The organism is Streptomyces zaehneri, from assembly GCF_032248645.1.
Lineage (GTDB): Bacteria > Actinomycetota > Actinomycetes > Streptomycetales > Streptomycetaceae > Streptomyces > Streptomyces coriariae.
Map to the genome: position 1 here is coordinate 115,344 of NZ_JASTTJ010000014.1, position 57,066 is coordinate 172,409.

General features: G+C 70.3%; 54 protein-coding genes and 1 pseudogene (2 of these 55 running past the window's edge). 32 read left to right on the forward strand and 23 right to left on the reverse strand.

Annotated features, from left to right (window positions below; all coding sequences use genetic code 11):
* Together QQM72_RS23240 and QQM72_RS23245 are read left to right on the forward strand one after the other, a co-directional pair.
* Window positions 1–228, forward strand: partial view of an acyl carrier protein gene (locus QQM72_RS23240; RefSeq protein WP_314222795.1) — the 3' portion only. Its footprint begins 24 nt before the window's first position; the window shows 228 of its 252 coding nt (coding positions 25–252); its start codon lies off the left edge, out of view; the stop codon is at window positions 226–228.
* 114 nt (window positions 229–342) lie between these two features.
* Window positions 343–750 carry a YunG family protein gene (locus tag QQM72_RS23245; RefSeq protein WP_314222796.1) on the forward strand — a complete coding sequence of 136 codons (408 nt, stop codon included), beginning with the start codon at window positions 343–345 and terminating at the stop codon, window positions 748–750.
* 90 nt (window positions 751–840) lie between these two features.
* Here the strand turns inward: QQM72_RS23245 and QQM72_RS23250 are convergent.
* Window positions 841–1,146 (reverse strand): annotated as a pseudogene (locus QQM72_RS23250) (substrate-binding domain-containing protein); the annotation flags it as partial.
* Between QQM72_RS23250 and QQM72_RS23255 the strand changes: the two are divergent.
* From QQM72_RS23255 to QQM72_RS23285, 7 genes are all read left to right on the forward strand, one after another.
* Complete coding sequence (locus QQM72_RS23255; RefSeq protein ID WP_314222797.1) at window positions 1,112–1,372, forward strand: hypothetical protein; 261 nt, start codon at window positions 1,112–1,114, stop codon at window positions 1,370–1,372. The pseudogene QQM72_RS23250 and the gene QQM72_RS23255 overlap by 35 nt on opposite strands.
* Complete coding sequence (locus QQM72_RS23260; RefSeq protein ID WP_314222798.1) at window positions 1,357–1,545, forward strand: hypothetical protein; 189 nt, start codon at window positions 1,357–1,359, stop codon at window positions 1,543–1,545. Before QQM72_RS23255 ends, QQM72_RS23260 begins: the two co-directional genes overlap by 16 nt.
* Window positions 1,546–2,018: 473 nt before the next feature.
* A complete protein-coding gene (locus QQM72_RS23265; RefSeq protein ID WP_314222799.1) occupies window positions 2,019–2,264 on the forward strand; it encodes a hypothetical protein in 246 nt (81 codons plus the stop codon).
* 335 nt (window positions 2,265–2,599) lie between these two features.
* Window positions 2,600–3,139 (forward strand): hypothetical protein, encoded by a 540-nt coding sequence (locus QQM72_RS23270; protein WP_314222800.1) that lies wholly within the window; start codon window positions 2,600–2,602, stop codon window positions 3,137–3,139.
* A 487-nt stretch (window positions 3,140–3,626) separates the two neighbouring features.
* The gene (locus tag QQM72_RS23275) at window positions 3,627–4,676 is read left to right on the forward strand and encodes a GDSL-type esterase/lipase family protein (RefSeq protein ID WP_314222801.1); all 1,050 of its coding nucleotides are present in this window, start codon (window positions 3,627–3,629) and stop codon (window positions 4,674–4,676) included.
* Window positions 4,677–4,999: 323 nt separating this feature from the next.
* Window positions 5,000–5,170: a DUF5670 family protein gene (locus QQM72_RS23280; RefSeq protein ID WP_314222802.1), complete on the forward strand. Its 171-nt coding sequence runs from the start codon at window positions 5,000–5,002 to the stop codon at window positions 5,168–5,170.
* Between the two features lie 267 nt (window positions 5,171–5,437).
* Entirely contained in the window at window positions 5,438–5,776 is a 339-nt protein-coding gene (locus QQM72_RS23285) for a nuclear transport factor 2 family protein (protein ID WP_314222803.1), read from the forward strand.
* A gap of 188 nt (window positions 5,777–5,964) precedes the next feature.
* Here the strand turns inward: QQM72_RS23285 and QQM72_RS23290 are convergent, their stop codons facing one another.
* Entirely contained in the window at window positions 5,965–6,900 is a 936-nt protein-coding gene (locus QQM72_RS23290) for an SDR family oxidoreductase (protein ID WP_314222804.1), read from the reverse strand.
* Between the two features lie 510 nt (window positions 6,901–7,410).
* Here QQM72_RS23290 and QQM72_RS23295 point away from each other — a divergent pair.
* Window positions 7,411–8,157, forward strand: a complete 747-nt coding sequence (locus tag QQM72_RS23295; RefSeq protein WP_314222805.1) for an SDR family NAD(P)-dependent oxidoreductase — start codon at window positions 7,411–7,413, stop codon at window positions 8,155–8,157.
* Window positions 8,158–8,267: 110 nt separating this feature from the next.
* On the opposite strand, the gene QQM72_RS23300 is transcribed toward QQM72_RS23295, so the two are convergent.
* Window positions 8,268–9,473, reverse strand: a complete 1,206-nt coding sequence (locus QQM72_RS23300) for an FAD-dependent oxidoreductase (protein WP_314222806.1) — start codon at window positions 9,471–9,473, stop codon at window positions 8,268–8,270.
* Between the two features lie 942 nt (window positions 9,474–10,415).
* Between QQM72_RS23300 and QQM72_RS23305 the strand changes: the two genes are divergently transcribed.
* Window positions 10,416–14,156 carry a family 78 glycoside hydrolase catalytic domain gene (locus QQM72_RS23305; RefSeq protein ID WP_314222807.1) on the forward strand — a complete coding sequence of 1,247 codons (3,741 nt, stop codon included), beginning with the start codon at window positions 10,416–10,418 and terminating at the stop codon, window positions 14,154–14,156.
* 493 nt (window positions 14,157–14,649) lie between these two features.
* Here QQM72_RS23305 and QQM72_RS23310 read toward each other — a convergent pair whose 3' ends face one another.
* From QQM72_RS23310 to QQM72_RS23330, 5 genes are all read right to left on the reverse strand, one after another.
* A complete protein-coding gene (locus QQM72_RS23310) occupies window positions 14,650–15,753 on the reverse strand; it encodes a sensor histidine kinase (RefSeq protein WP_314222808.1) in 1,104 nt (367 codons plus the stop codon).
* Window positions 15,746–16,480, reverse strand: a complete 735-nt coding sequence (locus QQM72_RS23315) for a response regulator transcription factor (protein ID WP_314222809.1) — start codon at window positions 16,478–16,480, stop codon at window positions 15,746–15,748. Before QQM72_RS23315 ends, QQM72_RS23310 begins: the two co-directional genes overlap by 8 nt.
* 67 nt (window positions 16,481–16,547) lie before the next feature.
* Window positions 16,548–17,252, reverse strand: a complete 705-nt coding sequence (locus QQM72_RS23320) for a VanZ family protein (protein WP_314222810.1) — start codon at window positions 17,250–17,252, stop codon at window positions 16,548–16,550.
* Between the two features lie 236 nt (window positions 17,253–17,488).
* Complete coding sequence (locus tag QQM72_RS23325) at window positions 17,489–18,298, reverse strand: DUF4097 family beta strand repeat-containing protein (protein WP_314222811.1); 810 nt, start codon at window positions 18,296–18,298, stop codon at window positions 17,489–17,491.
* 136 nt (window positions 18,299–18,434) lie between these two features.
* The gene (locus QQM72_RS23330) at window positions 18,435–20,984 is read right to left on the reverse strand and encodes a discoidin domain-containing protein (protein ID WP_314222812.1); all 2,550 of its coding nucleotides are present in this window, start codon (window positions 20,982–20,984) and stop codon (window positions 18,435–18,437) included.
* A 380-nt stretch (window positions 20,985–21,364) separates the two neighbouring features.
* On the opposite strand from QQM72_RS23330, the gene QQM72_RS23335 reads away from it, so the two are divergent.
* Complete coding sequence (locus QQM72_RS23335) at window positions 21,365–22,105, forward strand: VOC family protein (protein WP_314222813.1); 741 nt, start codon at window positions 21,365–21,367, stop codon at window positions 22,103–22,105.
* Window positions 22,106–22,466: 361 nt separating this feature from the next.
* On the opposite strand, the gene QQM72_RS23340 is transcribed toward QQM72_RS23335, so the two are convergent.
* Window positions 22,467–23,012, reverse strand: coding sequence for a hypothetical protein (locus QQM72_RS23340; protein WP_314222814.1), 546 nt, complete (start codon window positions 23,010–23,012; stop codon window positions 22,467–22,469).
* A gap of 206 nt (window positions 23,013–23,218) precedes the next feature.
* Here QQM72_RS23340 and QQM72_RS23345 point away from each other — a divergent pair, with 206 nt between their 5' ends.
* Window positions 23,219–24,949 carry a PHP domain-containing protein gene (locus tag QQM72_RS23345; protein WP_314222815.1) on the forward strand — a complete coding sequence of 577 codons (1,731 nt, stop codon included), beginning with the start codon at window positions 23,219–23,221 and terminating at the stop codon, window positions 24,947–24,949.
* Between the two features lie 47 nt (window positions 24,950–24,996).
* Complete coding sequence (locus QQM72_RS23350; protein WP_314222886.1) at window positions 24,997–25,503, forward strand: hypothetical protein; 507 nt, start codon at window positions 24,997–24,999, stop codon at window positions 25,501–25,503.
* Window positions 25,504–25,782: 279 nt separating this feature from the next.
* Here QQM72_RS23350 and QQM72_RS23355 read toward each other — a convergent pair whose 3' ends face one another.
* A complete protein-coding gene (locus QQM72_RS23355) occupies window positions 25,783–26,208 on the reverse strand; it encodes a MarR family winged helix-turn-helix transcriptional regulator (RefSeq protein ID WP_314222816.1) in 426 nt (141 codons plus the stop codon).
* A gap of 147 nt (window positions 26,209–26,355) precedes the next feature.
* Between QQM72_RS23355 and QQM72_RS23360 the strand changes: the two genes are divergently transcribed.
* Window positions 26,356–27,000, forward strand: coding sequence for an MBL fold metallo-hydrolase (locus tag QQM72_RS23360; protein ID WP_314222817.1), 645 nt, complete (start codon window positions 26,356–26,358; stop codon window positions 26,998–27,000).
* Window positions 27,001–27,086: 86 nt separating this feature from the next.
* Here QQM72_RS23360 and QQM72_RS23365 read toward each other — a convergent pair whose 3' ends face one another.
* From QQM72_RS23365 to QQM72_RS23375, 3 genes are all read right to left on the reverse strand, one after another.
* Window positions 27,087–28,076: an aldo/keto reductase gene (locus QQM72_RS23365; RefSeq protein ID WP_314222818.1), complete on the reverse strand. Its 990-nt coding sequence runs from the start codon at window positions 28,074–28,076 to the stop codon at window positions 27,087–27,089.
* 302 nt (window positions 28,077–28,378) lie between these two features.
* Window positions 28,379–31,348, reverse strand: a complete 2,970-nt coding sequence (locus QQM72_RS23370; RefSeq protein ID WP_314222819.1) for a glycoside hydrolase family 2 TIM barrel-domain containing protein — start codon at window positions 31,346–31,348, stop codon at window positions 28,379–28,381.
* A 297-nt stretch (window positions 31,349–31,645) separates the two neighbouring features.
* On the reverse strand, window positions 31,646–32,650 hold the full coding sequence (locus tag QQM72_RS23375; protein WP_314222820.1) for a LacI family DNA-binding transcriptional regulator: 1,005 nt from the start codon (window positions 32,648–32,650) through the stop codon (window positions 31,646–31,648).
* Between the two features lie 312 nt (window positions 32,651–32,962).
* Here QQM72_RS23375 and QQM72_RS23380 point away from each other — a divergent pair, with 312 nt between their 5' ends.
* Window positions 32,963–33,532, forward strand: coding sequence for a hypothetical protein (locus QQM72_RS23380; RefSeq protein WP_314222821.1), 570 nt, complete (start codon window positions 32,963–32,965; stop codon window positions 33,530–33,532).
* 359 nt (window positions 33,533–33,891) lie between these two features.
* Here QQM72_RS23380 and QQM72_RS23385 read toward each other — a convergent pair whose 3' ends face one another.
* The 3 genes from QQM72_RS23385 to QQM72_RS23395 all read right to left on the reverse strand — a co-directional run bounded on the left by QQM72_RS23385 (window position 33,892) and on the right by QQM72_RS23395 (window position 36,444).
* The gene (locus QQM72_RS23385) at window positions 33,892–34,224 is read right to left on the reverse strand and encodes a putative quinol monooxygenase (protein ID WP_314222822.1); all 333 of its coding nucleotides are present in this window, start codon (window positions 34,222–34,224) and stop codon (window positions 33,892–33,894) included.
* 270 nt (window positions 34,225–34,494) lie between these two features.
* Window positions 34,495–36,015 (reverse strand): catalase, encoded by a 1,521-nt coding sequence (locus tag QQM72_RS23390; RefSeq protein WP_314222823.1) that lies wholly within the window; start codon window positions 36,013–36,015, stop codon window positions 34,495–34,497.
* Window positions 36,016–36,285: 270 nt separating this feature from the next.
* Entirely contained in the window at window positions 36,286–36,444 is a 159-nt protein-coding gene (locus tag QQM72_RS23395) for a hypothetical protein (RefSeq protein WP_314222824.1), read from the reverse strand.
* Between the two features lie 7 nt (window positions 36,445–36,451).
* Between QQM72_RS23395 and QQM72_RS23400 the strand changes: the two genes are divergently transcribed.
* On the forward strand, window positions 36,452–37,174 hold the full coding sequence (locus QQM72_RS23400; protein WP_314222825.1) for a hypothetical protein: 723 nt from the start codon (window positions 36,452–36,454) through the stop codon (window positions 37,172–37,174).
* A gap of 257 nt (window positions 37,175–37,431) precedes the next feature.
* On the opposite strand, the gene QQM72_RS23405 is transcribed toward QQM72_RS23400, so the two are convergent.
* Complete coding sequence (locus QQM72_RS23405) at window positions 37,432–38,199, reverse strand: hypothetical protein (protein ID WP_314222826.1); 768 nt, start codon at window positions 38,197–38,199, stop codon at window positions 37,432–37,434.
* A gap of 303 nt (window positions 38,200–38,502) precedes the next feature.
* Here QQM72_RS23405 and QQM72_RS23410 point away from each other — a divergent pair, with 303 nt between their 5' ends.
* The 5 genes from QQM72_RS23410 (at window position 38,503) to QQM72_RS23430 (ending at window position 41,343) form a co-directional block, all read left to right on the forward strand.
* Entirely contained in the window at window positions 38,503–38,709 is a 207-nt protein-coding gene (locus QQM72_RS23410) for a hypothetical protein (protein WP_142268318.1), read from the forward strand.
* The gene (locus QQM72_RS23415; RefSeq protein WP_314222827.1) at window positions 38,706–39,089 is read left to right on the forward strand and encodes a hypothetical protein; all 384 of its coding nucleotides are present in this window, start codon (window positions 38,706–38,708) and stop codon (window positions 39,087–39,089) included. The genes QQM72_RS23410 and QQM72_RS23415 overlap by 4 nt, the downstream gene beginning before the upstream one ends.
* Window positions 39,090–39,528: 439 nt before the next feature.
* Entirely contained in the window at window positions 39,529–39,876 is a 348-nt protein-coding gene (locus QQM72_RS23420) for a hypothetical protein (protein WP_314222828.1), read from the forward strand.
* A 179-nt stretch (window positions 39,877–40,055) separates the two neighbouring features.
* Entirely contained in the window at window positions 40,056–40,700 is a 645-nt protein-coding gene (locus tag QQM72_RS23425; RefSeq protein WP_314222829.1) for a dihydrofolate reductase family protein, read from the forward strand.
* 313 nt (window positions 40,701–41,013) lie between these two features.
* Complete coding sequence (locus tag QQM72_RS23430) at window positions 41,014–41,343, forward strand: WhiB family transcriptional regulator (protein ID WP_314222830.1); 330 nt, start codon at window positions 41,014–41,016, stop codon at window positions 41,341–41,343.
* Window positions 41,344–41,978: 635 nt separating this feature from the next.
* Here the strand turns inward: QQM72_RS23430 and QQM72_RS23435 are convergent.
* Genes QQM72_RS23435 through QQM72_RS23445 form a run of 3 tightly spaced genes read right to left on the reverse strand, consistent with a single transcriptional unit; the run spans window position 41,979 to window position 43,546 of the window.
* Window positions 41,979–42,803: a hypothetical protein gene (locus QQM72_RS23435; RefSeq protein WP_314222831.1), complete on the reverse strand. Its 825-nt coding sequence runs from the start codon at window positions 42,801–42,803 to the stop codon at window positions 41,979–41,981.
* Window positions 42,800–43,174, reverse strand: a complete 375-nt coding sequence (locus QQM72_RS23440; protein ID WP_314222832.1) for a TraR/DksA family transcriptional regulator — start codon at window positions 43,172–43,174, stop codon at window positions 42,800–42,802. Before QQM72_RS23440 ends, QQM72_RS23435 begins: the two co-directional genes overlap by 4 nt.
* Before the next feature lie 45 nt (window positions 43,175–43,219).
* Window positions 43,220–43,546, reverse strand: coding sequence for a TraR/DksA family transcriptional regulator (locus QQM72_RS23445; RefSeq protein WP_314222833.1), 327 nt, complete (start codon window positions 43,544–43,546; stop codon window positions 43,220–43,222).
* Between the two features lie 342 nt (window positions 43,547–43,888).
* On the opposite strand from QQM72_RS23445, the gene QQM72_RS23450 reads away from it, so the two are divergent.
* The 6 genes from QQM72_RS23450 (at window position 43,889) to QQM72_RS23475 (ending at window position 51,279) form a co-directional block, all read left to right on the forward strand.
* Window positions 43,889–44,842, forward strand: a complete 954-nt coding sequence (locus QQM72_RS23450; protein WP_314222834.1) for a HAMP domain-containing sensor histidine kinase — start codon at window positions 43,889–43,891, stop codon at window positions 44,840–44,842.
* On the forward strand, window positions 44,839–45,504 hold the full coding sequence (locus QQM72_RS23455; protein WP_314222835.1) for a response regulator transcription factor: 666 nt from the start codon (window positions 44,839–44,841) through the stop codon (window positions 45,502–45,504). Before QQM72_RS23450 ends, QQM72_RS23455 begins: the two co-directional genes overlap by 4 nt.
* A gap of 119 nt (window positions 45,505–45,623) precedes the next feature.
* A complete protein-coding gene (locus QQM72_RS23460; RefSeq protein ID WP_314222836.1) occupies window positions 45,624–46,043 on the forward strand; it encodes a hypothetical protein in 420 nt (139 codons plus the stop codon).
* 66 nt (window positions 46,044–46,109) lie between these two features.
* Window positions 46,110–48,416 carry a protein translocase subunit SecD gene (secD, locus tag QQM72_RS23465; RefSeq protein WP_314222837.1) on the forward strand — a complete coding sequence of 769 codons (2,307 nt, stop codon included), beginning with the start codon at window positions 46,110–46,112 and terminating at the stop codon, window positions 48,414–48,416.
* Between the two features lie 413 nt (window positions 48,417–48,829).
* A complete protein-coding gene (locus QQM72_RS23470; RefSeq protein WP_314222838.1) occupies window positions 48,830–49,513 on the forward strand; it encodes a hypothetical protein in 684 nt (227 codons plus the stop codon).
* A 527-nt stretch (window positions 49,514–50,040) separates the two neighbouring features.
* Window positions 50,041–51,279 (forward strand): IS110 family RNA-guided transposase, encoded by a 1,239-nt coding sequence (locus QQM72_RS23475; protein ID WP_314222839.1) that lies wholly within the window; start codon window positions 50,041–50,043, stop codon window positions 51,277–51,279.
* 11 nt (window positions 51,280–51,290) lie between these two features.
* Here QQM72_RS23475 and QQM72_RS23480 read toward each other — a convergent pair whose 3' ends face one another.
* On the reverse strand, window positions 51,291–51,818 hold the full coding sequence (locus QQM72_RS23480; RefSeq protein ID WP_314222840.1) for a hypothetical protein: 528 nt from the start codon (window positions 51,816–51,818) through the stop codon (window positions 51,291–51,293).
* Between the two features lie 162 nt (window positions 51,819–51,980).
* Between QQM72_RS23480 and QQM72_RS23485 the strand changes: the two genes are divergently transcribed.
* The 3 genes from QQM72_RS23485 (at window position 51,981) to QQM72_RS23495 (ending at window position 53,733) form a co-directional block, all read left to right on the forward strand.
* Complete coding sequence (locus QQM72_RS23485; protein WP_314222841.1) at window positions 51,981–52,250, forward strand: hypothetical protein; 270 nt, start codon at window positions 51,981–51,983, stop codon at window positions 52,248–52,250.
* Between the two features lie 82 nt (window positions 52,251–52,332).
* Window positions 52,333–52,929 (forward strand): HDIG domain-containing metalloprotein, encoded by a 597-nt coding sequence (locus QQM72_RS23490; RefSeq protein WP_314222842.1) that lies wholly within the window; start codon window positions 52,333–52,335, stop codon window positions 52,927–52,929.
* 339 nt (window positions 52,930–53,268) lie between these two features.
* Window positions 53,269–53,733 (forward strand): ATP-binding protein, encoded by a 465-nt coding sequence (locus tag QQM72_RS23495; RefSeq protein WP_314222843.1) that lies wholly within the window; start codon window positions 53,269–53,271, stop codon window positions 53,731–53,733.
* A 56-nt stretch (window positions 53,734–53,789) separates the two neighbouring features.
* On the opposite strand, the gene QQM72_RS23500 is transcribed toward QQM72_RS23495, so the two are convergent.
* Window positions 53,790–54,635, reverse strand: a complete 846-nt coding sequence (locus tag QQM72_RS23500; RefSeq protein WP_314222844.1) for an RNA polymerase sigma factor SigF — start codon at window positions 54,633–54,635, stop codon at window positions 53,790–53,792.
* A 194-nt stretch (window positions 54,636–54,829) separates the two neighbouring features.
* On the opposite strand from QQM72_RS23500, the gene QQM72_RS23505 reads away from it, so the two are divergent.
* Complete coding sequence (locus QQM72_RS23505) at window positions 54,830–56,548, forward strand: SpoIIE family protein phosphatase (protein ID WP_314222845.1); 1,719 nt, start codon at window positions 54,830–54,832, stop codon at window positions 56,546–56,548.
* A 384-nt stretch (window positions 56,549–56,932) separates the two neighbouring features.
* Here QQM72_RS23505 and QQM72_RS23510 read toward each other — a convergent pair whose 3' ends face one another.
* Window positions 56,933–57,066, reverse strand: the end of a protein-coding gene (locus tag QQM72_RS23510; protein ID WP_314222846.1) for a PP2C family protein-serine/threonine phosphatase. 1,084 nt of this gene lie beyond the right edge of the window; the window shows 134 of its 1,218 coding nt (coding positions 1,085–1,218); its start codon lies beyond the right edge, outside the window — the gene reads right to left on this strand; the stop codon is at window positions 56,933–56,935.

The window sequence follows — 57,066 nt, forward strand, 5'->3', positions numbered from 1 at the left end:
TTCGAATCCGCGCTCCGGCAGTCACTCCCCTTCCTCGACGAGGGGACACCCGTCGACGCGCACGCGAGCCTGACGGAACTGGGCCTGGATTCGCTGACGTTGCTCAACCTGGTGGCGGAGCTGGAGGACAGGTTCTCGGTGGAACTGCCGGACGAGATGCTGGTCATGGAGACCTTCGAGACACCGTCGACCCTGTGGGACAGTCTGTCGAGGCTCCCCCGCACCTGAGCGTGCGCACGGCGAACCCGCTGTGCCCCAGGGCCGGTTGTCGCCCCTGGGGCAGCCGGCCGAGGAGCCTTCCAGGCGACCGCCGATGTCAGTGGCGGTTGCGATGCTGAAGACATGATCCCTTGGAACCTGCTGGACATCGACAAAGCCCTGCGCGCCAGTTGGGCCGCCGACACCTGTTCTCCGGACGACCTCGCTCGCGCCGGCTGGCAGCCCGACAACCCGGCGTGGGGTCACTGCGACATCACGGCTCTGATCGTGAACGACATCCTGGGTGGCGACCTCGTCGTCGGCGAGGTCCACTGCGGCGGGGAACAGCATGGATTTCACTGGTGGAATCGACTGCCCAGCGGCGTGGAACTCGACCTGACGCGCGAGCAGTTCCAGGACGGCCAGACTGTCATCGCGGCCCGTGTCGTCAAACGCCCGCCGGGGCCTCTGCCTCGACGCTGGGAGGAGTACCTCATCCTGCGCGAGCGCGTCCTCGAACACCTCGGCCACCTCCCGGAATCGGCTTCCTGACCTGCGAGGGTCGAGCTTCTGCTGCGTGAGGACGAGCTGGGTGCCCACCTCCATGTGATCCGTGAGCAGCCGCTGCCCGTCGACGACGGACAGCAGCGCGCGCGCCGCTTTCTGGCCCATGTCGTGCAGTGGCTGACGCACGGTGGTCAGACCGGGAAAGCTCTGTGCCGCCTGTGGGAGGTCGTCGAAGCCGACGACCGAGCAGTCGGTGGGCACGGTGAGGCCGCATGCGCGGGCGGCGTCGATGGCGCCGAGTGCCATCAGATCGGCGCCCGCGACGATCGCCGTCGGACGGTGCTCGGCGAGGAGGTGGGAGGCCGCCCGGAAACCGCTGGCGTAGGAGGAGTCGCACGACCTCGCGGTGGAGGCCCCGTCGTCCGCCACCAACACAGTCACCAACCCGGGGCTCGAGACGGGTGCCCTGACTCCCTGGACCCAGAGCGCCGGTACGGAGTCCAGCGTGGTCGCGTCCAACCCACGCAGCGGAACGTACTCCCTGCGAAACGGGGCCAGCGCCAGCGGAGCGGTCCAGACGGTCGGTGGTCTCACCTCCGGCGGCACCTACCTGCTGGCCGGCTGGGCCAAGCAGCCACCGCCGGAGAGGAAGTGGCAGTCGGCGTGAAGGGCTTCGGCGGGACGGAAACGTACTCGCGGACCTCGACGACGTCCTACGCCCAGCAGCCGATCTTCTTCACGACGGGCGCCACCACCACCTCGGCCGCCGTCTACTGCTACAAGAACGCCGGCTCCTCGGCCGGATACTGCGACGACTACACCCTGCTCAGGCTCGCCTGACCACGACCGACGCCCCAGAAGAAGGGTTTCACCAAAGGCGGGCGGTCGGCCGAACCGACCCGCCCGCCCTCCCCCTCCCGCGGGAGACGGGTGGGGGGGTAGCCAGGAGACACCTGTTGGCTCACCACTGCGCCCGTTCGCATCGCCGACACGCTCCGCATCCCCGGCCGCGTCCCACGGCCGCCTGGCGGGCTTCGCCCCGCGCACCGCCTGTTCCTTGGCCGGGACGGACTCGACAGGACGATGATCACGCTCTGAGCTGGTCATGGGAGACCCTCCCAGCCTCCGGGTTCTGCTCCGCCCGAGAGTGCGGGACCAGGGCCTGACGCCCGCGTGGAGGAGTGCGAATGCGGACGGGCTCCGGACGGGCGAGGCTGGCGGCATGGGTTCCGTGATGCCCGTGGTCTCGTGCCCGCCCGACGAGGACGACGGATGACGGGCCGAGGAGTCCGGTTACGACAAGGGAGACAACCATGACTGTCCGTACCTACGTCTCGACAACCGTGCGGAGCGACCGAGTCGACGAGGTTCTCCACGCACTGGAGGAAATGGATCCCGACGCGATCGTGTCATCCGTCAACCGCCCGGACGCTCCCGACGTCCCCGCCGGGGTGTCGGTGTCACTGGCCGGCGATGTCCGTGAGGCGGTGAAGAACCAGCTCGATGTCATTCCCGACCTGGCGTGCCAGATCGACGTGCGGGACACCGAGGACGTGTGAGTCGGACCCGCGGACAGGAAGAACCTGCGGCTGCCCGTGTGCGTACGGCACCACGCGTTGCGTGCCCGTCGGCCGACGGGCAACCGGAGCTCGCGGCCCCGGCAGTGCGGGCGTAGGGCTGGACACGTCCCTGCCGGTCACGGCCGACGGCCCGGTCCAAGGCCATGTCCATGCTCGGGGCCGGGTGTCCCGCCGGGCAAGCAGGGCACCGCGAGCCATCCCATCCGGCCTACGGACAGGACCAGGATCACGCAGGACCGGAACACGGCCTGCCGCATCCCTGTCGGCATCCTGTGCTGAGATCAAATAGCCGGCACCCCGACGAAGGACTGCGGATGAGCGACGAGATCGAACGGGGCAGCGGACGTGTCCCGGTGCAGTACCACCAGTTCACCATCAACGACGAGGAGGGACCCACCGCCCCAGATCTGGAGTACGAGCACAACGGGCTCGTTCAGGTGATCGACGGTGTCACCGTCGTCCGCACCGGCATCCACACCGGCGACGTGGACGTCACCGTCACATTCCACGAAACCGCACCCGCACCCGCACCCGCACCAGCACCAGCACCAGCACCAGCACCCGGCAACGAAGACTGGCAGGAGATCGTGGAGCTCTCCGCACACTCCGCGTCGGGGGATCTCATGGTCCGCGGCCTGATGGACGACCTGGACGAAGAACTTCCCGTCCTGTCGTTCAACGGCCCTGGCGACTACCGGCTGCGCATTCACGCCCGCGGCCGAGACACCGCAGTCGACCTCGCCCCTGAAGGGGTGACCGAGTGGTACCTCATCCAAGCGTGGCCGGCACCTACCGCAGCCGTCACCGTCCTCCGTCACAGTGACGGCTACGGCTCCTCGGCGCGCCCGCACTGAGCACTGCACACATCTGCCCGCCCACCGCTATCACTCCGGCGGACAAGCCCGTGATCCTCCCGGTCGCCGACGAGTGCTTCACGCGTCGCGCTCCCCACCGCACAACCATGATCAACAGTGCGCCTGGCCACCCTCCGCCGGATGCGTGAAACACCCACCCTGGAGGCCGTGTTCAGGCCTGACGGATCACCTGCGACTTCCTCCGGCACCCAGATCCGGCGGAGGGCGTCCGTGCGCCGCTCGTCGACAAGGACCCCAGCCCGCGTTCGCCCCGGCGACGCGGAGGCCTCGGAGGCCGCGGAGCCCTCGGAGGCCGAGACAGCGGCGTACGGCGTTCTCGCGCCGTGACCGACTCGGTCCGGGCCTGTCCGAGTTATTGACGCGCCAGCGACAACGGTGGCTTGATGAACGAACACGCCGCGATGGGAGCGCTCCCATGCACGCGTACCGCACTCCCACTCCCGCCCCACTTCGGGAAGGACACCCCGTGCGCAGCAGTCGTCACCCCCTCCTCGCCGCTTTCCTGGCCGCCCTGCTCGTCTTGGCCGCCGGTCTCGGCATGGCCGCCGCCCCGTCCGCCGCGGCCGCGACCCCGGTACGCATCATGCCGCTCGGCGACTCCATCACCGGCTCCCCCGGCTGCTGGCGCTCCCTCCTCTGGAACCAGCTGCAGAACGCCGGCTACACCGACATCGACTTCGTCGGCACACTGAACGCCCAGAGCTGCGCCCTCACGCACGACGCCGACAACGAGGGCCACGGGGGCTTCCAGGCCACCGCCACAGCCGACCAGAACCTGCTGCCTGGATGGCTGGCGGCGACCCTGCCAGACATCGTTGTCATGCACTTCGGCACCAACGACGTCTGGAGCAGCATCGCGCCGGACACCATCCTCGCCGCGTACACCAAGCTGGTCGGCCAGATGCGGGCCAGCAACCCGGCGATGAAGGTGCTGGTCGCCCAGCTCATCCCGATCAATCCGAGCAGCTGCGCCGAGTGTGCCGCTCGTACAGTGGCCTTCAACCAGCGCATTCCGGCCTGGGCCCAGGGAATCACCACCGCGCAGTCGCCGGTAACCGTCGTCGACCAGTGGACGGGCTTCGACACGGCCACGGACACCTACGACGGCGTCCACCCCAACGCCTCCGGCGACGCCAAGATGGCGGCCCGCTGGTACCCGGCGCTGTCGGCCCTGCTCACCCCGGGTGACCCTGGTGACCCCGGGGACCCCGGGAGCGGTGGCTGCTCGGCGGCCTTCCGGGCGGTGTCAGTGTGGCAGGGCGGCTACCAGGGTGAGGTGACGGTCACCAACACCTCGTCCACGGCGGCGATCTCTTCCTGGGCGGTGACCCTCGTACTCCCGACGGACAGCCGGCTCACCCAGGCCTGGAACGGCACGCTGACCGGGACGACGGTGCGCAACGCAGGGTGGAACGGCACGTTGACGGCGGGGGCGAGCACCACCTTCGGCTTCCTCGCGAGTACGTCGGCTGCGGCGGGCACGCCTCCGATGACGGCCACGTGTTCGGCGTCCTGACAACCGCTGACTCAATGAGGTGAGTCGGGCGGCACTCAGCGCACCGTCGTCCCTTGCGCTCGACCGCTACGACACAAGCGGCCAGCTTCATTACATCGGGCCGCCACCCCCTGCCCCAGACCGCCGCCCGCGCCCCGCTCGACCCAGCCATACCGCGGCCGCGACACCAGCGGATGCGCAAGCCCCGTGCGACACTGGTCGGCCCGCCCCGCCGCCGCGGAGGGAACTGCTTCCAATTCCCTTAGAACGCTAAAGAAAACCAGGCGAATCGGCCGTATGTTCTTCGAATCGCCGGGCACCAGGAGCAACGAAGGTTGATAACTATGATTCCCCTGCTTCTCGTTCTGCTTCTGGCTCTGATCCTCTTCGGCGCGGGCTTCGCGCTGAAGGCTCTGTGGTGGATCGCCGTCATCGTGCTGGTCGTCTGGCTGCTGGGCTTCGTGATGCGCAGTGCGGACACCGGCGGCCGCAAGGGCCGCTGGTATCGCTGGTGACCCAGCCGACGACACCCGGCCTGTGGGCCCCGGAAAAACCGGGGCCCACAGCCATGTCCTTTGTCCTGCCTCGGGACACCCCCTTGAGGCAAAGGGTGCATCTCTCGGCTTCCCGGGCACTGGCGGGCGGCCGGAGGTGGCGGCCTGAGGTTGGGGCCGGAGATGAGGCACCGTGGGGCCGGTGCCGCGGCGGCCTCGCCGCCGCAGGGCGCGAATCGCGGTTGTACGGTGGCGAGACAGGGCCTGCCGTCCGACCGAGGAGCCCGTATGACCAGCAGTCCGAAAGCCGTCGTCGAAGCGGCCTTTCAGCACTACAGGTCGCAGGACCGCGACGCCGCCCTCGCTCTCTACGCCGACGGATTCTCGTTCACCAGCCCACAGGACGATCACATCGACAAGGCGACGTTCTTCGAGCGGTGTTTCCCCACGGCCGACCGGATGACGGAGCAGCGCCTGCTCCACGTCATACCCGCGGACGAAGAGGTCGTCTTCGTCCACTACGAGTACGTGCTCACAACGGGCGCCAGGCACCGCAACATGGAGGCGATCACGGTCCGGGACGGGCTCATCCAGGACGTGCAGGTCTTCTTCGGCGGCAAAGCATGACAAGCCCCGCGGCCGACGACCTCGTCCACGGTGCTCTGCGAGTCGCCGAAGGTCACCGCCGGTCCGTCCGACCACGCGATGCAAACACCCCGCCGAGAGACCGGCCCTGAGTCCCCTGAGTCCGCTGAGTCCCCTGAGTCCCCTGAGTCCCCTGAGTCCCCTGAGTCCGCTGTCGACGGGTGGAGTGACTACTCGAACCGAGGGGGGCGGGTGGATGCTCGGTGGGCGTCCCAGTCGGCGCGGCCGCCGACGCCCAGGACTCCGACGTCACCGGCCAGCTCCGTCGGCGACAGCCGGCGCAGCTCACGCCGGGCGAGATGGGTGACGATCGCCGGAAAGGCAGGCCTCAACGGCTGGCACCAGCGTAGCCACGGAGGTGCGTAGATGTGACGGGCGCGGCGGGTGATGCCGGTGGTCAGCCAGTCGGCCACCTGGTCGGGACTGTGTACGCGCTGTGCGAAACGGGGCTGATTGCGGCGCAGGGCCCGCAGGACGGGGTGGTCGCTGATGCCGGTGACCATGTCGGTCCCGGTCCAGTGAAGGTAGGCGATTCCGACCGCGATGCCGTCGGCTTCCACCTCGCCGCGCAGGGCCAGCGCGAACGACTCCGCACCGGCTTTGGAAGCACAGTAGGCGCTCATCATCGGGGCGGAGCCGAATGCCGCGGTGGAGGCGATCTGGAGGAAGTAGCCGCGGGTGTCGGCGAGATGGGGCAGGAACGATCTGGCGGTGTTGGCGGATCCGGTGAGATTGACGTCGACGACCCGCTGCCAGAGGTCGGCCGGAGTGCGGACGAAGGGGCCGCCGGTGGCGATGCCGGCATTGGCCACGACCACACTCGCCCGGCCCAGCGCTCCACTGACCTGCCGGGCCGCTCGGTCCAGGGCTGCGACATCGGTGACGTCGGCTTCGATGCAGACGCTCCGGTTGGGCAGGGAGGCAGCCGCCCGGCGGAGCGATTCCTCCTCGCGTCCGACCAGCGCCACGAGCATCCCGGCACTGGAAAGGCGTCGCGCGAGGGCCTCACCGACCCCGCGGGCGGCACCGGTGACGACCGCGACCCGCCCGCTCAGCTGCGTGCCGTGCATACCGTGGCGCCGACCGGCACCGGGCGTCCCGCGCATAGGCCCTCGTTCCCTCCATGCCACCGACCAGCCACCGACCCTCCGCTTCGCCCCTCCGCTCGCCCTCCGCCCGACGACAGCCCCCACCGGCATACCGGCCGAACCTCCCGTACGTGCCTTACGACCTGTACAGCATCATTCCCGCATAATGCGGCGATGGCCGCCATGCGTGCGTGGCAGAGGGCCGAGCCCTCGAGCCGGCGCCCCTCCTACCAGGTCGTGTCGCGGCAGGGGCGAGCCGACTCCCGGCCGATCGGTACGAAGCCGCGAGGCCGTCCGGCCGTCCGGCCGTCCGGGTCGTGCCGCTTGGGCGGTCGTCAGGCGCGGAGGCGGATCCCCCGAGCCTGGACGGACGGCGGATCGGCGCCGATCCCCCGAGCCTGACCGCTGCTGCCCGCCGCACGACCACTTGACGAGGCGTCATGCGCTCCGTAGCGTCGCGCGTGCTGTACACACTCATGACCTCGATTCACATCCGAAGACGATGACGCAGCGGGAAGGACGGCCCTGATGCAGCGCCGTGTTGTGGTGTCAGGAGGCGGCACCGGCATCGGACTGGCGACCGCGCGGAAGTTCGCCGCCGACGGGGACCGTGTCGTCCTGCTCGGCCGACGCGCGGACATGCTGCGCAAGGCCGCCGAGGAGTTGAACGACGCCCATGGCGAGTCGACGGCCGACTGGTACGCGGTCGACCTCTCGGACCCCGAACAGGTGAGTGGGGCGGTCGAGTTCATCACCGAGGACGAGACACCTCTCGGAGTTCTGGTCGCCAACGCCGGCGGCAACGTCGCTCCTTCGCATGACGGCTCGCTCGCCGCGATCGCCGACAGCTACCGCCGCAACTTCGACGCCAACGTCCTGACCGCCGTTCTCCTCACCGAGGCTCTGCTCCCCCACATGCGCCGCCCCGGGGGCCGCATCATCCAGCTGTCCTCGATCGCCTCCTTGCGGGGCGCCGGCTCCTACGGCGGCTCGAAGGGCTGGATCAACAGCTACACGTACGACCTCGCCCAGCGGCTCGGCCCCGAAGGCATCACCGCGAACGCGGTCGCCCCCGGATTCGTCGCCGACACCGAGTTCTTCGGAGACCGCGCCACGCCGGACTTCGTCGCCTCCCGGGTCGCCCAGTCCCTGACGGGCCGTGCCGGCCTGCCGTCGGAGATCGCCGCCGCCGTCCACTACGTGGCTTCGCCCGAGGCTGCCTACATGACCGGGCAACTGCTGCACATCAACGGCGGCGCGGCACTGGGGCGGTGAAGGGCGCCCGCCGTCGTGCGGCCGAGGCATGTCGTGAATGTGGCCAATTCGGTGTGCGAGGGCGGTGAACTCGGGCGGTGCCCTTCGGCGCCGCCCGAGCAGGGCGGTGACTATTCGGGCAGGGGCAGGTGCCCGATCACCCTCTGGCCGACGAACGCGGACATACGCAGGGCGTGGTACGCGTAGTCGCGCATGGCCCGCTCGTATCCGGCGACGGCGTCGAGGAGCGGCTTACCGTCTGCGGCGACGGCGAGCAGCTGATCACCCAGGGTGTGTGCGTCGCGCAGTGCGGTGTTGGCTCCGATGCCCAGCGCGGGACTCATGGCGTGGACCGCGTCACCCATGACGGTGATGTTGGACGGTTCCCAGGCGTCGACGGGTACGCAGCTGCGGCACTTGAGGGCTTGCACGGTGGCGGTGTCCCACAGCCGGACGGTGTCGACCAGGGCCGGGTGCCAGCCGGCGACGCGCTGCAGGACGTGTGCCTTGAGCTCGTCGGGGTCGGCAGTGAAGAGTTCGTCGTCGGGGAGCATCAGGTCGGGCAGGGAGTTGAAGATGCTCAGCGCGTAGTCGGCGGTGGCCTCGCGCCGGAAGCCGGGGTCCTGCTCGGCGATCAGCGGTGATGCGGGGTCGGTGCGCTCCAGCGGGCCGAGGGTCAACCCGGTGAAGTCGGCGTCGTAGGCCAGCGAGAAGGCATTGAACAGCTCTGCGGGCAGCTTGGCCTTCGCCTCGCCGGTGAGATGAATCTTCGCGGCGATATGACGGGAGCCGAGGTCGGCGACCTGGACCTGAGGCAGGCGCTGTGCGCGGACCGCCGAGTTGATGCCGTCCGCGGCGATAAGGACGTCGGCCTCGACCGTGGCACCGCCCTCCAGCAGCACGGTGATCGACGAGTCGAGGTGGGTGCGGTAGCCGGTGACCCTGGCACCGAAGTGCACGGCCTTCTCCAGGCCGAGGTAGAGGATGCGGCGCAGAGTCGAACGGCACACCACCAGGTGCTCGGGGATGTCGGCGGGCACGCCGGTGCCCTCGGTGGCCGACCTGTCCCGGCCGGGGCGGAGGTTGAGCTGCTCGTCGAAGAGGAGCATGTCCTCGCTCGGCATGCCGCAGGTCGCCAGGAACAGCTCCCACAGGCGAGGCTCCAGCGCCGCGTGCAGCGCGGAGGTGCCGGTGGAGTTGATGTGGATCCGGTACCCGGCCTCGCGTGCCGCGATATCGGCGTCGCGCTCGTAGACGGCCACGTCCAGGCCGTTCCGGTTCAGGTAGTGGGCCAGCGTCAGCCCGGCGAGCCCGCCGCCGGCGATGACAATGCGCATTTCAGACACAGTACTCCCAGTGCAGAGTTCTTCTCCTACTCGGAGCACACCAGGACTCCCCAAAGGGGAGGACGTTGACGCAGAACGGAAAACCGGTGACCTGCGGTCCGGACTACCAACCGGAGAGCAATTTCGTGTGCCGTGAAAGCGTACACCGGCGGTCGGCAACCAAGGAGGGATCAATCGCACAATGTGCGGGAGTTTACTTTCCTGCGCCATCGAAGAAGGCTTCACCCAATTACCCGACAAAACCTTGACGCATTGCGAGATATCTGGTCGGCCAAACAGTACTTGACCGCCGAGAGAATACGTGCTCGCATTCCAATTGACCGCGTGGCGCCATACGTCGTCACCCTCGTCGGACTTCGGCGCGCCCTCACCGTGTGAGCCGAACTCCTGCGGCGAGTCAGCACGCCGCCCGACGGCGACGAACGGGGAGAGGAGCCCCTGCTGCCGCTCGACCTTCGGGTGCGGCCTGGTGGTCGACCCGCCTATCGGGCGGCCGGGTCCGTGACCGTCGGGCCGGGCGAAGACATGCCGGGAAACCCGTCCTGAGGGTCCCCCGTTGTGCGCGGCGGCGGCAGGCCGCCAGGCCCGCGCCGCGCACACCACGGTCCCGGCGGGCGCACCGACCCGGCCCCTTCGGGCTCCGGCGTGCGCTGACGCCCCACCGAAGTCACGACGCGCCGCCACCCGGTGGGGGTGCGCACGCAAGCGAACGACGCGGCGGATCTATTGACGTCACTCGTCAACTCTCATAGTTTTCCATCGCCTTGGCAGTTTGAAACGATTCAACCGAACTGTCGGAGCTCGCTGTGTGCTGCCGTCGAACCGGCCGTCGTCCACCCACCACAGGCTGCGCCCGGACCGGGCGCAGCCGTCCGAGCCCGCCTCTCAGCCCGGCCGTCCTGCTTCGCCTGACCCGCGTGAAGGAGTACTCCGTTGGCAAGCCAGACCACTCCCCCCACCCCCGACTCGCCCACGCACCCCGAACGGCCCCCGTTCAGTCGACGCCACTTCCTCGGCACGGCGTCGGCGCTGGCTGCGGGTGCCCTCGCGACGGGAGCCGCCGGCCGCGCACAGGCGGCCACCGGCACACCGCGCGCCGAGCCCGTCGAGCTGTCCGGGGCCCATTGGATCTGGTATCCGGAAGGGGATCCCGGCACCGACGCCCCCACCGGACACCGCTACTTCCGTACCGCTTTCACCGTCGCGGAGGGCGAGGTGACCGACGCACAGCTCGTCGTCACCGGCGACGACACCGTCGATGTGTGGCTCAACGGGAAGCCTCTGGCCGGCTCGCCCAGAGTCGCCCGGTCCTGGCGCAACGCGCTGTACGTGGATCTTCGGTCGGCCGTGACCACGGGGAGCAACACGATCGCGCTCGCAAGCCGGAACCAGGGCGGCTCGGCCGGGGTCATCGGACGGCTGCGCGTCGTGACCACCGGTGGCACGACCGATGTCGTCACCGACGGACGGTGGGTCGCGGGCAGGACCGTGTCCTCGGGTTGGGAGCAGCCCGGCTCCGGTGCCGAAGAGTGGCCCGCCGCCCGCGATCTCGGCGCCTACGGAACGGCCCCCTGGTACGCCAAGGTCGCCGCCCCCGATCTGGCCGCGCCTTCACCGCTGAGCGTGGACACCTGCACCGTGGAGCGTCGCGCCAGTCCGCTGGGCGTGGACACAGCCCACCCGCGCTTCGGCTGGGTCCTCGACTCGACGGACCAGCAGCAGCGCCAGGGCGGCTACCGGATCCAGGTCTCGTCCACGGCCCGGGGCTCCGGCGACCTGTGGGACAGCGGCCGGGTCCCGTCCGACCGGCAGATCGACATCGCCTACGCAGGCAAGCCCCTGAAGAGCCTGACGCGCTACTTCTGGCGGACGCGTGTCTGGGACGTCCAGGGCCGGGCGTCCTCGTGGAGCAAGCCGCGGTGGTTCGAGACCGGGCTGCTGGCCGCTGCGGACGAGTGGTCCGCCGCGTTCATCGGGCGGCCGCCGGACCCTGACCTGTCGGGTGCCAACTGGATCTGGTACCCGGAGGGCGATCCCTCGGCCGGAGTACCCGCCGCCACCCGCTTCTTCCGGCGCACCTTCAGCCTGACCGGCGTCCCCGCCGTCGCGAGCCTGATGGTGACCGGGGACGACACCGCGGATGTCTGGGTCAACGGGGCTCCGGTGAGCACCTCGAGACGAGTGGCCGACTCGTGGAAGAGCGCCGCGCTGGTCGATGTCACCGCGCACCTTCGGAGCGGCGACAACACGATCGCGGTCGCGAGCCGGAACACGAGCCAGTCACCGGCCGGGGTCATCGCCAAGCTCGTGGTGCCCGGCGGCCCGACCGTGGTGACAGACGGATCCTGGAAGGCGCACCAGGACGGGCCCACGGGGTGGGCAGACCCCGGATACGACGACGGGGACTGGCCCGCGGCCCGCGCGGTCGCCTCGTACGGTGGCGGCCCATGGGGATCCGGCGTCCGGGTCGTCGGGCCGGCCCCTCTCCTGCGCAAGAGCTTCACCGTGCGTGGGCGAATCGCCTCGGCACGGCTGCTGACCACCGCACTCGGTCTGCACGAGACCCGGCTCAACGGTGCGAAGGTCGGCAACGACGTGCTGGCCCCCGGGTGGACCGACTACACCAAGCGCGTGCAGTACAAGGTGTTCGACGTCACCGCGCACATCCGGCGGGGAGCGAACGCGCTCGGCGCATGGCTCGGCAACGGCTGGTTCTCGGGCAGTCTGGGCTTCGCCGGCAACCAGCGCTACGGCACTCAGCCGTTCTACGCGGCGCAGCTGCTCATCACGTTCACCGACGGATCCACTCAACTGGTGACGACGGACAGCAGCTGGAAGACCGGCACCGGCGCCATCACGGCGGACGATCTGTACCACGGCGAAACCTACGACGCGCGTCTGCACACCGAAGGGTGGGCCTCGGCCGGCTTCGACGACAGCGACTGGGTGACCGTCGCCGTGCACGACGGGCCCACTCCCCCGCTGGTGGCCCAGGTAGACAACGGTGTCACCGTCCAGCACGAGTTCCGTTCCGTGTCGATCACCCAGCCGCAGCCGGGGGTGTGGATCTTCGACATGGGGCAGAACTTCACCGGCTGGAACCGCATCGCGGTGCGCGGCGACGCCGGCACCACGGTCACCGTCCGGCACGGGGAGGTCCTCAACCCCGACGGCACGCTCTACACCACGAACCTGCGCGCCGCCCAGGCCACCGACTGCTTCAAACTCGCCGGCACCGGGAGCGTCGAGACGTACGAGCCCCGGTTCACCGTCCACGGCTACCGTTACGTCGAACTCAGCGGACTGCCTTCCGGTTTCCGGCCCGACGACACCACCGTCATCGGCCGTGCGGTATGGACCGACGCCGGGCAGCCGGGCACGTTCAGCACCTCCGACGCGCTGATCAACAAGCTGCAGCACAACATCGTGTGGGGCGAGCGCAGCAACATGCTCTCGATCCCGACCGACTGCCCTCAGCGGGACGAACGCCTGGGCTGGACGGGCGACATCGCCGCCTTCTGCGCGACCTCCGCCTTCAATCTCGACACGCACGCCCTCCTGACCAAGTTCGTCGACGATCTGACGGACGCCCAGCAGGCCAACGGCGCCTTCACCGACGTCGCTCCCGCGGTCATCGCCGGTTCCGGCACCGCGGGATGGGGTGACGCGGGAACGATCCTTCCCTACACGCTGTGGCAGCGATTCGGCGACCTCACCGTCATCGACGATCACTTCGCGGCCATGGCCCAGTGGGTCGACTATCTGCGCGACACCTCCGGCAGCGACCTGATACGCAATCAGCAGACCTTCGGCGACTGGCTGAACGTCAACGACAACACGGCTCAGGACCTCATCTGCACGGCCTACTTCGCCTGGTCGGCCCGTCTGGTGTCCCGTATGGCGGCCGCCACCGGCCGCAGCGCGGAGGCCACCGCCTACGGACAGCTCGCCGACCAGGTGGCAGCGGCCTTCCGCGCGCGCTTCGTCACGGACGACGGCACCGTCCGTGGCAACACCCAGACGGGGTATGTGCTGGCGCTGGCCTTCGAGTTGCTGCCCTCCGCCCTGGCCCGGCCGGCCGCGGACAAGCTCGCCGCCAAGGTCGCGGCGACGGACGGACATCTCAGCGTCGGCTTCCTCGGCGTGGAGAACCTGCTGCCCGTGCTGGCCGACCACGGCCATGTCGAGACCGCCTACCGGATACTGCTGCAGCGCGGCTTCCCGGGCTGGGGCTACATGATCGACCAGGGCGCCACCACGATCTGGGAACGCTGGGACGGCATCCGTACCGACGGCTCGTTCAACGACCCGGGCATGAATTCCTTCAACCACTACGGTCTCGGCTCGGTCGGTGACTTCCTCTATCGCCAGGTCGGCGGACTCGGCCCCGCCGGCCCCGGCTACGCCTCTCTGCGCATCGCGCCGCGGCCCGGCGGTGGCCTGACCTCCGCCGTCAGCACGTACGCCACTCCCTACGGCAGCGCGTCGAGCAACTGGTCGGTCTCCGGCAGTCTGCTGGAACTTCACGTCACCGTCCCCGTCAACACGTTCGCCACCGTCACCGTGCCCACCCCACGGCCGGAATCGGTCGTCGCCCCCGCGCAGGCGATCCCGACAGGCCCGGCGAGCTACCACCTGCCGGCCGGGCACTACACCTTCACCGCGGCCGCCTGACCACAGCCGACGTGCGGGGACGGAGGAGCAGCGCCGCCCCCGCGCATCCGGCGCGGAACGGGATCCGATGGCTGTCCGCGATGCGTCGCCACATCAGCGTCCGGCCACCGGCCCCGCGGCTCGCCGTGAACCGATGCGTGCGCCTCTGCCCGCCCCCGGACCGAGCGGCGTGGCTGCGCCGGTGGTGCGGGCCGGTTTCGCGCCGGCCCGACGTCCGGCGCGGCGGTCCTGGTGGCCGTCGCGGCGCAGACCAGGTCGTGGCGGAGGCCGTGTCGCGGTCGCCTCCTTTGGCGTTGCCCGTCGGTCCCCCCGGCGGCGGGCCGGTCGGCTCGGCCGAGTCCGCCGGGGCCGTGGTGCCGGAATCGGGGGCGCGGCGCCGGGGCGGTGAAGCGCGCTCTGCCGCCGGGCGGCGGTCCATGCTCCAGACCCGCTCGTCTCGTCCCCGACGTTCGCCCGGCATACCGCAGCCACTTCGGGACTCGGGGACGAGCGCCTACGGCGTACCGGGGAGCCGGACCGTGACGAGGAGGCCTCCGGTGGGGAGGGGGACGAGGTCGAGGGTCCCGTCGTGGGCGCGGACGATGCTGTGCACGATGGCCAGGCCGAGGCCGACGCCGGCGTGTTCGTCGGTGCGTACGCGTTCCGTTCCGCGCCGGAAGGGTTCGGTGAGGGTCGGTACCAGTTCCGGTGGGAGCCGACGGCCCGTGTTCTCGACCCGCAGCACGCTCGTGTCGCCGTCCGCCTCGGTGTGGACCGTCACGGTGCCGCCGGCGGGCAGGTTGTGCACGATGGCGTTCTGGACGAGGTTCGTCACCATCCGCAGCAGGAGCTCCGCCGAGCCGCTGGTCCGAGCCGCCCCGCCGGTGACGTCGAGCGTGATCCGACGCTGTTCGGCGAGGGGGAGCAGCGTTTCGGCGGCCTCTTCGGCGAGGAGGGAGAGGTCGACGCTCTGGCGGGTGAAGTCTGCGCGGTCGCCGCGGCTGAGCAGCAGAAGGGCCTCGGTGAGGTCGATCGCCCGCGTATTGACGGCGTGCAGGCGTTCGACGAGTTCGCCCCGGTCCCGCGCGGGGTCCCTGCGGGCGACGTCGAGAAGGGCCCGCGAGATCGCCAGCGGGGTGCGCAGTTCGTGGGAGGCGTTCGCGGCGAACCTCTGCTGCTCGGCGACGTGGGACTCGAGTTGGTCGAGCATCGAGTCGAACGCGTCGGAGAGTTCGCGGAATTCGTCCTGGCGGCCCTTCATGCGGATCCGGTGGGACAGGGACCCGTTCCCGGCCGTCCGTGCGGCATCCGTGATCCGTGTGAGTGGGGCGAGCATCCGGCCGGCGAGGAACCATCCTCCCAGGAGGCCGAACACGAGGAGGAAGCCCAGTGCCGTGGCCGCGGCGGGGGCGAAGCCGCGCAGGAGGTCGGAGCGGTTGGGCCCGACGATGATCACGGCGCCGAACCTCTCCTGGAGGGACCTGGGGTCGTGGGCCGGTAGCCATCGCAGCACGAACACCCACATGACGGCCAGCAGGAGAGTGCCGGCGACGAAGAGGAATCCGGCATAGCTGAGGGTCAGTTTCAGCCGGGCGCTGCGCCCTGGGCGTCTAGGCACGACTGCCGCCGGGGTCGGTGGCGTTACTGCCGGTTGCGCTGTCCCCGCCGGGGGCGACGGTGTTCGTACCGACGTCGATCCGGTAGCCGACGCCGGGCACCGTGGCGATGATCCAGGGTTGGCCGAGCCGCTTGCGCAGTGCGGAGACGGTGATGCGTACGGCGTTGGTGAGGGGGTCGGCGTTCTCGTCCCAGGCCCGTTCCAGCAGCTCTTCGGCGCTGACGACCCCGCCCTCGGCGGTGACGAGGACTTCGAGGACGGCGAACTGCTTACGGGTGAGCGCGACGTAACGTCCGTCGCGGAAGACCTCCCGGCGGAAGGGGTCGAGCCGCAGGCCCGCGAGCTCGTGGACCGGGGGCCGGGCGTATGCGCGTCTGCGGTCGAGCGCCCTCAGCCGAAGGACGAGCTCCCGCAGCTCGAACGGTTTGGTGAGGTAGTCGTCGGCGCCCAGCCCGAAGCCGGACGCCTTGTCGTCGATCCGGTCGGCAGCGGTGAGCATGAGGATCGGGATGCCGCTGCCGGAGGCGACGATGCGCCGGGCGACCTCGTCGCCGGAGGGGCCGGGGATGTCGCGGTCGAGGACCGCGAGGTCGTAGGAGTTGACGCTGAGCAGTTCCAGGGCGGAGTCGCCGTCGCCCGCGATGTCGGCGGCGATCGCCTCCAGCCGCAGACCGTCACGGACGGCTTCGGCCAGGTAGGGCTCGTCCTCCACGATCAGTACGCGCATGTCCGAAGCCTAGGCAGCACCGAATATCGCCGGCGTATGCGGACACGTGTGTATCCGGGCACGCGACTCAGCCTGCCGGTGCCGGCGCGGGGCGAGCCCGGTCCGACGGCGGTTGCGCTGTGGTGCGCCACCAGCGGCGCGACGCGAGGCCGGCCAGCACGGCGCCGGTGGCGTTGACCAGGACGTCGTCCACGGAGGACACCCGGTCCAGCCGCAGGACGTACTGTGCGGTTTCGACCAGGGTCGAGGAGCCCGCCCCGAGGGCCAGGATCCGCGGCAGGGACGCCAGCGCCGCGAACCGCATCGGGGCGAAGAACCCCAGCGACGCGAAGACCAGCAGGTTGCCGACGATCCCGAGGAGCCCCATCGTGACCAGATCCCGCAGCGGTATCAGGCTCACCCGGGCAGGGACGGTGTCGGCCTCGCCGCCCGGCATCATGGTCAGCCACAGGAACGGCACCGTCCCGTGGATCATGCCCACCTCGGCCAGCGACTTCCGCCACGCCCGAGTGACGCCGGCGGCACGCCGACGGAACGCCAGAGCCCACGCCACCAGAACGGCAAGCGGCAGCGCGACCAACGTCATGAGCACCACGCCGTTGAAGGTGTCGAAGCAGCCGTGCCACCGCCCGGCCGCGCACCTCGGAGCGGACATCATGAGCGGCCGCCGTACGACGAACGCGGCACTCGCCGCGGCGAGGATCGCCAGGCAGAGCAGCACGATCGTGCGCGCGCGGCGGAGCGGTGCGGACAGGGATGCGTTGTGGTTCACGCCCCCATGGAAGACGGAGGGCAGTTGCGGCGCCGTATGCGGTTCTCGATATGCCCGCGATACACGGCCGTGGCCCACCGCGGCCGAAACCGGCACCTGGTCCTGGGGACTCGGCCGCGGTGGGCCCGAAGGAGCCGAGGGCCACAGCGTCGAGCCGAAGCTCCGATGCCCCGAACCGACCGCGCACACGGCCTCGGCGTCGGCATCGGCGGAGGGATCGGTGGAGGCCGACGGGCTCAGTCGCGGCGCACGCCGACGTCACCGTTGACCGTCGTCAGGGTCATAGCCGGGCCCTGGCGGTCGGCGCTCGTGGGCACGCTCACCGTGGCCCGGCCGTTGTCCGTACCGGCCGTGACCAGATACGCGGGGGCGTCGTGCGGAACGGTGACGGCGACCGAGCCGTTGGTGGTGGCGGCGGTGACGACCGACGGCGCGGTGACGCACGCGAGGATCACGTCACCGTTGGTCGTCGCCGCGTGCAGCCGGGCCGCGTCGAGTGCCGTCGCGCGCACCGAGCCGTTGCGGGTGGTCAGCCGCACCGGTGCCTCGTCATTCCCGGAACGCGTCACCGTCACATCGCCGTTGACGGTCGTGACGTCCAGCGCCGCGGCGAGTCCCGCCACGTCGACGCCCGCGTTGCGGGCACTGACCGTGACACTCACGCCGTCCGGCACCTTGACGTAGGGCATTCGGGGACAGGCTTCCTCACCCCGCTCCGGCTCCCCCTCCCGGTCCGTGCAGGAGAGGTCCAGGGTCCAGGTGTCGTCGTCGTGCGACCATTCGCCGTCGGCGCGATCGTCCAGGGTGACCCGACGGCCGTCGGCGGGGCGCAGCACGAGCCCGTTCTCGGTGGTGATGACGAGATGGGTCCCGGATCCCGCGAGGGCGAGCGGTCCCGCCCCGGCCGCTCCACCGGCTCGCTCGTGTTCCTGGTCACCGCACGACACGGTGAAGGGGAGGACCGTCAGCACAACGGTCGTCAGCAGCACGCGCCTTGCCGGCTTCGCCTTCATGCCCGTCCGGGTGCCCCGAGTCGGCACCCTCATGACTGCGAACGCACCGCCGGCACCGCCACGCGTTTCCGCCGGCCGACCGAAGCACCCCGTCGGCCCGCTGCCGGGGCCACTGGCTCATGGCCCCGGCAGCGGGTTCAACGGTGCGATGCGCCGTCCCTCCCGTGGATCACGGGAACGAGGTCACCTTCGACGGCACGGTGTCCGTCCCCGAGGTCGGGGCGCCGGTGTCGTTGATGACATGGGCGTACTGGCCCTTGCCTCCCAGGGAGATCACCTGGAGGTTGTGCATCCTGACACCGGCCTTGACCGGGACCTGGAAGCCGTGACGCTGCACGATCGAGGGATCGGACGTGTAGTTGCAGTAGCTGCCCAGACCCCACGCCTCGTGCACGGCCACCGTGTCGGCGACCTTGTAGGCCGCCCATCCGACGATGCCGTCGTGCGTGATGGCGGCGGCGTCGGGGGCGTCGTAGGCCTTCTCGTTCTGGAAGAAGATCGTGCGCCCTCTCTCGCCGCTCCATACGACGTCGTACTTGTTGAAGTGCTCCACGAACAGGCCGGTGGCCAGGACGTCGTCGCCGTTGACCCGCAGTCCGTAGGCGGCCCGGTTGGTCTCCCAGCCGACGCCTTCGCCATGGTCGGCACGCCAGATCCAGGTGTGGTCGATGACGACGTCGTCGCTGTTGACCACGACGGAGTCGGTAGCCAGGCCGGGGCCCGCGCCGCCGATGCGGATGAAGACGTCCTGCATGGTGGTCGGGTTGACGGAGTGGTCCGCGGCCGCTCCGGCCGGGCCGATCTGCAGCAGGGTGTCGGAGCGGGTGGCGCCGGCGTCGATGAGGAATCCGGCCAGCCGGACGCCGTCGACGTCCGCGACGTGCAGGGCGTCGACGCCCCCGTCGGGCACGATGGTCGCCAGGCCCAACCCGAGCACCACGGTGTCGGCGCGGGTGACGTTGATCGTCTGGTCGAGGTGGTAGACGCCGGGCGTGAACAGCAGGTTCAGGCCCTGAGCCAGTGCGGTGTTGATGGTGGCGGCGGTCGCGCCGGGTTTGACGACGTAGAACTGGCTGAGCGGGAGCGAGGTCCCGGCGTTGGCGGGCCATGACACGCCGCGCGCGTTGGTGCGCTTGGCGGGGACGAAGACCTTGTAGTCGTTGCCGTCGAGGTACAGGAACGGCTTCTCGCGGGAGATCGGGGTGGTGTCCAGCGTGGTGTAGGGGCCGGTGTCGAAGTTGGTCGCCGGGGCGCCCTGGACGCCGGTGAACGTCATGTTCCACACGCCGTTGGTCCAGCCTCCCACGGAGCTGTCCCGGGTGTACCACTGCTGCTGGGAGTAGGGGCCGACCGTGCCGTCGATCCTGGAGTCGGCGATGTAGCCGCCCGAGGCCCATCCGTAGCCGTTGGGGGCGAGGTTGAGGCCGCCCTTGACGTGGATGCGGCGGAACGGCGCGGCCTGCGCCACGGCCCAGCGGTCGGTGCCGTTGGACGGTGTGATCGCCAGGTTCTCCGCCGAACGCCAGAAGTTCTGCGTGGCGTTGCCGTTGAACCAGCCCGCGTCCACGGTGATGTCGCCGTTGATCTGGGTGTCGTCGGGGTTCAGCCCGAGGCCTGAGATGGATGTGTAGAAGCCGAGTTGGGCGTTGATGCCGTTGTAGGTTCCCGGCTTGAGCAGGAACTGGTAGCGGCCGGAGCCGAACTGCGCGGTCTCCTGCTGGGCGAAGACCTGGTCGAACCTCTGCTGGAGGTCGGGTGTGGAGGGGTCGACGACGATCACGTTCGGGCCGAGGTCGCCGCCGCCCTGGACCGGGCCTCCGGTGCCGCCGGACGTGGTGCGGACGGCGAACTCCCAGAGCGAGTAGCCGTAGGCCGTCCCGCGGGCCGTCCCGAGAACGCGGACGAAGCGGCCCGTTCCGCTGACGTCGTAGGAGGCGCGACCGCCGGTCGCGCCGGTGACGGTCTTGAGGGTGTTCCAGTTCTGGCCGTCGGCTGAGGCCTGGATCTGGAAGTCCTTGCCGTACGCGGCCTCCCAGTTCAGGTCGATCCCGCAGATGTCCTGGGACGAGCCCAGGTCGACGCGCAGCCACTGCGGGTCCGAGGCCTGGCTGGACCAGCGGGTGGAGTCGTTGCCGTCGAACGCGGCGGACGCGGGGGTGCCGGCGTTCTCCGTCGAGGACGCCGAAGCGGTCTTGCCCTGCGCCGAGTTGACGGTGGAGCAGTTACCGGGCTGGGTTCCGCCGGTGGTGCCGAACACCTGGAACTCCCAGACGGAGTAGCCCCATTGCGTCGCCCGGTGGATGCCCTGCAGACGTACGTACCGGCCTTGGCCTGAGACCGCGAGCGTGTCGGTGCCGCCGTCTCCGCCGGTGACCGTGCGCAGGTCGGTCCAGGTGCTGCCGTCGGACGAGGACTGGATCTTGTAGTCCTTGCCGTAGGCCGCCTCCCAGTTGACGACGACCTGGCTGATCGTGGCGCCGGTTCCGAGGTCGACCTGCAGCCACTGGTCGTCGGTGGCGGCCGAGGACCACCGGGTGCCGGTGTCGCCGTCGACCGCGTAGGGCGCGGGCGTGCCGGCGTTCTCGTTCGAGAATGCCGTTGCCGTTCCGCCCTGGGACAGGTTGGCGTCGGCGGCCGCGGCCACCGGTGGCTGGATGGTGGGCAGGGTGATCAGCGCTGCCGTGGCGGCGAGCGCGACACCCAGGGATCTGAGTCTCATTAAGGTCCCTGCGGGTGCGTCGGGAAAAGGACACGAGAGCGCCGGCAGCAGCCGCGGCGGTACGCCAAGGTCACTGCTGCGACGCTTAGTTCACGTCTTGATTTAACTTATGAGTTCTCAGTCTCGGCAAGCCTTCGAAAGTTGAAATCTTTCCGGACCCACTTTCGCCGTATCCCTTGACATGTTGACGGCATGCCCGCACGGCGAGGCTTCGCGCACCCTCCGCGTGCGCCGCCGGCCCGACCGCCCGTCCAGGTCGAGGTGTCCATGGCGGGGTCGGCTCGCGGGCGAGGGTCGCTGATCGCGCCCGTGTGGCGCGGCAGAGGTCAGCGACTGCGCCTGCGGCGGTCGTTGCGGAACGGGCGCATAGGATCGCGGGCATGGCGCTGCGACCTGTTCAGGTGAACATCAAGGCTGTTGACGACTCGGCGGTCGGCCGGTTCTGGGCGGAGGCGCTCGGCTGGAGTGCTTACAGCCCCGGTGTCACCACCTACGTCGGACCCGTCGGCGGCCTCGTCTGGCCCGACCCGGTCGCCGTCGGCATCGACGTCGTCCCCGTCCCGGAACCCAGGACGACGACGAAGAACCGTGTGCACCTCGATCTCGCCACCACCTCCGCGGCCCATCAGGCGGAGTTGGTCACGCGCCTGCGGACTCTCGGTGCGACGCCTGTGCATATCGGCCAGGGCAACGTGCCGTGGACCGTCCTCGCCGACCCGGAGGGCAACGAGTTCTGCGTGCTGGAGCCCCGGGAGATCTACCGGGACACCGGGCCTATCGCCGCCGTGGTGGTCGACTGCGTGGATCCGCGGGCCATGGCCCGGTTCTGGGGCGAGGCGACGGGCTGGACCCTGCACGAGGTGGCCGACGACCATGCGTCGTTGCGCTCCGCCAAGGGCGTCGGTCCGTATCTCGAGTTTCTCCGCACTCCGGACGTGAAGACCGTGCCGGACCGCGTTCATCTTGACCTGCTGCCGCACCCCGGTGACGACAGAGCGGCGGAGGTGGACCGGCTGCGGGCCCTCGGCGCCACCGACCTCGACCTCGGCCAGGGCGACGTCCCGTGGACATGTCTCGCCGATCCGGAGGGTCACGAGTTCTGCGTCCTCGCCCCGTCCTGACGTGGAGCCTTGACGCCCTGACGACACCCCGCCGTCGGCCACGCCCACCGTCAGCCGTGCCAGAACCGCGTGTCGCGGGCCGGCTCAGGCCCCTGCTCCCGCCGGGGCGCACGTGGTGGAGCCGCCGCTGCGGCTCGCGCCCGCGCCGGTCTCGTCTTCGAGACGCGTGGCGAGGGCCGCCACGGATCATGAGCACCGTGAGGACCACGCCACAGCAAGCGGCAACGGCCCCAGGACCAGCCGAGCGGCAGGCCCGTGTCGCCCGTTCCGGAATGAGAGCTGCCGATCCTCGCGCGTTCGCGCGTCCGCGCGTACCGCGGGACCGGTCACGAGGGCCGGCCGTCGGCTTCGTGTCGTCCTGTCAGGTGTCCGCGCCGTCGGCGGTCGGCAGGAGCGCGGCCAACTCGGCGTCGTCCGGCCGGTGGACCGCCTCGGCCGCCTTACGCAGAGTGGCGCGGTCGACCTTGTCCGCGTCGGCGATCAGACGAATCACCACGCCGTCGTCGGGCACCGCGTATTCGTGCCTGCCACCTGCCGTGCGGTACCAGGCGTCGCCGTCCTGCTCACAGGTGACCTGCTTGTCCGACACCTCGCCCAGCGGCTGCTCGGGGCAGTTCTCCGCGGTCAGCGTGCCGCTACCCACGAAGAGGCCGAACTTGGTGGCACCCTCCTCGGACCGATACGCGGCGACGAACTCGTCTTCGTACTCGCCGACCGACGCCTGGAACACGGTGTAGCCGGAGACCTGGGTGACATAGACGAGTTCCGGCGCGACGCCCCAGCCGCGCGCGGCGGCGTCGAGGTCGGCGCTGTCCGCGGCCGTCCCGCCGTTCTCGTCCGCGTCGCATCCCGTGAGGAGAACTGGCAACAGGAGAAGGGGGAGCAGCGCACGCGCGGGTCGCATCATGCGCACATCCTTTCGCATGAACATGCCATAGGCACAACCGATCTTCGGATCACCCCACCCGGGTTGACTGCTCAGCTGCCGTGTCCGGGTCGGCCGCCGCTCACCCTGTGGTCGTTCACAGTTCATGCTTCGCCCTCATCCTCCTCACGCGGCACACGCGCGCCGCGCAAGGCCGCGGCAGAAGGCCGCGGCAATCGGGAGGGCACATGGGACACGGGCACGGACACGCGCACGGCCATCACCATCACGGCCACGAGCACCACCACGACCACGAGGCCGCCCCCGCGCTGCCCGCCGCCTTCGACGCCTCCGTGCCCGACCAGGCCCTCAGCCCCGAGCAGCGGTCTCGCCGTTCGCTGCTGCGCCGCGCCGGCCTGCTCGGCGCCGGGTTGGCCGCCGGAAGCGTGCTCGGCCAGACGGCCGGAGCGACTCCGGCCGCCGCCGCCCCGGCAGCCTCCGCCGGCGGCGGCCGACGCTCCACGGGCTTCCTCTGGCTGGCCGGCGACCACCACATCCACACCCAGTACAGCAGTGACGGCAAGTACCGCGTCGTCGACCAGGTCCGGCAGGGCGCCAGACACGGCATGGACTGGCTGGTCATCACCGACCACGGCAGTGCCACGCACGCCAGGATCGGCGTCGAGAAGGTCAACCCGGACATCAAGGAGGCCCGGACCGCACACGAGGACACTCTCGTCTTCCAGGGCCTGGAGTGGAACATCCCGGGCGCCGAACACGGCACCGTCTTCGTCCACCCGGGACGTAACGAGGTCTCCGTCCTGAAGCAGTTCGAGACCGACTACGACGGCAGCGTCAGGGGCGCCTCCGACTCGACGCCCGCCAACGAGGCCCTCGCCGTCGCGGGGCTGGTCTTCCTCGGCGAGCAGGTCCGACGCCGGAAGGTCAAGGACGCGCTGGTGCTCGCCAACCACCCGGCGCGGCGAGGTGTCGACTCCCCGCACGAGATCCGCGCGTGGCGCGACGCGACGCCCGCGAGCCGCCAGATCGCCGTCGGCTTCGAGGGCGCCCCCGGCCACCAGGCCGCCGGTCTGCCCGCCCCGCTCGGCCCGGCCCGCGCTCGAGGTATCTACGACAACAGCCCGAGCGCCAACTCCTTTGCCGGATATCCCCTGGAGAGCTACCGGACCTGGGGTGGCTTCGACTGGATGACGGCGACCGTCGGCGGCCTGTGGGACAGCCTGATCGCCGAGGGCAAGCCCTGGTGGATCACCGCCAACTCCGACTCCCACCAGGTCTACGCCGACACCGCCGTGCGCGGCCCCGGCGGCGACTTCAACACCGACGGCCGCTACCAGGACCCGGTCTACGGCGGCCGGATCGACATCTCCCAGGGCGACTACTGGCCCGGCCAGTACAGCCGCACCCACGTCGGCTCCGACGGCTTCTCGTACGCCGCCGTCATGGACGGCATCCGCGCCGGGCGCATCTGGGTCGACCACGGCCAGCTGCTCAGCGGGCTCGACGTGCGGGTCTCCGGTGCCAGCCGCTGGGCCACCCTCGGCGGCGCCCTGCACGTGAGGAAGGGCACGAAGGTGACGCTGACGGTCGACGTGGCGCTCGCCGGTGGCGCCAACTGGGCCGGTTTCGAACCCTCGTTGGCGCGCGTGGACGTCATCCAGGGCGATGTCACGGGGCCGGTTTCCGACAAGGACACGTTCACCGCCCCGACCGCGAAGGTCGTCCGCACCTACGAGGTGAACAAGTCGAGGGGCACGGTACGGCTCACCTACGACCTCGGACGCGTGGACCGGCCGGTGTACGTGCGGCTGCGCGGCTCGGACGGCAACCGCGGCGCCGTCGGCGCGATGGGGGCGGCCGTCGACCCGGCCGGCCCGGCGATCGACGTCGTCGGCGACGCCGACCCGTGGGCCGACCTGTGGTTCTACACCAACCCGGTGTGGGTACTGCCGTCGTGACACCGCCCGTCCGCACGCCGTTCGACCTCACGCCGTTCGACCTCACGATGGACGTCCTCACGGTGGACGCCGGTCTGCGCGATCTGCGCGCCGCCGACCACCTGCTCCGCACGTTCGCGGCCGAACTCCCCCTCAGCACAGGGGGGTTCGGCTGTACCCACCTCGTGCGGGGCGAGCGGCCGCGCGTCGTCGTCTCCCTCGCACCGGAGCCGGGCGGGGAACTGGACGACGTGCGCGCGCGTCTGGTGGCCATGGGGTACGAGGTGACCGAGGGCGCGCCGGACGCCGTGGGCCGCGCGGTGCTGTACCGCGGAGCGGACGCCCTGCGCGGCACGCTGTCGGTCGAGGAGGTGCTGTCCCTGTCCGCGATCGACCGCGTCGCGGTGCTGGGGGCGGCCGGTCGACCTGCCCCGTCCACAAGGCTGGTGACGCACAGCCATGTGCGTTCGCAGTGGCAGAACGGTGAGCTGGTGCTCACCACGATGCCCGCCGCGGGAGGCACGCTGGTCCCGTTCGAGGTACCCGAACCGACGCCCTGCTGCGCGGACCACTGAGCCACTGAGATCTCAGCGCCGTGCGCGGCGCGCCCGGCACGGCCGGTACAGGGCGCCCAGCCCACCGTCCGGCGACCGCGCGTGCGCCGTGCGTCGGGGCCGCCATGGGTCCGGACCGTTCCGCAGGCGTGTCTACGGCGGACGCGCGCTCTCGTCAGCGGGCAGCAGCTCAAGAGGAGTTCCGGCCTCGGCGTACCCGGACTCGGCTTGCTCAAGCTACTCGGCCTACTCGGCTTACTTGGCTTACTTGGCTTACTTGGCTTACTTGGCTTACTTGGCTTACTTGGCTTTCAGGCGCGCGGTCAGGCGTGACAGCAGGGGCACCGCCGCGGCAAGGGTCTCTCGCTCGTCGGAGTTCAGGACGTCGTTGATCGCGGTGCCGAGCCAGTCGGCTCGGCGTCCGCGCTCCTCCGCCAGGCGGTCACGTCCCGCGGGCGTGAGGTGGAGCAAGAGCTTGCGGCCGTCGCTGGGGTGAGCCTCCGCACGCACAAAGCCCTTACCGAGGAGTTCCTTGACCGCCTTGGCGGCCGACTGGTGGCTGACTCCCCGCTGTTGAGCGACGTCGGCTGTGGTCAGCGGGCCGCTGCGGTCCAGGTAGCCCAGGACGGCGGCCTCGCCGGGGGGCATGGTGTCGGCGGTGCGCACGGTACGCACGAGCTGTCCGATGGTCAGGCGAAGCTCTTCGGCCAGCTGGTTGTCGTCCATGGCGCCAGCCTACTCATACTCGCCAACCAAGCTGTACAGCTTGGATGCGTGGTTCCACCCGGGAGTGAGCCACCCTCCCTGAACGCTATCTACAGCCCAGGTGTACAGTTTGATTGTAGGAAATCGCTCGTACCGAAAGGACCCGCGGTGAAGCTCACCAAGCACGCCCACGCCTGCGTCACGCTCGGGAAGGACGACACCCGACTGGTCATCGACCCAGGCACCTTCACCCCGGACGCGGCAGAGGCCGTCTCCCGGGCGCACGCCGTACTGATCACTCACGAACACTTCGATCACTTCGACGAGAAGCTCGTCGCCGCCGCGCTCGAGGCCCAGCCCGACCTACAGGTCTACGGCACCGCCGCCGTGGCGGCCGCCCTGGGCAGCCGGAACGGCCGCGTCCACGCCGTCTCCGCAGGCGACACCCTCACCGTCGGCTCCCTCACCGCCACGGTCCACGGCCACCGCCACGCGCTGATCCACGCCGACATCCCGTGCCCGGACAACGTCGGCTACCTCTTCGACGACGGAGCCCTCTACCACCCAGGCGACGCCTACTTCGTGCCCGGCCCTCCCGTGCGCACCCTCCTGCTTCCGACCAGCGGCCCGTGGACCAAGCTCGGCGAAGCCGCCGACTTCGTCCGCGCCGTCAAGCCCGAGCGCATCATCCAGATCCACGAACTCATGCTCAGCGACCTCGGCCAGCAGTCCACCGCCGGCCTCCTGGGCGAGAACGGCCTGACCGGCACCCCGATCGGCCGCCTCGAGCCCGGCACCACCGTGCAGTTGTAAAGGACCGGACTCCAGGGAGCGGGCATGCGTTCGTCGGCTTCGACATCGCCGGCAGCAACGTCAGCTGTTGCCGGCGCCCGGCCCGGCTAGCGATCGACGGCTCGCATACCTGCCTCGTCGTACCGTTCGCCCGACGCCTCGGGCAGCTCCGCATCGATGCGCGCCAGATCCTCCTCGGTCAGCGCGATGTCCACCGCGCCGGCGTTCTGCTCCAGGTAGGTGCGGCGCTTGGTGCCCGGGATCGGCACCAGGTCCTCGCCCTGGGCCAGCACCCAGGCGATGGCCAGCTGGGCCGGGGTCACGTCCTTCTCGGCGGCGATCTCCTTCACCTTTGCCGCCAGGCGCAGGTTCGCCGCCAGGTTGGCGTCCTGGAAGCGCGGGTTCTCCCGGCGCCAGTCGTTCGCGTCCAGCTCGTCCGGCGAGGTGAACCGCCCGGCGAGGAAACCGCGGCCGAGCGGCGAGTACGGCACGAATCCGATGCCCAGCTCACGGCAGGCGGGCAGCACCTCGGCCTCGACGTCCCGTGACCACAGCGAGTACTCGCTCTGCACCGCGGTGATCGGGTGCACGGCATGGCCGCGCCGGATGGTCTCCGCGCTCGCCTCGCTCAGGCCGATGTAGCGCACTTTGCCCTCGGCGACCAGCTCGCCCAGCGCGCCGACCGTCTCCTCGATGGGTACGTTCGGGTCGACCCGGTGCTGGTAGTACAAGTCGATGTGGCTGGTACCCAGCCGCTCCAGCGAGCCGTGGACCGAGCTGCGGACGTGCTCGGCCGAACCGTCCTGCGGGCCCACCGTGCTGATGTCGCCGGGTACGGCGTTGTCCATCCGGTAGTTGAACTTCGTCGCGATCACGTACTCCTCGCGATGACCCCGGATCGCTTCACCGAGGAGCGATTCGTTGGTGAGCGGGCCGTACATCTGCGCCGTGTCGAGGAAGTTCACCCCGAGGTCGAGGGCGTGCCGGATGGTCGCGATCCCCTCCGCCTGGTCGGTGGATCCGTAGAAGGCCGACATCCCCATGCATCCCAGGCCGATGGCCGATACCTGGAGGTCCCGCAGACTGCGCTTCTGCATGCCGTGTCCCAGCCTTTCTCTGCACACTCGTTCGTCGTTCGTCGCTCGGATCGCACGGAGCCCTCCATCCATCTAGCGACGGATTCAGCCGCCCGGCATCCCGTGAGGGGCCCAGGGCGGGACGGGGCTTCGTGCTCCGTGGTGTCCGCGACGCTACGACTTGGAGCGCACTCCAGCGCAAGCCGGCGTTCCAGGCGACTCAGCAGTCGGTCGTGCGGGAGGGGCGACGCGCCAGGGCCTGCGCCGCAGGCGCCGCGCGAAATCCTCCGTGCGGCGCGCGCGGCGCGGGCCCTGGCGGCGGATCAGGTGATGCGCAGCCTGATCGTGCGGGATTCCGGGCGCAGGGCGTACTCGGGCGACACGTCCGGGCCACACGCGCGCGAGCCGAGCCCGTGTTGGGCGGCGTCGACGATCAGATGGCTCGTCGTCGAACTCGGCAGTTCGAACGGATGTGCCGCTCGGGCGATCTCCTGAGGGGTGTGCCGGCTGAGGGTGAAGCCGGGGCGGCGCCCGCGTGTGTCGGGGAGCGCCTCGATGCGCAGCACTTCGGTGTCGGCGCTCGTCAGCGTCAAGCGGCGCAGCGCGGAGCGGTGTCCGGTTTCCTGGGGACGTGCGTAGTCGACCGCCAGGTCGCGGACCGTGGCGGAGAAGCGGCCCGTGCGTGCCGCACGCAGGCTGTCGGGGTAGGACTCGAGCGGGCCGAGGCCGAACCACTCGGCGCCGTCGACGGGAGCGTCACCGTCGGGCAGGTCGAAACGGATCCCGATCCGCGGCCACACCGTGTGCCAGCCGCGCGACGGCTCGATCTCCACCCGCAGCTCCACCTCGTCGCCCTCCAGCGACCAGACGGACTCGACCATCACCCACGATCCGGAGTTCGCCGCGGAGACCTTGTCGACCGTGCGCAGGGCCCCGGTGGTGCGCTCCACCGACACCCGGCGCGTGGTCAGCCGGTCGAGGCCGTCGCGCCGCCACAGCTCGGCGTTGGACACCCCGGCGATGTTCGCGTCGCTCTCCGCGACGTCGCCCCACGCGCCTTCGTCGTTGTCGGTCGGCGCACGGAACAGTTCCAGTCGCGGGCCGGTCACCTCGCGGCCGCCGAGGCGCGTGAGGAATCCGTCGACGAACTCGGCGCGGCCCAGCGTCAGCGTCGCGTCGCCGGGCTTCCAACCGGTCCGGGCGCGCACAGCCCGCACGGGGCGGTGAAGCGAGCGGTCCAGTTGCGCGGCCGCGACCACGTGCCCTTCGCCTGCCCACGCGGTCGCGGCCGCCAGCACCGCCTCGACGGTGAGCCAGGTCTCGGCGTCCGGCGCCACCGGGATCCTCGGCAGCGAAACCCGGCCCGAGTCGCCCGCCACGACCTCCGGGACGTCCAGGTATCCGGAGTCGACGGGCGTGCCGTCGTGCTCGACACGCCAGCGAAAGCGCAGGTCGGACGTGTCGGCGGTGTGCCGCAGATTGGCGATCGTCACCTTGTCGCCGTCGAAGGCGAAGCGGATCGGCTGGACGACGGCCTTGAACTCGTGAAGGCTCGGCGTCGGGACGTCGTCGCTCAACAGCATGCCGTCCATGACGAAGTTGCCGTCGTGTACGACCTCCCCGAAGTCGCCGCCGTACCCGTAGTACGGCGTCCCGTCCTCGGTGGTGGTCGAGATGCCGTGGTCGCGCCACTCCCAGACGAAACCGCCGTGCAGCCGCGGGTACCGGTGGACCAGCGCCTCGTACTGGTCGAAGGCCCCCGGCCCGTTGCCCATGGCGTGCGCGTACTCGCAGAGCAGGAACGGCTTGGTGCGCTGCCGGGCGCCCTGGGCGGGGGTGCACCCGAGCAGCGGGGAGCGGGATCCGTCGGTGCCGATCTGCTCGGTCTCCAGGACCGAGGCGTACATGCGTGAGTAGACGTCGGTGTACTCGCCGGTGTAGTCGCCCTCGTAGTGCACGGGGCGTTCGGCGTCGCGGGCGTGGACCCACGCCGACATGGCGGCGAGGTTGCTGCCGGTGCCCGCCTCGTTGCCGAGCGACCAGATGACGATGCTGGGGTGGTTCTTGTCGCGTTCGACGGTGCGCTCGATGCGGTCGAGGTACGCCGCGCGCCAGGTCGGGTCGTCGCTGGGATTACCGGCCCAGTCCACCTTTTCGAAGCCGTGCGTCTCGAGGTCGCATTCGAGGACGACCCAGAATCCGAGTTCGTCGGCGAGGTCGAGCAGGCGCGGGTGCGGCGGGTAGTGGCTGGTGCGGATCGCGTTCACGTTGAACCGCTTCATGCGGGCCAGGTCCTCGCGGGCGTGCTCCTCGTCGAAGACACGGCCGCGCAGCGGATGGGTCTCGTGGCGGTTCACGCCGTGGAACACGACGCGGCGTCCGTTGACGAGGAACCGGTCGCCACGGATCTCCACCGTGCGGAAGCCCGCCCGCAGGGTGACGGTCTCGGCGGCCGTCGACACGGTCACGTCGTACAGGCGCGGCCGCTCGGCCGACCAGGGTTCCACGTCGGCGATGTCGAAGGCGGTCACCTCGGCCGGGTCGGACCAGGTGCGCTCGATGCCGAGTTCGGGGATGCGCAGGGTGACCGGGTAGGCCGTCGGCTCGGCGGTGATCTCCGCGTCGATCCTGCCGTGCCCGTCGGCGAACCCGGTCCGCAGCCACACGTCCTCCAGGCCGCCGGCGGGCCGGGCGATCAGGGTGACGTCGCGGAAGATGCCCGGCAGCCACCACTGGTCCTGGTCCTCGACGTAACTGGCCGCCGACCACTGGTACACCCGTACGGCGACGATGTTGTCGCCCGGGCGGACCGCGGACGTCACGTCGAATTCGTGGGCGAGCCGGCTGCCGGCGGCACTGCCGATCTCCGCCCCGTTGACCCAGACCCGGAAGAGCGACTCGACACCGTCGAACCGCAGCACGACACGCTCGGCGTCCACCCAGTCGGCGGGCAGGTCGAAGTGGCGGCGGTGGTCGCCGGTGGGGTTCTCGTCCGGGACGTGCGGCGGGTCGATGGGGAACGGGAACTGGACGTTCGTGTAGATCGGACGGCCGTGGGCCCCGTCGCCTTCGAGCACCCAGTGGGAGGGCACGGGCAGGTCTTCCCAGCTCCGGTCGTCGAAGTCCTCGGCCGCGAAGTCCTCCGCCACGGACGCCGTGGGTGACAGCCGGAATCGCCAGGGCCCGTTCAGCGAGCGGGCGGGCGCGTCCGAGTGCAGCCACGAGCGCGCCGGGCGGAGCGCACCACGGCCCGGTGCGGTGTCCGAAACTTGGGGGGAGATCTCGGAGAGCAAGAGGTCACGACTCCTTCTTGGTGACGAACGGGATCCGGGGGCCGCCGGCGACCGGCTGGCGGCCGGCCTGCTGAGCGGCATTCCGACTCTTCCGTGAGCGCTCCCGTGAACGATCCCGTGAACGTTCACGGGATCGTTCACGGGAGCGCTCACGGGACTGCTTTGAGGGTTCCTGCGGATGATTCTCGAAGTGTGGGGTGGAATGTTCGGAAGTCTGCGCTCGGGCGCCGAGCCATGTCAATACATTCGAGGCGGACGGCCGTCCATGACGTCAGGCTTTGACGTCAGGTCCTAACGTCAGCCCGATCCGCTGAGGTGCAGCTCCGCGTGGACGACCAGGTCGTCGGCCTCCGACGTGCCCAGCCCCGACAGCAGGCGGGCGAGCTGCTCGATGGCGAGTGCTCCGAGCCTTCGCGTGTCGAGGGCGACGCTGGACAGCGGGGGTTCGACGAGGGCTCCGAGCTGGAGGCCGTCGAAGCCGATCACCGCCAGATCCCGCGGGACGCTGCGGCCGAGCCTGCGTGCCTCACGGAGTGCGCCGACGGCGATGAGGTCGTTGAAGGTGAAGACCGCGGTGACCTCGGGGCGAGCGGCGAGCAGGGCCCTGAGCGCCTCCCCTCCCCCGTCGGCCGTCTGGTCGGCATCGACCACCGGGCCGGCGTCGAGCCCGTGCTCCCGCGCCGCCGCCGTGAACCAGTCGTGCCGGATGCTGGGCGCGGCGCGGGTCCGGTGGTCCAGCATGCCGATGCGGGTGTGTCCCTCCGCGACCAGGTGCGCGACCGCGGCACGGACGCCCTGCTCGCCGTCGATCCGGATCGAGCTGAACCGCGTGCTGCGGCCCTCACGCCCGATGAGCACCACCGGCATGCCCCGGGTGTACGACTCCAGCTCGCTCTCGGAGCAGCTGAAGTAGCCGATGACCGCGTCCACCTGCGAGGTGATCACCTGAAGTGTGCCGCGTTCCTCGTCCGCCCGGTCCGCCGTGGCGTACACGACCACGTGCCACCCTCGGGACCTGGCCGCCTCCAGGGCGCCGGCGGCGACCTCGGTGAAGAAGGGGTTGAGCAGGTCGGGGATGACCAGCCCGATGGTCATGGTGTCCTGGCGGACCAGTCCCCGGGCGAATCGGCTCGGGCGGTAGCCGAGCGCGCGCGCCGCGTCGAGCACGCGCTGCTTGGTGTCGCCGTCGATCTCGCCCTTGTCGTTGAGCGCCCGCGACACGGTCTGTCGGGACACTCCGGCGGACCTGGCGACGTCGTTGATCGTGATCTTCCGGGGCTCGGCCCCCGGTGTCGACACCATCGCCCACCTCCTTCTTCTCTGCTCGCGAACGCCGGTGCGTGCGCAGAGCCCGAGTATGCACGTCACGAAGGCCCGAACGAAGCCGGGTCCGCTCGCGGGCCGCGTGCCGCCTGTGCCGGGTTGCGGGAGGGCACACACGATCAACCCGTGTCTCCCGGTGCGCCGTTACTCCCACGTACCGTCATCGGTGATCTCTTCCGTCCGTGCATCGGTCACCACCCGACGGGCGGCTGACGGCGGCCCTAGATTCGGCGCCGGATCCGCTGTTCACCACGGTCCGGGACCCCGGGCCCGCAGAGGGGGAGACTGCTCATGACACTGACCGACAGGACGCTCGGACGGCTGACACGCCGGGCGGGCGTCGTCGCGGCCGCCGTCGTCACCGTCGCCGCGTCGGCGCTGGCGGCCGCTCCGCCGGCCTCGGCGGCGACCTACCAGTACGACTGCCGTCGGCTGTTCGGCTCGGGCTCCTACAGCAATCCCGTCTCCCTCGGGAACGTGACCGGGCGGACCGTGGTCGCGGTCAACTGCCCGCCGCTCACGTCCGGCGCCGGATACTCCAACCGGTACTTCAGCTTCACCCTCACCCGGCCCGCGCGCGTACCGTCGTACGCGGGCGCCTCCTTCGCCCTGCAGGCGACCCGGCGGTCCGCCGTCAACCCCTCGCTGAGCAGGGGGGCTTACACGATCATGCACACCTCGGCGGGCGTGTGGACGTACAACCGAGCCGGCGCGGCCAACGGGCGCTACCTGCCCCTGGGGCCGCTGCCCGGCGGCGGGGTGCTGCCGGCCGGCACCTACCGCCTCAACCTCCAGAAGCTGGACTCGCCGCTGAGGTCGGTCAGCACCCCGTGGTTCAACGTGGTGGTAGCCGTCTCCTGAGCCGTCGCCGTCCTCCTGGCGGGTGCGTCGGCGGCTGCGGCTGCGGCTGCGGCTGCGATCAGACGTGCGAGCACGCCGAAGCACCCGCCCCGCGCCGACACTGCGTCTGCCCGCGCGCTGGTACTCCCCCGACCGGGACGGCAACAAGCTCCGCCAGATGTTCCCCGCGGCCGTTGCCATCGACCACCACTTCGTGGTCGCCCTGGCGATCGGTAAAGCCCCCGGCCAGCCCGACGCGGTCCGCTACTGGGACCCCGCGGACGCCCAGATCCACACCGTGACGGTCGACCGGTTCAGCAGGACTTCGACCCCGAGTTCAGCGTCACCCGGGTCTGACCGACCCCGCCGGGCCGGATGCGTCAGCCCTCGTCCTTCACCGCCATTTCACCGAGCAGGGACCAGTCGTTCTCCGGGACGGTCACGTTCACGATCCTGGGGGTCTCGGCGAGGTACGACGGCAGCTCGGCGCAGGCCGCGACGAAGTGCTCGGAGGAGACGTGGGCCGAGCCGGCCTCGTCGTCGCGGAACGCCTCGGTCAGCACGTACTCGGCAGGGTCGTCGACGCTGCGCGACCAGTCGAACCACAGACACCCGGGCTCGTCGCGCGTGGCGAGGGTGAAGCCTCGGGTGATGTCGGGCCAGTCGTCCGCGTGCCGGGGAAGGACACGGAACCGGGCGGTGATGAAGATCATGAGCTTTCCTGGGGATTCGTGGACGGCCCTCGGGGGTGGCGGCACCCCTCGCCGGGCGGTCGGCGGCCTCGTCGGAACTGACCATGCCACCTCCGAGCGCCCGTCCCTCGCCGACGAGCCGTCTGCGCACGACGCTCGCCGACGGAGGGCTTCGCGTCGGCCGTCGGCGAGGCGGGTGTCGCCTTCCCTGCGCGAAGCCGGCATACCGCCGAGCGTCGGCGGCCGACTCGTACGGGGGCTCGGGCGCGACCTGGCGGTGCCGAGTGAGCCTCACGCCTTGTGCAGCATGGCCCGTCGTGCGGGATTGCCCTGTTCGGCGGCCTTCGGATCCTTCTCGTCGGCCTTGGCTCGGACACCGTCCGCGATGCGCTTGCCGATGGACTCGTCGATGTTCGACCAGTACGCGAAGGCACGCTCGAGGACAGGCTCGCTGACACCGTTGAGGAGATGCCCTACGACGTTGTCGACGAGGCGATCGCGGGCGTCGTCGTCGAGAACCTCACGCACCATGGTGCCGGGCTGTCCCCAGTCGTCGTCCTCCGGGTGGGAGACATAGGCGCTACGGGTGATCTCGCCGTCGGCCTCCCAGCTGGGCGGGCTGCCGTAGCGGGCGGTATCGGCCTCGGGCCCTCCCTTGGAGTTCGGCGCGTAGACCGGATCGGTCGTCTTGCGGTAGGCCATCGCCCCGTCCTTCGAGTACGTGTGGACGTCGACGACGGGTGCGTTCACGGGAAGCTGCTGGTAATTGGCACCGATGCGGTAGCGGTGCGCGTCCGCGTACGAGAACAGCCGGGCCAGGAGCATCCGGTCCGGGCTCGGCCCGATGCCGGGAACCAGGTTGTTGGGCTGGAAGGCCGCCTGCTCGATCTCTGCGTGGTTGTCGGTGGGATTGCGGTCGAGCGTCATGCGGCCGACGGGGATGAGCGGGTAGTCTCCGTGCGGCCACACCTTGGTGAGATCGAAGGGGTTAAATCGATAGCCCGCCGCGTCCCCGTACGGCATCACCTGCACGTGCAGGGTCCAGCTGGGGAAGTCACCGTCCCGGATGTGCTCGAAGAGATCACGCGTGTGGTAGTCCGTGTCCACCGCGGCCATCTGGTCGGCCTCGTGCTGGGTGAAGCACTCGACTCCCTGATCTGTCTTGAAGTGGTATTTCACCCAGAACCGCTCGCCCTCGGCGTTGATCCACATATAGGTGTGTGAGGTGTAGCCGTTCATGTGGCGCCAGGTCCGCGGGATGCCGCGGTCTCCCATCAGCCAGGTGACCTGGTGGGCGGACTCCGGGGAGAGGGTCCAGAAGTCCCACTGCATGTCGTGGTCGCGCAGGTTGTTGTCGGCGCGGCGCTTCTGCGAGCGGATGAAGTGCTGGAACTTCATCGGGTCCTTCACGAAGAACACCGGCGTGTTGTTGCCGACCATGTCGTAGTTGCCTTCGCTGGTGTAGAACTTCACCGCGAAGCCGCGCGGGTCACGCCAGGTGTCCGGGCTGCCGCGCTCGCCGGCCACGGTCGAGAAGCGAGTGACCAGTTCGGTACGGGTACCCGGCTGGAACACGGCTGCCTTGGTGTACGCGCTGACGTCGTGCGTCACCTCGAAGCGGCCGAAAGCCCCGCTTCCCTTGGCGTGTGGCTGGCGCTCGGGGATCCGCTCCCGGTTGAACTGCGCCATCTGCTCGACCAGATAGGCGTCCTGCAACAGGATCGGTCCCCCGGGCCCCACGGTGAGCGAATGTTCGTCACTCTCCACCGGGGCGCCCGAGTCGGTCGTGGTGGCGGGTCGGATCTCCGTCATGCGTCTGCCTTTCGTATCGCGGCCGCGACGAGCGGGCCGGTCCGGTGCTGAAGCCAGGACGTCCGCCCAGCGCAGTGGGTGGGGCGCTCCCTGCCCCGGCTCGGGCCGCACGGACACGCTCGAATCGTCCTCAGCGGATCCTGGTGGCGCCCTTTCGCTCTCCGTCAGCCGCGTGACCCGCAGCGGCCGCGGTAAACGTCCCCACCGCGAGGAGAGCGGCCGGGGTGCGGTTCCCGGCCCGATCGCTCCGGTCGGCCTCACTTGCGATCACTACCAGATCAGGCACCAGTACTGGCCATATGTACCGATACCGATGCGGTCGGCCTGCGGCACCAGCTTCGGGTCGGGGTTGCCCAGCGCCGACATGGAGCACGCCGGGTCACCCACCGTCCCCGAGGTGGCCATGCGCTGAGCAGCGGCCTGAGCCACGGCAGACGTGTACCAAATCGTCGCCGGCGCCGGGCTGCTTTCGGCCGTCGGTGGCAGTGCGGGCACCGGGGTCGAAGGCGGTGCGGACACGGACGGCACCGAAGACGATGCGGACACGGACGGCGCGGACGGCCCGGACACGGACGGCGTCGACGTCGGCGTCGGCGTCGGCGCTGTCCTTGCCATTTCCGTTGCCGTTGCCGTTGCCGTTGCCGTTGGGCGCGGCTGTGCCATCGAAGTGAGCGATGGCCGTGGTGACCGTGCAGGTGCCTCGGACCGAACCGGCGCCGACGTCCTCGTCGGCACGGCCGAAGGCCGCGAGGGGGAAGGGGTGCGGCCGGCCGTCCCATGGTCGCTGGGGCGCGTGGGGTGCCCGGCGGTCGCCGTGGAGGGGGCGGCCCGGGTTTTCGTGGGGCTGGGACGCGCCGTACTGGAGGTCTCCGGCTCGGCCGTCAGGGACGGCAGCGGGTCGAGCGTGGGCAAGGACAAGGCGCTGGAGACCGACGGGGCCGGTTCAGGGGTACCGCCGTCCGACGCCGTCAGCCCCCAGATACCCAGGCCACCGGCCACAAGGACGGCTGCCCCACCCACGATCCACGGCGCCCTGCGTGGCGGACTTCGGTGGCGGCTCATGCATCCCACTGTCAGCCAGCCCGCAGGCGTTCTCAAGCGGTGGGGCGCCGCACCGACGGCCCGGCGTGCCTTCCTCGGCGGCCGTGCGAGCACGTGATGCCGGAGCACGGCCCGCCCCCCTGGCTCCCGCCCCCCCCGGATCCCGCCACCTGGATCCCGCCACCTGGCTCCCGTTCCATCGCTCCCGTCTCCTGGCCCCTGGCCCCTGGCCCCTGGCCCCTGGCCCCTGGCATACGGCATACGGCTGGATGACGAGCCGCGCTGGACAGCCGACCCACGGGTCTCTAGCGGGCCGCACAGAGTCTGCGCCCGCGGCCGGGGGGCGCTGCCGCGCCTCGAGCCATCAGCGCCCTGTCACCCGGAGGTCGGGGCGCTGTCCGCCAGGTCGGTGGTACGCAGCAGGCGCAGGAACGCCTTCACGCCCGCGATGATGTCCTGATTGTCCGTGAGACGGTTCACCGTGGACTCGAACTCCCGACCCAGCGCGGCGATTCGGCGGTCCACCTCCTCGGCCCGCTCGTACGTGCTCATGGCCAGCGCGTCCACCGTGCGGCGCAGTTCGGCGAGGGCCTTGTACTGTTCCTCCGCCTTCTCCTCCAGGGCCCGCGTCCCGGCCTCGGCGCGGTCCACCCGGGCCCGCACCTCGACGACGTCGTCCCGCGGATACGTGACGTCCTTCAGGAGCGTGCCCAGGCGCCGCCTGAGCTGGCCGAAGTACGCGCCGGCCGGCCGGAAGAAGGTGCTCAGCAGGAAGAACGCCGCGAACCAGTAGCCCGTGAACTCGCCCGTAGCCCAGGTCACGGAGAGGACGACCGCCACCGTCAGGACATGACCCGCGATCGCCGTCCGGAGCATCGTGCGGGCGATCCGCGCGGCCTCGGAGTCCCGCGCCCGGGAGACCTCCATGCCCTTCTCCCGGCTCACCGCGATCTCGGCGAGCACCGCGTGCGCACGGAAGTAGAGGTTCCAGGGCAGCGTGAGAAGGAGCATCAGCCACAGAAGGCTCAGCACCCCCGCCCCGACGGCGAACAGCACCGCGGGCGGCGCACCTGCCACGTATGCGAAGACCAACGCCGCAGCCGTCGCGACGACGGCTGCCGACACCCCCAGGAACCTGCCCATACCCCGCCTCCCGTTCGTACGTTCCGCACAACCAGCCCATCGTCGCCGCCCCGATGCAGGCAGGCATGAGTAGGCGTACTCAGTGCAGGGTGCGGCGCGGCCGGGGTGGCCTCCGCCGGCCGGCTACGGCTACGGCTACGGCTACGGCTACGGCTACGGCTACGGCTACGAAGCGTCTGCCGCCTCAGCGACGCCCGGCCGGCTCTCCTGCTTCAGCCGGTGGCATCTGCGCCGACGGTACGACCCTGGCCTGCCCGCCCAGCCGGGTACCGCGTGCGGTACCAATGGCGGTACCTTGAATCCATGCCTGCACTCAACGTGGAATTCAGCGAAGAAGAGATGGCACGGCTGCGAGAGCGGGCCGCTCTGACAGGTCGGAGCCTGAAGCAGCACGTACACGACGTGACGGTGGAGGAAGCCGACCGGATCTCCTTCGTCGAAGGCGCGGTCGCCGAAGCCGCCCGGATCCTGCCCGGCGTCGCCGCCCGCTTCCCTGAGGGACAGCGGTGAGCCCGGTCATCCGCGTCGACGTCGGCTGGGTCCTGCAGATCCAGTCGGCGATCTCCCCGCTCAACGTGCCCATCGCGGACTGGGGCACTCTGGCGATCATGGCCGACCGGCACAAGTTCGAGCGGGAGCGTGGCGTCCTCTACTACGAGGAGATCGGCTCCCGGGCCGCGACATTCCTGCACACCGCGCTGCTGCTGCGCCCCTTCACGGACTACAACCTGGTGATCGGCTGGGCCTGCGCGAGCCAGTACATGCACGTCTCCGGTCAGCCCCTCCAGGCCAAGGACGACGAACTGTACGAGCTCGCTCGATCGGTCCGCGCGCAGGAGGCCGATCTACGCGCCATCGCGCAGCGCCTGGAGTCCTGGCGTATCGAGTGAGGCGCTGGAAACGAACCGCGCAGAAGGGCCCCTCGGCCTTGGTGCGAACGGCACGGCCGAGGTCACCGCGCGGCGGCCCGGATCGTATGGTGACCCCGTTGACACCCGCCCACGCCGGACGTTGACTGGCAGCACGGCACAGGGGCAGGCCGCTACGAAACACGGGTGACGCGTTCCGCCCGCCCGCCTCACCCGGACGTCGCGGGGACCATGTACCGGACAACAGCGAGGCGGCCATGACCGTTGCCCGGCCCATCGGAGCCACGGCGCAGACGACGAAGGACAGGACCGTCGAAGGCTTGGCCCAGGTCACCCCGTACAGCGAATTCGACCGCAGCCGCAGCCACAGCCGGGCAGGATGAACCCGGTTCGCCAGAAGTCTGAAGCAAGCCGTCGAGAAGACCAAGAGCGCCTTCGGGCGGAACGGAAGCGGCATCTGATGATGTACGACCAAACACGCGCCCAGCAGCCCGCGGGGCACACCGGGAGCCCCGCCGAGCGCCGCACCCCGGGGCCGGAGCCGCTGCTCCCGTTGGGCGATCGGGACAAGATCGCCGTACGCCTCGGGCACGCTCTCAACACCTTCACCGACACCCCGCGCGAGGCTCTGGAGGAGGCGGAGGGCGCCTACGACGAGGCCGCCGCCCAACTCGTGGAAGCCCTCGCGGAACGGCGGCGCTCCCTGCGTGCCGCCTGGGAGGATCAGGACTCCGCAACTCCGTCCGACGAGCTCCGGCACGCGCTGAGGCAGTACCGGGAGATCACCCGACGACTGCTCCAGCTCTAGCGCTCTGACCGCGTAGGTTCGCCGGGTTGGCGGTGACGTCCGGTGCGAAGCCTGGACCGTGTTCTGACACGCCTTGGAGAAAGGTTGCGGGCCGCTGTCGATCCGGCCACGTCCCGTTCGACGTGATGATGTGGGGCGCATCGCCACACGATGACGGGACAGGACGGACGAGGACACACGTGGATCAACTGCTGAGAGTCATGAACTTCAACGTCTCAAGTGACGGAATCGGTGCCGGCGAGCACCAGAGTCTCGAACGGCCGTTCGGCCAGGATCATCCCGAGAGGCTGTTCGCCTGGGCCGGAGCCACGGCGAGCTGGCCCATGCGCACGGATCCCGGCGGGAGCAGGGGCCTCGACGACTACTTCACTCGGGACTTCGCGCGCAACATCGGCGCCGAGATCATGGGCCGCAACAAGTTCGGGCCCCAGCGCGGGCCGTGGCAGAACCATGAGTGGCGCGGCTGGTGGGGGGAGGAGCCCCCGTTCCGGACGCCGGTGTACGTCATGACCCACCACACGCGTCCTTCGTTCACGCTCTCCGACACCACGTTCCACTTCGTCGACGCCAGCCCGGCCACGGTCCTCGAACGGGCGCGGGAAGCGGCGCAGGGCAAGGACGTCCGGCTCGGTGGCGGGGTCACCACCATCCGGCAGTTCCTCGATGCCGGCCTCGTCGACACCATGCATGTGGCGGTCTCGCCGGTAAAGCTCGGGTCCGGCCTGCGCCTCTGGGAGTCCCCCGATGAGTTGCTCGACCGGTTCCACCTGGAGGTCGTGCCCAGCCCGAGTGGCGTGACGCACCACCTGTTCTGGCGAAGGTGACGCGAGGGCACCCTTGAGTTCAGGCCGCGGCCGCGAGGGGGCGTCCGCACCAGCGGATGCCCTTCTCGCCGCGGACCCCCGAGGAGTTCCCCCCCGCACACGGGTCCTTGCTCAGGATTCGGATCGCGGGATTCGAGGACCGCACCGGACGAGGGGACCACGCCGGACGGCGCTCACCGCTCACGCGGCCGACCCTCTATCGCAAATAAGACATAAGCATCTAAGATGCTCGGAACCTCTGCCGGGTCCGCGGCACAGTCATGCGCCGCGGCCATCGCTCGCCCTGCCCTCAGGCAGCCTTGGGAGGTGCACCATGACCGACCCATGTTGCGAACACCCGGCAACTTCCGACTGGCGCGATCAAGCTGCGTGCGTCGGAGAGGATCCCGAGATCTTCTTCCCTCTCTCGGACCTCGCAGCCCCTGGCACGGAAGCCTCACTGGCCCGAGCGGTATGCCGCCGCTGCGCTGTACTCATCGACTGCCGCGACTGGGCCGTCGAGCACGGCGAAGACGACGGGATCTGGGGCGCGACGACGGCTGCCCAGCGCCGCAGCATACGACGCGCGACGAGAGAGCCGACTTCCCCGCTCGGGCGCCACGGTGACGAGGCGGGGCAGCCGCCTACAAGGGCTGTCCCGTAAAGATCAAACTGACCCCATCGAGCCCTGAGGGCCGCTCCCGACGCATCCGACCACTCGCGCCCCTCGTCCAGCCCGTTGCAGCAGCCCGGCAGGAGCGTGGTGCCGGTGGCGGTGTCAGTGATCCGCAGGCCGCCCGATGCGAAGAGGTCGTCCATGGTGAGCAGTCCGTGCAGGAAGCCTTCGAGTGGGCCGGCGGGCCGCGGCGGGCGACCATCCTCCTCAGGGTCGATGTTGTTGCAGTCGGCAATGCGCATCATGGCTGTGCCGACCTCGGCAGGATCGTGTGCGCCGCTGAGTGGCAGGAAGCCGTACGGCGCGGACTCCGCGACAGGCCAGAGAGTGAAGCCGTCAGAGGCGTGGATCTCCAGGACGGGTTGCAGAACGATCACCCGGGAAGTCTGCGGCACGCCTGCTCGCGCCGCACTGCGATTACTGCGCGACATCCTGCTGTCTCGCATCCCTCCCGGCTGTCATACCGACAACAGGAGTTGGGCGGCCTCCGCATCGGTCACCCGGTCAGCGCGAGGTTGTGCAGGCGGGCGGTGCCGAGACCGCATGATGGGCACCGTCCCCTTCGAGACGACAGTCACGGCCCGCGGCCCGGATTGCGAAGGCGTCGCTCGCGCCGCGGAAAGTCACTGAGCCTTTTCGGTCCTTCCGCTCCAGGCGGTGGTGGAGGGGTGGGCGTGCGCGGCCTGGAGGAGGCGGGCGGCGCCGCGGACTGCGGCGGTGTGCGGAGCGGGGACGGGCTGGACGGGAGCGTGCAGCCGGTCGGTGAGGCGGTAGGCGATGTCGGGCCGCAGTGCGCCCCCGCCGGCGAGGAGGGCGCCGCGCTGGAGGGCGTCGAGCGTCTGGGAGGTGTGGTCCTGCTCCAGCATGGCGGTCACCATGGCGGCGACCGCATCGGTGATCTGCGTAGGCGGGGTGAGGCTGTCCAGGTCGCTGGTGCCCAGCGCGGTGTGGCGGGCGTCGGTCACCGCGCCGTCGGCCAGGAGCGTGACCTCGGTGAGGTGGGCGCCGAGGTCCACGACGAGCAGGGGACGGGTGAGGTCGGCGTCCGCGGCGACGGCCACGGCGCGCGCGGCGGGGACGGTCAGGACCGTGTGCGGCCGCAGGACCTCGACCGCGGTGCGGGCTTCCTCCCGGTAGGCGACTCCCCCCAGTGCGGGCGTGGTCAGGATGAGCAAGGGGCGGCCGATGCGGGGCAGCCGGTGGCCGAGCAGCCGGTGGAGCATCCGGGCGGTTCCGGGGGTGTCGACGATGGTGCCGCGCTGGATGGGGTACGTGGCGCCGGCGCCCGGGAAGGTGACCGTGGGCACGTCGAGAATCCTTCGCCGCCCGGACGTCCAGGCACGGGTGCGGGCGCTGCCCAGGTCGAGGGCGATGCCCGAGCACTGCCGGCACCAGGGCCACGAGCGGTGCTGGGCGATCAAGGAGCCGGGCCCGAGTGGGGTGGTCACCGTCCGGCCTCCCTGACGTGTTGGCAGCGGGTGCAGTAGCGCGCCTGCGGCACGATCATCAGTCGTGCGCGGGCGATGGGCCTGCGGCACAGGTGGCAGGTGCCGAAGCTGCCCTGATCCATCCGCGCGAGGGCGGCTTCGACATCGGCGAGGACCATCCGGGCGGAGGCGGCGAGCTTGACGCGGACCTCGGTCCGGGCGGCTGCGTGTCGGTCGGGACAGGCGTCGGCGCGGGTCGTGGCGGCGGCTGAGAGCTGCTCCAACTGTTCCCGGCGGAACAGGCGTTGCTCGTGCAGGTTCTCGCGCAGTGCGGCGAGGTCCTCGATCGACAGAGCCGTGTTGCGGTCGTCGATGATCTGGTGGTTCACCAATTCACCCCCTGGGCAGGGCGGGAGACGGAAGGCGGACAGTGGCCGTCAGACGGCGTGGCGCTGGCAGGGGACACAGAACGGCGTGTGAGGCAGGATCTCCAGGCGCTCGACCGGGATGGGCTGGGAACAGTTCCGGCAGACGCCGTAGCTGCCGTCCCGGACGCGGGCGAACGCGGCCTCGACCTCGGTGAGCACTCGACGGATGGTGTCTTTCTGGGTGGACATCACCTGCTCCTCGCCGACCGGCGCGGCTTCGTCGATGGCCCGCAGCTGCACAAGGCGGGAGGCTCGTTCGTGTTCGAGGCGCTGCAGGGCCTCGTGTGCCGTCAGCCGCTCACGGCGGGTTTCGGTCTGGGGCGTGTCGAGCGACATGGTTCCTTCTTTCGACGCGGAGGTGGGTGTCGCCGGGCCGGGAGTCGTCGGGGCGGTGGTCGCGAGGAGTCACCGGTGGCGGTCCGTGCCTCCACCATGGCCGCGATGCCACGCAGAAACCATCGGGCGCGATACCCATCTACGGCCTGTCCCGGAGCCCACACGGCGTGGGCAGGCCGGATCCAGGAAATGGGCATTGGCCCCCATCGACGGTGGGTCGCGGAGGGGGCAGCCTGGGAGCAGACGGGTCACGACCACGGTGGCCGCACCTCACGTTCGGGGTGCGCGCGGTGACCGGCAGTGGAGACACAGCCGTGTCTCACAGAGAAAGGCGTCATCCCGGTGTCCCTGTTCTGGCGGATCTTCGCGCTCAACGCGGTCGTGCTGGGAAGCGCCACCGCGTTGCTGCTGTGGGCTCCGGTGACCGTCTCGGTGCCGGTGGTACTGACCGAGGCGGTCATCCTCGTGGTCGGCCTGGCCGTGATGCTGGTCGCCAACGCGGCCCTGCTGCGGATCGGCCTGGCGCCGCTCGACCGCCTCACCCGGCTGATGACCACCGTCGATCTGTTGCGGCCCGGCCAGCGCCTGCCGGCAGGGCGACGCGGCGAGACCGCCGAATTGATCCGCACCTTCAACGCCATGCTCGAGCGCTTGGAGCACGAAAGGGCGTCCAGCAGTGCCCGTGTCCTGCTCGCACAGGAAGCGGAGCGCCGCCGCATCGCCCAGGAACTGCACGACGAGGTGGGCCAGAGCATGACCGCGATCCTGCTCTCGCTGGAGCGGGCCGCTGACGAGGCGGGCGAGCCTCTGCGCGGTGAACTGCGACAAGTGCAGGAGATCACCCGGGGAAGCCTGGACGAGGTGCGCCGTCTGGCGCGTCGGCTGCGGCCGGGCGTCCTGGAAGACCTCGGTCTGGTCAGTGCCCTGACCTCGCTGACCACGGAGTTCTCCACCCACGCGGGACTGCGCGTGGTCCGCCGCTTCGACACCGGCCTGCCCGCCCTGGACCAGCCGACGGAACTGGTGCTGTACCGCGTCGCTCAGGAAGCCCTGACCAACGCGGCCCGTCATGCCGAGGCCGGCCAGGCAGAGGTGAGTTTGCGCCACACCGCCGAGGCAGTGGTGCTGGCCGTCGTCGACGACGGCCGCGGAACCGGGGTCGCCCGCGAAGGGGCGGGCATTCGCGGCATGCGCGAGCGGGCCCTGCTGATCGGGGCCACGCTGGACATCACCTCCGAGCCGCAGTCCGGTACCCAGGTCCGGCTGACCGTGCCCCTCCTCAGGAAGCAGCCATGACCACGCCCGACACCTCCGTGATCCGCATCCTTCTCGCCGACGACCACGCGCTCGTACGTCGCGGTGTGCGACTCATCCTCGACCGGGAGCCGGACCTCGAGGTCGTCGCCGAGGCCGGGGACGGCGCGGAGGCCATCGACCTGGCCCGCCTCCACGAGGTCGACCTGGCGGTGCTGGACATCGCCATGCCCCGGATGACGGGCCTGCAGGCCACCCGCGAACTCGTCGCACTCAAGCCGGAAGTGCGCGTGCTGATGCTGACGATGCATGACAACGAGCAGTACTTCTTCCAGGCGCTGAAGGCCGGGGCAAGCGGATACGTGCTGAAGTCCGTGGCCGACCGCGACCTGGTGGCCGCATGCCGGGCCGCCATGCGCGACGAGCCCTTCCTGTATCCCGGCGCGGTCACCGCACTCATCCGCAACTACCTCGACCGTGTCCGCCACGGCGAGGAGCCGCCCGACCAGGTGCTGACCCCGCGCGAGGAGGAGGTCCTCAAGCTCGTGGCAGAGGGCCACTCCTCCAAGGAGATCGCCGAAATGCTCTTCATCAGCATCAAGACCGTCCACCGCCACCGAGCGAACCTGATGCACAAGCTCGGCATGCGCGACCGGCTGGAACTCACCCGCTACGCGATCCGCGCGGGCCTCATCCAAGCCTGACCCTGCCGGCCGGCCCAGGCTCCGGCTGCCCGCTCCCCGGCCGGGGCCCTGAGGACCCCCGCCCCGAGGCCGACCCCCACCGCCCCGGCATACCGCCACCACACGCGAAGAGGACGGCCATGGCACGCTTCACCCACGCCGTCCGGCGCACAGGTGGCCTGAGCCCGGCGTCGGCACCGGCCGTCCTGCTCACCGTTCTCCTCGCTCTCATCGCTCTGCTCGGCGCGCCGGCACTCGTCGGCCCGCCCCTTCACGCACCGGACGGCACGGCACCTGCCGCCCGGGCCACGTCGGCGCACAGCGCGCCTTGCGCGGACGACGCGGAGCCCTCCGCCTGCGCCGCCGCGCCCCGGAGCCATCGGGACGCCACCGGCGAGCGTCACGCTCCGCCGGCAGCCGACCCGCTCGCGTCGCGGGGCAGCGCGGTCGACCTGCTCCCGCCCACGCTCAGCCCGCTGCCGACGACAGGTTCGCCTGCACCGGAGCAACCGGCACACCGTCACGGGGTGCGGGCGCCCCCCTCGCACACCGGCACCTGACCTTCCCCTCTCCTTCCTCGACCGCAGCCACCGCCCTGGCCGCGGTGTGCCTGCCGGAGGCCCGCTGTGAACCGATCCCCGCACATCAGAGGGCTGATCGCCCTCGCTGCCGTAGCCCTGTCCCTGTACGTCGCGCTCACCGTGCCCGTCCACCTCGGACTCGACCTGCGAGGCGGCACCCAGATCGTGCTGGAAACCCGCCCCACCACCGCCGACGCCGACACCGACACCGACGCCGAGACCACGGATCGCACGGTGGAAGTACTGCGCGGCCGTATCGACGCACTCGGTGTCGCCGAACCCACCATCGCCCGCTCCGGCAGCGACCGCATCGTCGTCGAACTGCCCGGCGTGCAGGATCCCCGGAAGGCGACCGACGTGCTCGGCCGCACCGCTCAGCTCACCTTCCACCAGGTACTCGGCACGGCAGCCGGCGCCGACGACGTCTCGAACGCGCTGCCCAAGCGGCCCCGCGAGCAGGTGATGGCCGACGAATCAGGTCAGCTTCTGCGTCTGCGGCCGACCGCGCTGACCGGCAAGGACGTCGAGGAGGCGGCCGCCCGATTCGACCAGCAGGGGGGTGCCGGATGGCATGTCGCCCTCGACTTCAAGGGATCGGGCGGACAGGGATGGGCGCGCCTGACCGGCGAGGCCGCCTGCCATGCGGCCGGGGACCCGGCCCGCCGGATCGCCATTGTCCTGGACAACAAGATCATCTCTTCGCCGCAGGTCGATCCGTCGGTGTCGTGCCGGGACGGCATCAGCGGTGGCACCACCCAGATCACCGGAACCTTCGACGACGCCAGGGCCAAAGAGCTGGCCCTGCTCATCAACGGCGGCGCTCTGCCGGTGCCGGTCGATGTCATCGAGCAGCGCACCGTCGGCCCCACCCTGGGCGCGCAAGCCATCGAGGCCAGTGCCTGGGCGGCCGTCATCGGCACCGCCTTGACCGCGCTGTTCGTCATCGCCGTCTACCGCATCATGGGGGCCTTGGCCACGGTGGCCCTCGCCTGCTACGGCCTCATCTCCTACGCAGCCCTCGCCGCCCTCGGAGCAACCCTCACCCTGCCCGGCCTCGCCGGGTTCGTACTGGCCATCGGCATGGCGGTCGACGCCAACGTGCTCGTCTTCGAACGAGCCCGCGAGGAGTACGACTCTCGCCACCGTCCCACCCCACGGTCGGCGCTGACCGCCGGGTTCCGCGGGGCCTTCAGCGCGATCGCCGACTCCAACATCACCACCCTCATCGCCGCCGGCCTGCTGTTCTTCCTCGCCTCCGGACCGGTACGCGGGTTCGGCGTCACACTGGGCATCGGCGTCCTCGCCTCCATGTTCAGCGCACTGGTCATCACCCGCGTCCTCGCCGACCACGCCGCCGCCCGGCCCCGCCTGCGTCGCCGCCCCCACCTGACCGGCATCGCCCACACCGGCACCGTCCGCGCGCGTCTCACCCGCACGAACCCGAACCTGATGCGCCACCCGCGCCGGTGGCTCGCCGCCTCAGCTGCCGTGCTCGGCCTTGCGGCCTCCGGGGTCGCCGTGCGCGGACTCGACTTCGGCGTCGAGTTCACCGGTGGCCGCCTCATCGAATACACCACGGCCACCCCCCTCGACCCCGACCGGGCCCGTACCGCGCTCGCCGACGCCGGATTCCCGAGCGCCGTCGTCCAGACCTCCGGCGAGAACCAGCTCAGCGTCCGCACCCACCAACTGGACAACGCCCAGGCGGCGATCATCACCGACACCGTCACCGATCTGGCCCGCCACGCCGACAAGATCCGTGACGAAGCCATCGGGCCGAGCCTCGGCAAGGAACTGCGCCACGGCGCCCTCATCGCCCTCGTCGTCGCGCTCGGCGCCCAGCTCACCTATCTCGCCGCACGCTTCCGCTGGCGGCTGGGCAGCTCCGCGGTCGCCGCCCTCGCGCACGACGTCGTCATCCTCATCGGCATCTTCGCCTGGCTCGGCAAGCCCGTCGACGGCGTCTTCCTCGCCGCGCTGCTGACCGTCATCGGCTACTCCGTCAACGACTCCGTCGTCGTCTTCGACCGGATCAGGGAACTCGGCCGGCGCCATCCCGAGGAGCCCTTCGCCCGCAACGCCAACCAAGCGCTCCTACAGACCCTCCCCCGGACCGTCAACACCGGCATGGGCGCCGCATTCATCCTCACCGCACTGGCCGTCCTCGGCGGCGACACCCTGACCGACTTCGCCCTCGCCCTCCTCATCGGCCTCGCAGTGGGCACCTACTCCTCGATGTTCACCGCCACACCGCTGGCCATCGAACTGCACCGGCGCACAGAGACCGGGCGCACCGCACCCGTGACGTCCCCGTACCGGATCCAACGCTCAACGCCCCCCGGAAAGAGGTAATCCGAACTGATCCACCCCTGGTGTCAGCCGTGGGTAAGTGTGGAGCCACAGGCGTGTCACTGCTGCGCGAAGCGCTTCTGAGGACGATCGGTGCTGTTGCCCGGTCCGCACCGGGATCCGGTGGCAGTAACCGGCCCGGCGGCGACCGCCTGAGGCCCCGCCGGCCGAACCGAACGCCGCCTCCCAGCCGGACGGCTCCCGGTCCCGCCGTGGGGCCGGTCCCGCCGTGGGGCCGGTCCCGCCGTGGGGCCGGTCCCGCCGTGGGGCCGGTCCCGCCCACTACGAGGCGCCGGCCGTAGGGGACGACATAACGAATTGGCCAGGACGCAACTGCCGACGGCTGAAACTCGTCCCTTCCTCCCGAGCCGCCGAGGCTCACGGAGATCTCGAACAAGCATGATGGGGGACGAACCATGAACCACACGCCGAGGAAGAGCCGTCGCAGACCCGGCGCCGTCCGAGCGATCGTGCTCGGCGTGTGCGCCGCGAGCGCGCTGGGTCTCACAGGCTGCTCCGGGGACAGCGGCACGGCGGGCGCCGCCGGTGACGCGAAACCGAGCGCGACGACGGCGATCGGCACCGGCGCCAAGACGGGGGCGAAGGCCGACGCGACGGGCGGGAAGCCCGGCACGAAGGCTTCCACGGGCGCGGGCAGCACAGTCGAGTCCCCCAGCGTCGTTCCGGCTGCCTCCAAGCCCCCGGCCCCCGCGGCTACGGGGTCGGCGGGCGCGGACAGCGATGCCGACGACTGCGACCACAAGATGCCCATCTCCCCCGACGAGGTCGCGGTCTACCGCTACACGCCGGAAGGGGGATCTCTCGGCTTGATCGTCAAGTACGGCAACTGGGGGTGCGGTTCGCCCGACTCGGACGGCGCACCGTTCGAGACGGTCGGCGAAGAGACCTACATGCCGATGGATCAGGCCGCCTACGTCACCGTGACCAACCCCATCGTGGAGAGCACCGAGAACCAGCCCATCGGCGTCCAGGAGTTCCTCGACTGGCTCGAGGCACACCCGAACTCCGGGCTGGTCTTCACCTACCACCTCGACGGCAGCGGGGCCATCGACCGCCTGGACGAGGTCTTCACCCCCTGACCGACGGGTCGTCCCGCGTACTACCGTGTGCTCGTCCGCCCCGGTCGGCCTAATCCGTAGTTAGAGCGGTCTGGTTGGACGCTCAAGTGGTGATGGCCGCGCGGGTGCCAGGTGGATGCATACGGTTCGGCCTGGCCTTTGAGGCCTACGGACAGACTGGGCACGTCTTGGCGCTCGTGGGCCATCACCCCGACCTGCATGTTGGTGCTCGTCGGCGCTGGACGTACGCCTGCAGATGACTGGGCTGAGAAGGCCTGGCGGTAGATCGGCGCCGTTCAGCGCTGGCGGGCATCAACACCAGGCCTTGCTCGTTCGTTGGTGTTGGTGGGACGAGCCCACCTCATGGTGACCTCTTGATAGGCCTGAGCCGTCTGAGCTCCTGCATAGACCGAGGCCCGTGGGGCGAGCTGGTGCCACGAACAGCTACTGAGGTGGCGGACCGGCTGTAGAGGCTGAGTCCTGGGATGAGGTCGCTGCGTGGCCCGCGTGAGCTCGTGGATAGGACAGAGCACGGCGGAAGGAAAGCCTTGATCTACTGCGGTATTGACTGGGCCGAACGTACCCATGACGTTGCCTTGGTCGACGACAGCGGCCAACTCGTCGCCAAACGGCACATCACCGACGATGCTGCCGGCTATCGGGTGCTCCTGGATCTGCTGGCTGAGTACGGCGATACCGAGGAGAGCCCGATCCCGGTCGCGATCGAGACGTCTCGCGGCCTACTGGTCGCAGTACTCCGCACGGGCAAGCGGAAGATATACGCGATCAACCCCATGGCCGCAGCCCGCTATCGCGACCGGCATGCCGTCTCCCGCAAGAAGTCCGACCCCGGCGACGCCCTGGTCCTGGCCAACATCCTCCGCACCGACATGCATGCCCACCGGCCACTGCCGCAGGACAGCGAACTGGCCCGCGCCGTCGCGGTTCTCGCTCGTGCTCAGCAGGATGCTGTCTGGAACCGCCAGCAGATAGCCAACCAACTCCGCTCCCTGCTGCGGGAGTACTACCCCGCGGCCTTGATGGCCGTTGAGTCGTGGAAAAAGGGCCTGTGCCGGCCCGAGGCCCGCGAACTTCTCCGCCTCGCCCCCACTCCGACGCGAGCCGCAAAGCTGACCCGCACACAGCTTCAAGCCGCCCTCAAGCGAGCCGGCCGCCAACGCGGCATCGCCGCGGAGGCTGACCGGCTCCGTGACATCCTCCGAGCCGACTGGGCTCACCAACCTCAGCTGGTTGAAGATGCCCTCGGCAGGCAGATGCTCGCCCTCCTGCTTCAGCTGGAAGCCGCCACCAAGGCTGCCGACGACCTCGAAGAGGCGGTAGATGAAGCGTTCCCTGAGCACCCGGATGCTGAGATCATCCTCAGCTTTCCCGGCCTCGGTATCCAGCTCGGCGCCCGGGTGCTCGCCGAGATCGGAGACGACCGCCAGCGCTTCGCAGACGCCCGCGGTCTGAAGGCATACGCCGGCGCCTCACCCATCACCCGCGCCTCAGGCAAAAAGTCGAGCGTCACCCGGCGGTGGGTGAAAAACGACCGACTGAACCACGTCGGTTATCTCTGGGCCTTCTCCGCCCCCAACGCCTCGCCTGGAGCCAAGATGCACTACCGCAAGCGTCGCGACGATCACGGAGACTGGCACGCATCCGCCCAGCGCAACCTCTTCAATCGCCTGCTCGGACAGCTCTACCACTGTCTCCAGCACGGCCGCCGATTCGACGAAGCCGTGGCTTTCCCTGCCCCAGTCTCTGCGGTCGCGCGGGTGGCCTGAACGCGGGAATCTCACAGAAGTCCGGCGGCCTGCCGAAGCTTCGCCCGGCTGTCCGGGGTGATCAGTCCTTCCGGCAGCATCGCCACCACACTCGCGTGTTGCTCGAACACGGCCCTGCACTGCGCGCGCTCGGGGTGATCGTTGTCGTTGCCGAACCACAGCGCCATGGCTTCGTTGCCGGAATCGATCGGCTCGGAGTAGTCGGCGACAGTGACCAGATGGTCCAGTAGTCCGGACCGCTCAGGAACCTGCGGGTCGCCTGCGAGACGAAGCAGGAACGGCAGGACTTCCGGCATGGCCGGATTCATCTCGGCGATGCTGAACATGGTGTTGGTGAGCACACGCTGGGCCTCGGCCGCGGCAGCCTGATCGAGCAGGCCGTACAGCAGGACTGGGATCGCGGCAGGGCACCCGGAAAACTCTGACCAGCGGACCTCCTCACACCCGTGGAGGGCAGGATGCCCACGGCCGGCATCAGCTGCCTGTGGATACTCGTGGAGAAATCGAGCGATCGCCGCCTCCTTGACGGCCACATCCATCCTGCACACCTGTCTGTCCCCCGTCCCGCTGCCATGAGCCCCGAGCTCTGCGTCAACCGCACTCTTGCCCGACCGGAGATCCGCACGCAAGCCAAGACAGCGAGCCGACTTCGATTCCCCAGGCGCCCACAGCTGCTCGGCTTGACGAGTTAGGCGCCTGAGGTGTCTGTCCGCCCGCCGGACGACCGTCTCGGAGGCCGCGTGCTGGTGCTGCTCGTGTTCGTGCTCGGCTGGATCGTGTTGCTCACGGGGGGCGTCGGCCTGTCGACATTGCAGGGGCCGCCTCGGGCGGCCCCGCGGTGGTGGATCCTCTACGTGTGCGTACTCGGCGCGTCCATCGCCGCGCTGGTCCTGGCGTGGCGAGGCCTGGACGCGCACTGCGGGGCGCATCCGTCGAGCCGGCAGCGCCCGCCTTACCCCTTCGGGGAATGACGCGCGCTCCCGGACTCCCCCGGTGCCCGCCCGCGTCGGGCCAACCCGGGCTCCTTCACGTGCAGTTCGGTACGCTGCCGAGGTGATCCTTCCGACGGTCGACGAGGTCCGCGCGCTGCACGAGCGCCACGCGCCATCGCATGAGGCCCTGGAGCTCGTCTTCACCCACTGCGAGATCGTCAGCGGTATCGCCGAGCAGCTCATGGCACGGACGGATCTCCCCGTCGACGCCGACCTCGTCCGGGTCGGCGCCCTGCTCCACGACATCGGCGTCTACCGGCTGTACGACCGGGCCGGTCAGATCGATCACCGTAACTACATCCGCCACGGCGTCCTCGGCCACGAGATCCTCCAAGAGGAGGGATTCCCGGAGCTCCTGCGCCGCTTCTGCTCCCGCCACACGGGAGTCGGCCTCACCCGGCACGACGTCCGCAGTCAGGGGCTCGGCATACCCGAGGCCGACTATCTGGCCGAGACCGTCGAAGAGCAACTGGTGATGTACGCGGACAAGTTCCACAGCAAGACGACTCCCCCCACGTTCCTCACCGCCGACACCTATGCCACGCGCGTGGAGAGGTTCGGCGTGGACAAGGTCCACGCATTCGGCCTGCTGCGTGCCCGCTTCGGCGAACCCGACCTGACCTCGGTCAGGGGGCGATACGGCCACGCGCTGGTTTGAGGCCGGCGGTGACCTGCGACGGCGATCCTGCGGGCGCTCTCGAAAGGCAGGCAGGCCGGGGCCCGTCCGGCGGATCACGGACTGTGCCGGTCGCCGGTCCGCGTTGCCGAGTACTCCGGTTGGTGCGTCGCCGCCCCGTCACCTCGGGCTGAGCCGAGAACGTACGGGGCGCGGGCAGGGTGGCGAGCGCCGGGACCGGCTTCGGCGTCAGCCCCGTCCCCCGCACTCGTCACCAAGGGCGGGAAATGTCCCATGAGCGAGGCGACAGCGGGTAGGCGGATTCATGCGACAACGACAACCTGTGACCAACGACGAGGAACGACCCACGGAAAGAGTTCTATGGTCACCGCGCTTGAGAACCGGGCATCGGATGAACAGGAACCCGCGGCGCCCCTTCGGTACAGCGCCGCCTGGGACACGGAAGACGTATCGATCGCCGAAGCCCGAGCAGCCGTACGCACCCTGCTGGCCGACGCCGGCCACCACCCCGACCACCGGCCGAGCCAGGACGCCCAGCTCGTCGTGAGTGAGCTGGTCGCCAACGCGCTGCGCCACGCACCCGGTCCGGGCGACCTGGCGCTGGAGGTGACGCCCGATGCCGCCCTCCTGCGCATCACCGTGCGTGACAGCTCCCCGCGCCCGCTCGAACTGCGCGCGCACGACGCCCGCCGCGTCGGCGGTCACGGCCTGTATCTGGTCACCCGGCTGTGCGACCAGCTGCACACCATCGCCCTGGAAACCGGCAAACAGATCGTCGCCCTGCTCCGCCTGCGCCCGCCCGTCGGCCAGGGCATGGCCGCTTGAGCAGTCGCAGGCCGAGGTCGAGGCGGGCTGTGTGCCCGCCTCGCTCACGGCGCCCCTCAGCGAGGGGTGAGCATGCCTTCACGCAGCCGGGCGAGGGTACGCGACAGCAGTCGGGAGACATGCATCTGCGAGACGCCCAGGTGTTCCCCGATCTGGGCCTGGGTGAGTTCCTCCACGAACCGCATGTGGATGATCTGCCGGTCCCGCTCGCCGAGCTCGGCGAGCAGCGGGGCCAGCGCGTGGAAGTCCTCCACCAGCTCCAGGGACCGGTCCTCGGCGCCGATGAAGTCCTGCAGCGCCGCCTCGCCGTCCTCGCTGCCGCTGATGGCGGCGTCCAGGGATGAGGAGGTGTAACCGTTCGCGGCGAGGCGGGCCTCACACACCTCTTCCTCGGAAAGGCTCATCAGCTGCGACAGCTCCTTCACCGTCGGGGTGCGGCCCAGCCGGCTGCGCAGCTCCTCCGTGGCGCGCGCGAGCTGGACGCGGGCTTCCTGGAGCCGGCGAGGCACGTGCACGGCCCAGGTGGTGTCGCGGAAGAACCGCTTGATCTCACCCACGATGTAAGGGATGGCGAAGGAGGTGAACTCCGCCTCCCGGGAGAGGTCGAAGCGGTCGATCGCCTTGATCAGGCCGATCATGCCGACCTGGACGATGTCCTCCATCTCCTCCGGCCCCCGGCTGCGGAACCGGCCGGCCGCGAAGCGGACGAGGGACATGTTCATCTCGATCAGCGTGTTGCGCGCATACTGGTGCTGTGGCGTGCCTTCCTCCAGCACCGCAAGCCGGTCGAAGAACAGCCGGGACAGCTCGCGGGCGTCCCTCGGCGCGACGCGAGAAGGATCGGCGACCTCCGGCAACCCGCGCGCCTGCGTGTCCGTAGCCGTCGCCCTCATGGGTTCCATGACCTGCCCCTCCCGATATCGAAGCCCGATCGCCATCGCCGGCCGGACGCAGCCGGCACCGCCGCGCGGATACCCCCTCATTGTGCACCTATGCCGGCACTCACCCGGAGGGTGGGGATTCATCGGTTCGGGGCAGTCGGAACAAGCGGACACGTCGAGCGGGCGTGCTGCCCGCCAGCTGAGGAGATCAGGGGATGGCAGGACCGGAGCACACGCAGAGCCCCGCGAGACGGCTCCTGCCGGCGCCTGCCGCCGCGTTCACCGAGGTGCTGGAAGCCATCGGGGCCGGGGCGTACGTCGTCGACGAGGAGGGCCGCATCATCGCCGTCAACTCCCGCGCCGAACGGCTCCTGGACCGGCCGGCCGCGGATCTCCTCGGCCACGACGCGCACGACCTGCTGCACCGGGACGCCCATGGCCAGCCCTTGCCGCGGACTCAGTGCCGTATGCGGCAGGCTTTCCACGCCGGGTCCACCGCCCAGACCGAAGAGGACTACTTCGCCCACGGGGACGGCACCGTACGGCCCATCTCGTGGCTGATAACCCCGTTCGATCTCGGTGGGTGCGAACGGGGCACGCTCGTCCTCTTCCACGGCCGGCAACCGCAGGAGACCGACGCGCGGCCGGAGCCGGCGGCCACCCTGCTGCCGGAACTCGAACGGCTCGCGCTACTGGCCGCGACCACCACCCAACTGACCTCCACCCTCGATGTCGACGAGGCGCTGCGGCGGCTGGCGACTCTGGTGGTGCCCCGGCTTGCGGACTGGGCCATCATCGACCTGATCACCGAACGTGACGAGGTGTGGCGCAGTGTCGTCGTCGAAGCGGGCGACGATGTCCTGGTGCGGCACGAAGAACTCCAGGGACCGATGCCGCCGGTCCCCGAGGAATCCCCGATGCCCTTGTCCAGGGCTCTGCGCGGAGTCGCCTCGACGCTGGCCGGCCCGCAGACGTACCAGGGGCCGCCGGATTCCGGCATCGCGGTCGAACAGCGCCGCCTGTTCGACGCCACCGGAGTGCACTCCGCGGCCATCGCACCCATCCGCAGCACCCGCGCCGTACTCGGTGCCCTGACCCTGGGCCGTGCCCGGCAGGCGGGGGACTTCAAGACGGCCGATCTTCCCCTGATCGAGGACATCGCCCGCCGCGCCGGCCTCGCTCTGGACAACGCGCGCCTCTACCAGCGCCAGCGCAAGGTCGCCGAGACCATGCAGAACCATCTGCTGCCCCAGATGCCGCGTGTGTCCGGGTTGCAGATGGCGGTCCGCTATCTGCCCGCGCCCGACGCCTCGCAGGTGGGGGGCGACTGGTACGACGCCTTCTCGCTGTCCGACGGCGCCACCGCGCTGGCCGTCGGCGATGTCGTCGGACACGACCTGGAGGCCGCGGCCGGCATGGCACAGGTGCGCAACATGCTCCGCGCCTACGCCTGGGCCCTGCCGGAGCCCCCCAGCCGGATCGTCGAACGCCTCGACGAGGCGGTCATGCACGTCACCGACGTCACCATGGCCACCATGATCCTCGCCCGCGTAGAAGAGGCCGACGAAGGCTGGTGGAAGCTGTCCTGGAGCAACGCCGGCCACCCTCCGCCCCTGCTGATCAGCCATGACGGCCTGGCCGACTACCTGACCGGCGGCCACGGCATCCTCCTCGGCACCGGAGCCGGCGAGCCCCGCAGCGACGGCACCGCCCTGCTGCCGCCGGGATCCACCCTGCTGCTGTACACCGACGGCCTGATCGAGGAACCCGGCCACACCCTCGACGAGGGCCTGCAACGACTGCGCCGGCACGCCGCCGCCCTCGCCCACCGCCCGCTGGACTCCTTCACCGACCAGTTGCTGCGCCGGGTCCGCCCGGCCGCCAACGACGACGACGTCGCCCTGCTCGCCCTGCGGGCGCCCACCCGGACATGACCCGCACTCTCCGGTGGCGGACCTCGCACTCATCCCGCCCCATCGCCTCGGGGCCGCCGCGGTGTCAGCTGCCGGGACCAGCGGGGAGGACCCGCTCGGAGGCGCGATGCATGCAGCCGACTCGGCGTGGCCAACGACCTTGCGGGGTGGGCGCGTTGTGTGCCGCTCCCGGTCCGGTCGGTCAGGCCGCGTGCTGGTGGGACAGATCCGGACTCGGCCCGGGCGCACCGGGAACAGCCGGGTACGGCGGCGTCCGGTCGACCGGTGAACCCCGGGCCGCCGCCCGGCGCCTGTCCCGGCCGTCGTGACCGGACGGCGCCTCTGCTCGAACCCTGGCAGCCTGCGCGGCGCAGCCCGTGGCGACCGGGAGAGCCGCCGTGCCCGTCACCTCACTCGGGTTGCTGCGGCTCTTCGCTGCGGGGCGGGTCTGGACCCGTCCGGTCGGCGGCGATCGCCGTGCCAGTCCAGTATCAGGACCGTGGCGTCGTCCCTGAGGTTGCCGCGACAGGCGTCGAGCA

Coding starts and splice junctions, on each gene's coding strand:
- QQM72_RS23245 (WP_314222796.1), top strand. CDS start 343: ATGATCCCTTGGAACCTGCTGGACATCGACAAAGCCCTGCGCGCCAGT.
- QQM72_RS23265 (WP_314222799.1), top strand. CDS start 2,019: ATGACTGTCCGTACCTACGTCTCGACAACCGTGCGGAGCGACCGAGTC.
- QQM72_RS23270 (WP_314222800.1), top strand. CDS start 2,600: ATGAGCGACGAGATCGAACGGGGCAGCGGACGTGTCCCGGTGCAGTAC.
- QQM72_RS23280 (WP_314222802.1), top strand. CDS start 5,000: ATGATTCCCCTGCTTCTCGTTCTGCTTCTGGCTCTGATCCTCTTCGGC.
- QQM72_RS23285 (WP_314222803.1), top strand. CDS start 5,438: ATGACCAGCAGTCCGAAAGCCGTCGTCGAAGCGGCCTTTCAGCACTAC.
- QQM72_RS23290 (WP_314222804.1), bottom strand. CDS start 6,900: ATGCGCGGGACGCCCGGTGCCGGTCGGCGCCACGGTATGCACGGCACG.
- QQM72_RS23295 (WP_314222805.1), top strand. CDS start 7,411: ATGCAGCGCCGTGTTGTGGTGTCAGGAGGCGGCACCGGCATCGGACTG.
- QQM72_RS23300 (WP_314222806.1), bottom strand. CDS start 9,473: ATGCGCATTGTCATCGCCGGCGGCGGGCTCGCCGGGCTGACGCTGGCC.
- QQM72_RS23315 (WP_314222809.1), bottom strand. CDS start 16,480: ATGCGCGTACTGATCGTGGAGGACGAGCCCTACCTGGCCGAAGCCGTC.
- QQM72_RS23325 (WP_314222811.1), bottom strand. CDS start 18,298: ATGAGGGTGCCGACTCGGGGCACCCGGACGGGCATGAAGGCGAAGCCG.
- QQM72_RS23330 (WP_314222812.1), bottom strand. CDS start 20,984: ATGAGACTCAGATCCCTGGGTGTCGCGCTCGCCGCCACGGCAGCGCTG.
- QQM72_RS23335 (WP_314222813.1), top strand. CDS start 21,365: ATGGCGCTGCGACCTGTTCAGGTGAACATCAAGGCTGTTGACGACTCG.
- QQM72_RS23340 (WP_314222814.1), bottom strand. CDS start 23,012: ATGATGCGACCCGCGCGTGCGCTGCTCCCCCTTCTCCTGTTGCCAGTT.
- QQM72_RS23345 (WP_314222815.1), top strand. CDS start 23,219: ATGGGACACGGGCACGGACACGCGCACGGCCATCACCATCACGGCCAC.
- QQM72_RS23350 (WP_314222886.1), top strand. CDS start 24,997: ATGGACGTCCTCACGGTGGACGCCGGTCTGCGCGATCTGCGCGCCGCC.
- QQM72_RS23355 (WP_314222816.1), bottom strand. CDS start 26,208: ATGGACGACAACCAGCTGGCCGAAGAGCTTCGCCTGACCATCGGACAG.
- QQM72_RS23365 (WP_314222818.1), bottom strand. CDS start 28,076: ATGCAGAAGCGCAGTCTGCGGGACCTCCAGGTATCGGCCATCGGCCTG.
- QQM72_RS23375 (WP_314222820.1), bottom strand. CDS start 32,650: ATGGTGTCGACACCGGGGGCCGAGCCCCGGAAGATCACGATCAACGAC.
- QQM72_RS23380 (WP_314222821.1), top strand. CDS start 32,963: ATGACACTGACCGACAGGACGCTCGGACGGCTGACACGCCGGGCGGGC.
- QQM72_RS23385 (WP_314222822.1), bottom strand. CDS start 34,224: ATGATCTTCATCACCGCCCGGTTCCGTGTCCTTCCCCGGCACGCGGAC.
- QQM72_RS23390 (WP_314222823.1), bottom strand. CDS start 36,015: ATGACGGAGATCCGACCCGCCACCACGACCGACTCGGGCGCCCCGGTG.
- QQM72_RS23405 (WP_314222826.1), bottom strand. CDS start 38,199: ATGGGCAGGTTCCTGGGGGTGTCGGCAGCCGTCGTCGCGACGGCTGCG.
- QQM72_RS23410 (WP_142268318.1), top strand. CDS start 38,503: ATGCCTGCACTCAACGTGGAATTCAGCGAAGAAGAGATGGCACGGCTG.
- QQM72_RS23420 (WP_314222828.1), top strand. CDS start 39,529: ATGATGTACGACCAAACACGCGCCCAGCAGCCCGCGGGGCACACCGGG.
- QQM72_RS23430 (WP_314222830.1), top strand. CDS start 41,014: ATGACCGACCCATGTTGCGAACACCCGGCAACTTCCGACTGGCGCGAT.
- QQM72_RS23445 (WP_314222833.1), bottom strand. CDS start 43,546: ATGTCGCTCGACACGCCCCAGACCGAAACCCGCCGTGAGCGGCTGACG.
- QQM72_RS23455 (WP_314222835.1), top strand. CDS start 44,839: ATGACCACGCCCGACACCTCCGTGATCCGCATCCTTCTCGCCGACGAC.
- QQM72_RS23460 (WP_314222836.1), top strand. CDS start 45,624: ATGGCACGCTTCACCCACGCCGTCCGGCGCACAGGTGGCCTGAGCCCG.
- QQM72_RS23470 (WP_314222838.1), top strand. CDS start 48,830: ATGAACCACACGCCGAGGAAGAGCCGTCGCAGACCCGGCGCCGTCCGA.
- QQM72_RS23480 (WP_314222840.1), bottom strand. CDS start 51,818: ATGGATGTGGCCGTCAAGGAGGCGGCGATCGCTCGATTTCTCCACGAG.
- QQM72_RS23495 (WP_314222843.1), top strand. CDS start 53,269: ATGGTCACCGCGCTTGAGAACCGGGCATCGGATGAACAGGAACCCGCG.
- QQM72_RS23500 (WP_314222844.1), bottom strand. CDS start 54,635: ATGGAACCCATGAGGGCGACGGCTACGGACACGCAGGCGCGCGGGTTG.
- QQM72_RS23505 (WP_314222845.1), top strand. CDS start 54,830: ATGGCAGGACCGGAGCACACGCAGAGCCCCGCGAGACGGCTCCTGCCG.